This window comes from Achromobacter pulmonis, from assembly GCF_902859765.1.
In the GTDB taxonomy this organism is placed as follows: Bacteria; Pseudomonadota; Gammaproteobacteria; order Burkholderiales; family Burkholderiaceae_B; genus Achromobacter; species Achromobacter pulmonis.
This window is the reverse complement of the sequence record NZ_CADIJV010000003.1, coordinates 110,724-166,270: the sequence shown is the minus strand read 5'-3', so window position 1 is coordinate 166,270 and position 55,547 is coordinate 110,724. Positions and strand designations below refer to the sequence as shown.

The window sequence follows — 55,547 nt, the reverse complement described above, 5'->3', positions numbered from 1 at the left end:
TACACCTACGACACCTGGTCGCTGGCCAACACCACCGCCCGCGCCACGGTCGACCGGGGCGGCAAGCGCTGGTACTTCCTGACCGCCGACTATGCCTTCGGTCATACCTTGCAGGCCTCGGCCACCGAGGTCGTCAAGGCGCGCGGCGGCACGGTGCTGGGCGCCGCGCGCCACCCCATCGGGACCAGCGACTTCGCCTCGTACCTGCTGCAGGCGCAGGCCAGCGGCGCCCAGATCGTCGGCCTGGCCAATGCCGGCGGCGACACCGTCAACGCCATCAAGGCGGCGCGCGAATTCGGCCTGCCCCAGAGCGGCCAGAAGATGGCCGGCCTGCTGCTGTACATCAACGACATCCACGCCATCGGCCTGGAATCGGCCGCCGGCCTGATGCTGACAGAAGCCTTCTACTGGGACATGAACGACCAGACGCGGGCCTGGTCGCAGCGCTACTACGACAAGCTCAACAAGATGCCCAACATGAGCCAGGCGGGCACCTACTCGTCGGTGATGCACTATCTGAAGGCGGTACAGGCGGCCGGCACCGACGCGACCGAGGCGGTGATGAAGCAGATGAAGGCCATGCCGATCAACGACTTCTTCGCCACCAATGGCCGCATCCGCGAGGATGGCCGCATGGTGCACGACATGCACCTGTTCGAGGTCAAGACGCCGGCCGAGTCCAAGCGGCCGTGGGACTACTACAAGCTGGTGGCCACGCTGCCGGGCGACGAGGCCTTCATGCCGCTGTCCAAGTCGACCTGCCCGCTGGTGAAGACGGCGGCGAAGTAAGCAGGAGGCCGCCCGCCGCCGCCCCCCGCGGCGGCGGGCGCGGCGCATATCGGGCCCGGCCACCGCCGGCCCCACGCTTCCGTTATTCTCGGGGCTGGCCCAGCGCCCGCAATGCTGCCCGCCCGTCCAAGGAAGCCCGATGTCCAGCCCCGCCTCACGCCCCATTCCCGCCACCATCGCCGCCGTGGTGCGCAATGGCCACGTGCTGCTGGTGCGCCGCGCCAACCCGCCCGACCAGGGCCGCTGGGCCTTTCCGGGCGGCAAGATCGAGGCCGGCGAACCTCTCGAAGACGCGACCGCGCGCGAACTGTTCGAGGAATGCGGCGTGCGCGCGCAGCCGTTGCAGGTGTTCGATGCCGTCGACGTGTTCGACCGCGACGACAGCGGCGCGCTGCGCCGCCATTACATCCTGATCGCCGTGCTGTGCCGCTGGCAGGCGGGCGAGCCGGTGGCCGGCGACGATGCGCTGGACGCGCGCTGGGTGCCGCTGGCCGAGCTGGAGGGCCAGGCGCTGGCGACCAGCTTCGGGGTGGCGGCCATCGCGCGCAAGGCGGCGGCCCTGGCGGTTGCGGCTGGCATTCTCTGAAGGATCCGGCCGCCCATTCGCACCTGGCGGGAGTCGTCCAGTCCGACATCGGACCGGCCCCTGGCCGCGAGTCAAACAGCCGCCGGGATCGATCGGTTAAGGTGTAGCCCCACACCCCTTAACCCTTCATTCCTGGAGTAATGAATGACCGGATTGATTATCGTGGTGGCGGCGCTGGCGTTCCTGATGCTGGCGGCCTATCGAGGCTACAGCGTCATCCTGTGCGCGCCCCTCGCGGCCATGGGCGCGGTGCTGCTGACCGACCCGTCGGCGCTGGCGCCGGTGTTCTCGGGCATCTTCATGGAGCGCATGGCGGGCTTCGCCAAGCTCTATTTCCCCGTATTCCTGCTGGGCGCGGTGTTCGGCAAGCTGATCGAACTGTCGGGTTTCTCGCGCGCCATCGTGCAGGCGGTGCTGCGGCTGATCGGGGCGGAACGCGCCATCGTCGCCATCGTGCTGGTCTGCGCGGTGCTGACCTACGGCGGCGTGTCGCTGTTCGTGGTGGTGTTCGCGGTCTACCCCTTCGCGGCCGAGATGTTCCGCCAGGGCGGCATTCCCAAGCGGCTGATGCCGGGCGCCATCGCGCTGGGCGCGTTCACCTTCACCATGACGGCGCTGCCGGGCACGCCGCAGATCCAGAACATCATTCCCACCACCTTTTTCGAAACCACCACCTGGGCCGCGCCCTGGCTCGGACTGATCGGCGCGGCCTTCACGCTGGCGGTCGGCGTGGCCTACCTGGAATGGCGCCGCAAGCGCGCCGCGCGGGCCGGCGAAGGCTATGGCACCGAACTGCGCAACGAACCCGAGACCCCGCCCGGCGGTCGCGAGCATCATCCGCTGGTGGCGCTGCTGCCCCTGGTGGTGGTAGGCGTGGCCAACTACCTGCTCACGCGCTGGATTCCCGGCTGGTATCCGGCCGGCTCGCAGGTCGACCTGCCCGGCCTGCCGCGCCCCATGCCGGTCAATGCCCAGGACCAGGTGGCGCTGTGGGCGGTGATGGGCGCGCTGATCGCGGGCATCGCCACCATCCTGGTGTTCTCGTTCTCGCACATCAAGGCCCACTTCGCCGAAGGCAGCAAGAGCGCGGTGTCGGGCGCGCTGCTGGCGTCCATGAACACCGCGGCCGAATACGGCTTCGGCGGCGTGATCGCGGCCCTGCCCGGCTTCCTGATGGTGGCCAGCGCGCTCAAGGCGATTCCGGACCCGTTGGTGGGCGAGGCGGTGGCGGTAACCTCCCTGGCCGGCATCACCGGCTCGGCCTCCGGCGGCATGAGCATCGCGCTGGCGGCCATGGCGCAGACCTTCATCGACAGCGCCCAAGCGGCCGGCATTCCCATGGAAGTGCTGCACCGCATCGCCGCCATGGCATCGGGCGGCATGGACACCCTGCCGCACAACGGCGCCGTCATCACCCTGCTGGCCGTCACCGGACTGACCCATCGCCAATCGTACGGCGACATCTTCGCCATCACGCTGATCTCGACGCTGTCGGTGTTCCTGGTGATCGCGGTGTACTACCTGACCGGCATCGTCTGATCGTCCTGGCCGAAAGCGCGGCCGAAGATTTCGGCCAGCCACTGGCTGAACACGCGCACCCGCGCCGATACCTGGCGGTTCTGCGGGTACAGCACCGACACCGGCATCGGCGCCGGCGGCGCGTCGGGCAGCACCACCCGCAGCCGTCCGGCCGCCAGGTCGTCGGCCACGCGGTAGCGCGGCACCTGGACCAGGCCCAGGCCCGCCAGCGCCGCGCTGGTGTACAGCTCGGCGCCATTGACGCTGACGACCGAGGCAGGCCGCGCCAGCACATTGCGCCCGTTCATCATGAAATCCAGCGGCAGGCTGCGGCCGGAGGATGACGACACGTAGTCCACCGCCCGGTGTCCCTCCAGGTCGTCCAGGGTGGCGGGCTCGCCGTAACGCGCCAGGTAGGCCGGGCTGGCGACGGTGACCTGCGGCATCAACGCAATCTGGCGGCCCACCAGCGACGAATCCTGCAGGGTGCCGGCGCGCAGCACGCAGTCCACGCCCTCGCGCACCAGATCCACCAGCCGGTCGTCCTCGCCCAGATGCAGCACCAGGTCGGGGTAGCGCGCCAGGAAACCGGGCAGCGCCGGCATCACGAACACGCGCGCCAGCGTGCCTTGCAGGTTGACCCGCAGCAGCCCCTTGGGCGCAGTGTTCAGGAACGCGCCGTCGGCCTCTTCCAGGTCCGCCAGCAGGCGCACGCAACGCCGGTAATAGGCTTCGCCGTCGTGGGTCAGCCGCACCTGGCGCGTGGTGCGCTCCAGCAGGCGCGCGCCCAGGCGCTTTTCCAGGCGCTTGATCAGGTGGGTGACGGTGGCGCGCGGAATCCGCAAGTCCTCGGCCGCTTTGGAGAAACTGCGCCGTTCGGCGATGCGGACGAACACCTGCATTTCCTGGAAGCGATCCATGGGCGGACTCGATTATTTATGCAAATGAAATTATGTTAGCAAAATAAGGGTAATTATCTTTTCTTTGGAATAGTTCATGATTCGTCTCACCGCATGATCCGTCCCACTACCCTTCAGGAGTCACCATGAATTCTCCAGCCCCCCAACGCACCGCCCTGGTCACGGGCGCCTCGCGCGGCATCGGCGCCGCGATCGCCCGCCGCCTGGCCGCCGACGGCTGCGCCGTCGCCATCAACTATGCCGCCAGCGCCGCCGAGGCCGAGACCTTGGCCGAGGAGATCCGCCAGGCGGGCGGCCGCGCCCTGGCGGTGCGCGCCGACGTTTCCAAGGCCGCCGAGGTACGCGCCCTGTTCGACCAGGTCGAAGCCGGCCTCGGGCGCATCGACGTGCTGGTCAACAGCGCCGGCGTGCTCAAGCTGCAGGCGCTGGCCGAGGCCAGCGACGCGCTCTACGACCAGACCTTCGACATCAACACCCGCGGCACCTTCAACACCCTGCGCGAGGCCGGCACGCGGCTGGCCGACGGCGGCCGCATCGTCAACATCTCCAGCACCACGCTGGCGCTGAACCTGCCCACCTATGGGCTCTACATCGCCAGCAAGGCGGCGGTCGAGGGTTTCACCCGCGTGTTCGCCAAGGAACTGCGCGGCCGCCACATCACGGTCAACGCCGTGGCGCCGGGCCCCGTCGCCACCGATCTGTTCAAGCAGGGCAAGAGCGTGGAACTGATCGAGCACTACGCCAAGATGCCGCCGCTGGAACGTCTGGGCGAGCCCGAGGACATCGCCGGCATCGTGTCGTTCCTGGCCGGCGCCGACGGCGGCTGGATCAACGGCCAGGTGCTGCGCGCCAACGGCGGCATCGCCTGAAGCGCGATGGCGGCGCGGATGCTACTGTTGCGCGCATGCAAGCAGACAACGCCATGAACCTGGCCGCCACGCGCCGGACCCGCCCGATCCCCCCGCCGGATCGGTCCGCACGCCACGGGCCGCGCCGCGCCTGGGCGCCCGCCCTGGCGCTCGCCACGCTATGCCTGGCCACGCGGGCCGCCGGGGCCGAGCCGCAGGTGCAGACCGGCGACTTGGTGTTCCAGCAATCCCGATCGGCCCAGAGCCTGGCCATCCAGCAGGCCACGCATTCGCCCTACAGCCACATGGGCATGATCGTGCTGCGCCAGGGCGCTCCCTATGTGCTGGAGGCCGCCGCCACGGTCAGCTATACGCCATTGGCCAGTTGGGCGGCGCGGGGCGAAGACGGCAAATACGTCGTCAAGCGCCTGCGCGACTCGGCGCGGCTGACGCCCGAGGCGCGCGACCGGCTGGCGCGCACCGGGGCGCAGTACGTCGGCAGGCCCTATGACCTGGTGTTCGGCTGGTCGGATGACCGGATCTACTGTTCCGAACTGGTGTGGAAGACCTACCAGCGCGCGCTGGGCGTGCAGATCGGCGCGCTGCAACCGTTGAAGGGCTTCGACCTGAGCGCGCCCGCCGTGCGCGCCAAGATGCAGGAGCGCTATGGCAAGGACATTCCCTGGGAAGAGCCCATCATCTCGCCCGCCGCGATGTTCGATTCTCCCCTGCTGACGACAGTCGTGGAACGCTAGCGGGCCGGGCCTGGCCAGCCCGCGGCGCTACAGGCCCGGCACCGTCTTGAAACCCGTGAAGAACGCGCATTGGCCGGGAAATCCCGGGCGCGCGTCGCAGGCTTTCAGGCAACCCGGTTGGTCGCCCGCAAAGCGCGCCGACACCGACATCGCGAACCCGTAGGTGGGCGTGGTGACATCGAAATGGCTCTCGCAGACCGCCTTGACGCTGTAGGCGAAGGTCATGGCCTCGGCGCGGCCATTGATGGCAAAGGCGACCTGGAAGCTGTCCAGGCTGCGCCATCCGGCGCGGGGCAGCACCAGGAACCGATAGCGCCTGTCATCCAGGCGCTCGCCGAAGACTTTCAGTCTGGCCATGGACGAATCCATCTTCGGCGACGGATAAGGCAGCGCCAGCAAGGCGCGCGGGTCGCCCAGCACGCCCAGATCGAAACCCAGGCCCTTCTGATAGAACGGAATGTCGATGTTCGGGTAGCCCGAAAGCGCCAGGTGCCTGTTGGGCGCCAGGCCCTGCCTGGACCGTGGCGCGTAGTCCGGCGCTCGCGCAAACGTCACGTCCAGCGTCAGCACCGCGTCGGCGGGGTTGGCCGCTTCGCTGCGAATGTCGTCCAGGCGGTTGGGCGCATGGCTGGCGCACCCCGCCAGCAGCAGCGCCGACAGCGCCAGCGGCGGCAGGCCTGCCCGACGCGCGCGAAGACGCGGAAAGGATATCGACGTCATGTCACCGCGCCGGCCGCACCGGGATGGCGGTCAGCCCCTGGCCGCGGAACTGCCATCCGTCTTTGGAGGGCTGCCAGCGGAAGTTCCGATTGATCCATTCGGCTCTCATGTTGTCATACAGGCGGCGCTGGTCGATCGGCTTGCCGGCGTCCCGTTGGCGCCTGGCGATCGCATAGGTTTCGTCCCAGATCGGCCGGAATGCCTTGCTTTGCATCGCGCTGGTGAACGGCAGGCGGGCATATACGCCGTCATCGGCCGCGCTGAGCCGGATTTCGTCGTCCAGCAGCAAGGCGGCGCTGCGGTTGTCCGGGGCCACCGACACCAGACGCGAGACCGGCGCCCCGCCCTGTCCGGGGATGCGGTCTTCGAACCACAACACCTGTGCGGTGGATGTGACCAGGGCGCGCGCCCCCGCGATGAACAGCAACAGATCCTGGCGGCCCGGCTGCGCCAGGCCCAGGTCCGGGTCGCGCACATCGACGACCGGGCTGAGCACGCGCGCCAGCGGCGTGTCGTTCTGCACCGCGATCAGAATCGTGCCCACGCCCATGAAGTCGTTCGACACCGCCAGCAAGACGGGCTGGCCGCCGGCCATCGGGCCCAGCGCCCTGACATGGATGAATTCAAAGGCATTCAGGGGCCGATAGGGCTGGCCGCGATAGTTGATCGTGCGCAGGCGCGACCCTTCGCGCCCGTCCAGCCGGAACGCGCCGATCTGCTCGCTGACACGGCTGTCGGCCGGCGGCGCTGCCGAGGGAGCGGCTTGCGCGCCGGCGGCCATGGGCGTCTGCGCCGCCGCCCACGCCAGGCCCAGCCCCGCCAGGATGGCGCGCAAAGAAAGGAAATCGGTTCGAGACAACTGCGCCACGGCTTGCCCGGCAATCCCTGCCAATTTGAGATCCGCGCATTCTACCGTCTGGCGCGGCGCGAGCCGGCGCCGCCCTATCGCGGCGATTCATTCCAACTTGGACTCATTCCATGAAAATTACTTGTTTGTCGTGATCAACGGCCGGGCCTAGCATGACCGGCATCGCCCACGAATCCAATGGAGACAGCAAGCCCATGAGCGCCCCGATTCCCGCCTTCCCCCACAGCCATATCGAGCGCGACGCGCGCGGCGTCTACACGCTGCGGATCGACGACGCCAAGAGCATGAACATCCTGGCATCGCCGGTCACGCTGGGCCTGACCGACGCCGTGCGCTGGATCGCCGCGCAGGCCGACGCCCGCGCGCTGGTGCTGCGCGGCAGCGGCGACAAGGCCTTCGTCGGCGGCGCCAACATCTACGAAATGGCCGAACTCGATCCGAACGGCGGCCGCGCCTTCATCAGCCGCCTGCGCGATCTGTGCGAAGCGGTGCGCGCGGTGCCGGTGCCCACCATCGCCCGCCTGCCCGGCTTCTGCCTGGGCGCTGGCATGGAACTGGCGGCGGCCTGCGACATCCGCCTGGGCTCGCGCGACGGCGTCTTCGGCATGCCCGAAGTGCAGGTCGGCATCCCGTCGGTGATCCACGCCGTGCTGCTGCCGGCGCTGATCGGCCCGGGCGCCACCAATTGGCTGCTGCTGACCGGCGCCACGGTCGACGCCGAGCAGGCGCTGCGCTGGGGCTTCCTGCAATTCCTGTGCGAAGCCGGCGAGCTGGACGCGCTGGTCGAGCGCACCGTCGCCCCCATCGCCCACAGCGGGCCACGGGCCGTGCGCGCGCAGAAGGCGCTGCTGCGCTACTGGGAGACGTCGACGGTCGAAGCCGGCCTGGACCGCAGCGTCGACGCTTTCGGCGCGGCCTTCACCACGGACGAACCGCGCCAATACATGGCGCCGTTCCTGGCCCGCAAACGCGCGCGGGGGGCGCAATGACGGCCGCGGCCCCGGCCACCGGCCCGCTGGCCGGCGTGCGAGTGGTCGACATGACCTCGGTCGGCATGGGCCCTTACGCCACCCAGATCCTGGGCGACATGGGCGCCGAGATCATCAAGGTCGAAGCGCCCGAAGGCGACGTGTTCCGCGCCTCGGCGCCGGCGGCCTCGCCTGGCATGGGCGCGGTCTACCTGAATCTGAACCGCAACAAGCGCAGCATCACCCTGAACGCCAAAGACCCGGGCGAGCGGCAACACCTGCTGCGGCTGGTCGACGGCGCCGACGTCTTCATCTCCAACGTGCGGCCGCGCGCGCTGGCGCGGATCGGCCTGGACGCCGCCAGCCTGCGGGCGCGCAACCCACGCCTGATCTATTGCTCGGCGGTGGGCTTCGGCCAGGACGGTCCCTACGCCGCGCAGCCGGCCTTCGACGACATCATCCAGGCCATGAGCGGCCTGGCCGACCTGCAGGGCCGCAACAGCGGCGCGCCGGCCTACATCAACACCATCATGGCCGACAAGGTGGCCGGACTGACGCTGGCCTACGCCATCCCGATGGCGCTGTACGAACGCGAGAAATCCGGCCAAGGCCAGGCGATCGAGGTGCCCATGTTCGAGACGCTGGTGTCCTTCACCCTGGTCGAGCACCTGGGCGGGCGCACCTTCGAGCCGCCGCGCGGCGCCATGGGCTACCGCCGCGTGCTGTCGCCCGAGCGCCGGCCCTACCGCACCCGCGACGGCTTCCTGGCGCTGCTGCCGTATACCGACGCCCAATGGCAACGCTTCTTCACCTTGGCCGCGCGCGCCGACCTGGCCGCCGACCCGCGCTACGCCAGCGCCGAGACCCGCGCCCGCAATTTCGACGCACTCTACAGCGACCTGGCGGCCATTGTCGCGCTGCGCGCCACCGCAGACTGGCTGACTCTGCTGGCCGACGCCGACATCCCGCACTCGCGCGTCAACGCGCCCGAGGCGCTGTTCGACGATCCGCACCTGGCCGCCACCGGCTTTTTCCAGCGGGTCGAACACCCCACTGAAGGCACCCTGACGGCCACCGCCATCCCGGTGCGCTTCTCGCGCACGCCGGGTTCGATCCGCCGCCTCGCGCCGCGCCAGGACGCGGATCGCGATATGCTCGAAGCCGATTGACGCGCCGGGACGCGGTGGACGCATGCGCCGCGCCCCGGCGCATCCCGTGCCCCCACTTCGCCCCGACCATGAACATCACCCTGAAGCAGTTGCGCGTGTTCTGCGCGCTCTACGAGCTGCGCAGCTTCACCGCCGCCGCCCGCGCCGCCTTCGTCACGCAGTCGGCCGTCAGCAAGCTGTGCGCCGAACTCGAGGCCGAGGTCGGCCAGCCGCTGTTCGAACGCTCGACCCGCAGCGTCACGCCATGCGAGGGCGCGGCCGACTTCTATGCCTATGCGCAGGAAATCCTGGGCACGGTGCGCGCGGCCGAGCGCAGCATGTCCGGCCTGCGCTCGCTGGAGCGCGGCGTGGTCGGCGTGGCCTGCTCGCCGATGATGATGGTCGGCCTGCTGGGCGGCGTCATCGCGCGCTACCACCGCCGCCATCCGGGCGTGAAGCTGGACCTGTTCGAACTGAACACCGACGAAACCATCGAGCACGTGCGCCATGGCCGCGCCGATTTCGGCGTCGTCTCCACCGAGACAGAAGGCGGCGAACTGGCCGCGCGGGTGATCTACCGCGACACCATGCATGCCGTCTATGCCCCCGGCCACCCACTGGCGCGCCGCAAGCAGGTGCGCTGGGCCGACCTGGCCGCGCACGCGCACATCACGCTGCGCAACGTCTACAGCGTGCGCCGCGCGGTCGACCGCATCGGCGGCGAACTCGACCTGCAATTCCGGTCCGGCATCGAGGCCGGGATGCTGACCTCGGTGCTGAACCTGGTGCGCGCCGGCCTGGGCATCACCGTGGTGCCCGGCTACGTCTGCGCCTTCGCGCGCCAGCTGGGCCTGGTCACCGCGCCCATCGGCGGCGCCGGCCAGCGCGGCCATGCGCTATGGCTGATCCAGCGCCACAGCACCCGCCTGTCATTGGCGGCGGACGCGTTCCTGACCGGCCTGGAGCAGACCTTGCGGGCGCGCGAAGCGGCGCCTGACCCGACCCGCTACGATGAAGACGGCGCCGGCGCCTGACGGCGGGCCCGGCTGCGCCCCGCCAGACTTATCCGGATACGGAATAGGTCTATGAAAATTAGTCCCTTGTTGGGATAAGCCGTGCGGCCGCATCATGGCAGCGGCCCTGACGCCCGCATGTCGCCGCGGGGCCGCAGAACAACACAGGAGACTTTCATGACCCAATCCCCGGAACGCAGCCGCGCGCGCCAGTTCGCCGCCGCCTGCGCCCTGGCCCTGGCCGCCGCCACTGGCGCCGCGCAGGCCGCCGACGTCTATCCCAGCAAGCCTATCACCATCGTGGTGCCGTTCTCGCCCGGCAGCGCCACCGACACCAGCGCCCGCATCCTGATGGAAAAGCTCGGCCCGCGCCTGGGCGTGCCGATCGTGATCGAGAACAAGCCCGGCGCGTCCGGCACCATCGGTTCGTCCACCGCCGCGCGCGCCGCGCCCGACGGCTACACCCTGATCCTGACCAGCAGCTCGACGCACTCGGCCACGCCCGCCCTGTTCCGCAAGTTGCCCTACGACCCGACCGGCGATTTCATCCACGTCATCCGTATCGCCACCATTCCGATGATGCTGGTGGTGCGCGCCGACTCGCCCTACGACTCGGTGCCGGCGCTGGTACAGGCCACCCGCGCCAAGCCGCTGAACTATGCCTACGGCTCGCCCACCAGCCAGATCGCCGGCGCCACCTTCAACAGCGTCGCTGGCGCCGCCGCCAACGCCGTGCCCTACAAGAGCCAGCCGCCCGCCGTCACCGACCTGCTCGGCGGTCACGTCGATTACCTGTTCGCCGACCTGTCGGTGGTGACCTCGTTCATGCGCGGCGGCAAACTCAAGGGCATCGCCTTCACCGGGCAGGCGCGCTCGAAGGACTTCCTCGACGTGCCGACGCTGGCCGAGCTGGGCTACAAGCATTTCGACCTGGTGGTCTGGGTGGGCGTGGCCGCGCCCAAAGACACGCCGGCGCCGGTGGTCGAGCGCCTGAACCGCGAGATCACCCGCATCCTGCAAGAACCCGACAGCGTCGCCAAATTCGAAACGCTGGGCATGCAGGTCGCCCCCAACACGCTGGCCGAGCACCGGGCCTTCACCCAGTCGCAGCGCCAGATCTGGACCCAGCGCGCGATCGACGCGAAGATCGAACCGCAATAAACGCGCCGGGCGTGGCCTCAACCCATCCGGACCGGGGCCGCCGCATCGGCCAGCGGCATCACGGCCAGCCGCAAGCCCATCGCCCTGAGAATGGCCAGCAGGCTGGCCAGTGATGGGTTGCCCTTGGGCGACAGCGTGCGGTAGAGCTGCGTCGGATTCAGCCGCGCCTGCTCCGCCACGGCCTGCATGCCGCCGAACGCCTGGGTCATCTGGCGCAGCACCACCAGCAATTCCCCCTGGTCGCCATCGGCGAGAATGCTGTTGACCGTCTCCAGCGCGAGGGCGGGGTCGCTGCGATAGACCTCGACCATTGCTTCATCATGGGGCTTGCTTCTCATCATCTGTTCTCCGTTGCCAGTCATGCCAATACTCCACCGCGCGATGGATGTCGGCATCCTGCGTGCGTTTGCTGGCTCCGGCCAGCAACAACACCAGCCGTTCACCGGACAGCGCGTAGTAGACGCGCAGGCCCGGCCCTGAATCGATACGCAATTCCCACACGCCCTCGCGGCAGAAGCGGTGAGCGCCGAAATTGCCGGACGCAAGACGCGCCACGCGGCGAATGACCGCCACCTTGTCACGCATGCCGCGCAGGCCGCGTAGCCAGGTGGCATAGGAATCCTTGAGTTTTCCGGGGGTGAGGTAGTGTTCGATTCGGTACACACCACCTTCGTCAATAGACGAATTTCAGTCAAGTCAAAACAGTCCGTCCGCCAACAAGATAGGACACTCCCTTGGTTCCTGTCTGGCGGTGCGCGATCTTTTCCTCCCCACTCGCCCGTCTTCCTGCAAAGAGAAAACGGGCGCCGAAGCGCCCGTCCGTCCTGTCTGGATCGTGTCTACCCGTCAGAACCGGTACTGCGCGGTCGCCACCACCGTGCGCGGCTCGCCCACGCGGATCTGGCCGGCGCTGGTGGCCGAGGCGTAGTAGGTCTTGTCGGTGATGTTGCGCACCGCCAGGCGCCAGTCCCACTGGCCGCTGCGGTAGCCGACCAGCGCGTCCCAGGTGGCGTAGCCGGGCAGCACCGCCGTGTTGGCATTGTCGGCATAGCGCTGGCCGACGAAGGTCAGGCCGGTTTCGCCATACAGGCCCTCGGCCGGCTTGTAGGTCAGGAACACGCTGCCGTTGCGCCGCGCCACGTTGCTGACGCGCTTGCCGGCCAGGCCGTTGTTGTCTTCGACGATGGAGGCGTTCTGCAGGCCGATGCCGCCGCGCAGGTACCAGTTGCCGGCCAGGCGCCCGGCCGCGGTCAGCTCGATGCCGCGCGAACGCTGCTTGCCGGTCAGCAACACAAGGGTCGGATCGACCGGATCGCGGGTGCGGCGGTTGTAGAGCTCCAGCTGGTACAGCGCCAGGGTAGTGCTCAGTCGCCCGTCGAGCCAGTCGCTCTTGACGCCGACTTCGTATTGGCGGGTCTTTTCCGGATCGAGGTCGTTGGTGTTGTCGCGCGGGTTCGGGGTAATGCCGATCAAGCTGCCGCCGACCGGCGAGAAGGTCTTGCTGTATGACGCATAGAAGGAGTGGTCGCGCAGCGGCGTCCAGACCACGCCGGCACGCGGGCTCAGCCCACGGTTGTCGCGGCGGGCCGAGAGATCCAGCATGCGGTTGGTGGAATCGACGCGGAAGCGGTCCATGCGCAGCCCCAGCAGCACCTGCCAGGCGTCATCCAGCTTGATCTGGTCCTGCACGTAGTAGCCCTGGCTGCGCGTCTTGTGGCGGGCCGAACTGCTGAGCGTCATGGCGCCGTCGTGCTGCTGGGACAGGTCCGGATCGTACAGGTCCAGCGCCGGCATGGGCTGCGCGCCCGGGCCACGCGCCAGCATGTTGTAGAGATCGGGCGAACGCTCCTGGTTGGCCAGCTCGACGCCGAACAACATACGGTGCTCGATGCCGCCGGTATGGAACAGGCCCTCGGCCTCCAGGTTGTGGTTGATGCTGCGGGTGCTCAGGTCCTGCTGCCAGCGGGTGCGGCTGACCTTGCCGCTGGCGGCGCTGTAGCCGGTCAGGTAGGTGTTGTCGAATTTGCTGTCCAGCGCGAACACGCCGAGCGTGTAGCGCAGTTGCCAGCCCGGCGCCACGGCATAGGCCAGGCGCGAGCGGAACGATTGCGCGCGGTCGTCGATATAGTCACGGTCGGGGTCGCCATAGACGGTCGAGCGGCCGACGTCGGCCGGACGGCCGTTGACGCTGGGGATGCCACGGTCCGGGGTGCGGTCGTAGCGGCTGTATTCGTACTGCACCAGCCAGTCCAGGTCGGGCGTGATGCGCCAGTTCAGCGACGGCGCCACCAACTGGCGGGTGCCGCCGATCTTGTGGCGGAAGCTGTTGCTGTCTTCCTGGCCGATGTTCAGGCGCACGCTGACGTGTTCGCCGGGGTCGGCGCTCAGATCCCCGTAGAAACTGCGCAGGTCCCAACTGCCGGCCTGCGCTTCCAGGGTGGATTCGCGGCCCGGCTGTGGCGCCTTGCTGACGCGATTGACGATGCCGCCCTGGCTGCCGCGGCCATACAGCACGGCGGCCGGGCCCTTGAGCACCTCGATGCGTTCGATGTTGTGCAGGTCGCGCACGTACTGGCTGTCGTCGCGGATGCCGTCCAGGTAGAAATCGTTGCTGGCGTCAAAGCCTCGGATGCGCAGCGAATCGAAGCGGGTGTCCGAGGCGTTGCTGACGTTGGGGATGCCGGACAGGGCTTCGCCCAGCGTGTTGATGCCGTAGTTCTGCAGGCTTTCGACCTTGACGCTGTCGATGGCCTGCGGCACGTAGCGCGCGGGGGTCTGGGTACGGGTGGCGGTGGTGACCTCGGGCACGCGCGGATCGTCGGCATTGGCGCCTTCGACACTGATGGCGGGAAGTTGCGCCGGCTCGGCGCCCACGGAAACGGCGGGGGCCAAGGCGGCCAGCGTGGCGCCCAGGACGACGGTGCGCGGGACAGAAAAAACGGGCATCGCAAGCATTCTGTAAGTTTTATCGAGCCGCGATAATATCGAAAATGAATCTCATTTGTATATGAGATTCATCTCATTTGGACCGCAAGCCGCGCTCGTGTTGCAGGCTCACAACGGCCACGCGCGTCACCCGCGCGCCTGCCCGCCATTCGCCTGCCCGCCATTCGCATGAGGCCGCCATGCCGCCCATGCCGGCCCGGACCTTCGCGAATCTGCGACGGTCATCGTCCACATCGACGAGACGCGCGTCATCCATGCGCACGACGCCATCGCCCCGAACGCCGGGTTCTTCCAACAATCACTCCGATGTTTGCACTACGGACAACTCTGGCCGGACGGACGAGCTTTGCATGAGCCGGACGCGGCGGCCGCTGTATTAGGCTGGCCCGGCAGTACTCCGACTCACCTTGATCGATTGGACGAAAGCAAATGAATCAACTCATTCATCCGGACTGCCATCCCTTTACCGCCGCAGGCAACCTGAAGCAAGTCTCCGCGTTCTATGAAGAAGGACGACGTGTCATGTGGATGATGCTGCGCGCCCAGCCGCGCCCCTGCTTTAACCACGAACTGATCGACGAAATCATGACCCTGGCGCGGGCCGCCAAGGACTCTGGCCTGCCCATCGACTTCTGGGTCACGGGCTCGCTGGTGCCGCAGATCTACAACGTCGGCGGCGACCTGAACTTCTTCGCCGAAGCCATCCGCACCGGGCGGCGCGAGGCGCTGCGCGCCTACGCCCGCGCCTGCGTCGACTGCGTCCATGCCGCCACCCGGGGCTTTGACACCGGCGCGGTGTCGCTGGCCATGATCGAAGGCACTGCGCTGGGCGGCGGCTTCGAGGCGGCGCTGGCGCACCACTTCGTGCTGGCGCAGAACAACGCCCGCATGGGCTTCCCCGAAATGGCCTTCAACCTGTTTCCGGGCATGGGCGGCTATTCGCTGGTGGCGCGGCGCGCGGGCATGAAGCTGGCCGAGGAATTGATCGGCACGGGCGAATCGCACACCGCCGAATGGTTCCAGGCGCGCGGCCTGGTAGACGTGCTGTTCGAGCCCGGCGACGCCTACAAGGCCACCCGCACTTTCATCGACGTGATGCGGCCCAAGCTCAATGGCATGCGCGCCATGCTGCGGGCGCGCCAGCGCGTGCTGCAACTGACCCGCTCCGAGCTGATGGACATCACCGAGGACTGGGTCGAGGCCGCCTTCATGATCGATCCGAAGGACCGTGCCTATATGGAGCGGCTGGTGCTGGCGCAGAATCGGCGCGCGCCCGCCGGTTCCGAGGGGCTGGCGGACGCCACCATGCACTGAGCGCCGGCGCGCGCCGGCCGCATCAGGCGATCAGATGCAGCCGGCGCCGCTGCGCCAGCCAGGCGGTCAGTTCCGCGGCGGGCATGGGCTTGGCATACAAATAGCCTTGCTTGGCGTCCACCCCCAGCGTGTCGAGGAAGGCGGCTTCCTCCTGGGTTTCGACGCCCTCGGCGATCACCTTGAGTTCGAGCGTGCTGGCCACCGCCACGATGGCCCGCGCCAGCGCCTGCGACACCGGGTTCTCGTTGACGCCGCGCACGAAGCTGGCGTCCAGCTTGATCGCGTCCAGCGGAATGCGCGCCAGTTGCGACAGCGACGAATAGCCGGTGCCAAAGTCATCCAGGTGGACCCGCGCGCCCAGTTGGCGGAACTGCTTCATCAGCTCGATCGCGGCGACCTCGTCCTCGATCAGGCAGCTTTCGGTCAGTTCGATATCGAGCAGGCAGGGGGCCAGGCCGGCGTCATTGACGGCGCGCATGAACTCGCTGACCACGCCCTTGTCATCCAGCTGGCGCGCCGACACGTTCACCGCCACCCGCAGGTTCAGCCCGTCGCGCTTCCAGGCCGCGGCCTGGCGCGCGGCCTCGCGCATCACCCACACGCCCAACTGCGAGATCAGGCCCGACTCTTCCGCGTAGGGAATGAACACGCTCGGGCAGATCATGCCGCGCTCGGGCGAGCGCCAGCGCAGCAGCGCCTCGACCCCGTCGACCTCGCCGCCGCGGCCGGCCAGCTTGGGCTGGTAGTACAGCATCAGATGGCCCTCGGCCAGCGCCTTGCGCAGATTGGTGTCGAGCCAGACATAGTCGGCGTTGCGGCGGTCCATCTCGGGCTGGAACACACGGTAGGTATGGCGGCCGGCTTCCTTGGCCACGTACATCGCGATGTCGGCGCTGCGCACCACGCTGTCCAGGTCCGCGCCATGCTCGGGGTACATGGCAATGCCGATGGAACAACTGGTGTAGACCTCGATCAGCTCCTGGCGGAACGGATCGCGCAGGCGCTCGATGATGCGGCCGGCCGTGGCCTCCAATTGCCAGGCCTCGGCGTTTTCCTGCAGCACCAGGAATTCATCGCCGCCCAGCCGCGCCAGCGTCTGGCCGGGCGCCAGGCAACTGGAAATGGCCACTGCCACCGACTTGAGCAGGCGGTCGCCGAAACCATGGCCGTAGTGGTCGTTGATGCGCTTGAAGTTATCCAGGTCCAGGAACAGCACGCCGCCGCTGGCGCCCTCGCCTTCGGCCAGCGCCGCCTTCAGGCGCGTGGTGATGGCGTGGCGGTTGGGCAGATTGGTCAGCATGTCGGTGTTGGCCAGCACCCGCAGGCGCTCCTGCGCCTGGCGTTCCTCGGTGATGTCGGTCCCCGAGCAGATCAGGTAGACGCGCTTCTCGCCGCTGCCGCTGGTGACGAACTTATTGCGGAACAGGAACAGCCGCGGCCCCTTGACCGTGTTGATCAGGCGCTCGACCTCATAGGATTGGCCGCGCTTGTAGAACTCGGCGATGTTGCGGCGTGAAGCGACCGCCTCTTCGCGGGTCATGAACATGTCGAACACGCTGCGCCCGACGATGTCCTGCTCGCGTTTGCCGGTGTATTCCTCGCTGACCTTGTTGAAGCGCTGCACTCGGCCATGCTGGTCGACGATGACGATGACCGAATTGGCTTCAGACACCACGGTCTCGGCGAACGACAGGCCCTCGACCAGATCGCGCGCCACCGAATCGGTGTCGGTATGCGCCGAGGCCGTGCCGGCCCATTCATTGGGATTGATCTTGCGGCCCACCAGCCGCAACTGTATCGGGTCGCCATACAGCACGATGTCGATGCGCAGGCTGGCGGTGATGCCGGTCAGGGCGCGGATCGCCTGCGCCTGCTCGGGCTTGAGCGCCATGGCGATGTTGGTGGCGCCCTTGACGGCGGATAGTTCGATCGCGTCGCTGTCGGCCGCCAGCCTCCAATAGGGGCTAGGCGTACCGAAATGCAGGTACAGGATCGATTTTTCGTCCTGATTCTCAGTCATTGGTGTCCCCCGCCGTCCCAGGAAGGCCTGCGAGCAACATTACGGCCTAGTCAGTTCGGGGTCAACCACCCGAGCGAGGCGCATTTTGCCATTATTGCGGATTATTTCACCCCGCGCGGCAATCGCCGGCCACCCCCTCACCCGCGCGCTACGGACAATTCGCTCGGCGCACACCGGCTTCACGCCTGTTGCGCGGCGCACCGCCAGGCACACAAACAATAATCGTCGAAATTTTGTGACCATTTCTGGTGTGTGGCGCAAATGAAGCAACGGGCGAGGCGCGCCTCGCCCGATTGGCTTATTCGGGCTTGACCCCGGCCTCGTTGATGACCTTGGTCCAACGCGCCACCTCGGCCGACACGCGGGCGCCGGCATCGGCCGGCGTGGTCCATTCGGCAATGGCGCCCTGATTCAACAGCGAGGCCTTCACCCCCGGCTTGGCCAGAATCTTCTTGAGCTCGCCGTTCAGGCGATCGATCACCGGCGCCGGCGTACCGGCCGGCGCGACGATGCCGAACATGGAGCTGACTTCGAACCCCGGCAGACCGGCCTCTGCCGCCGTCGGCACGTCCGGCAGCGCCGCGACGCGCTGCGCCGAGGTCACCGCCAGCGCGCGCAGCTTGCCAGCCTTGATGCTGGACTGCGACGCCGGCACCGTCTCGATCATGCTGAGCACCTGGCCTCCCATCAGATCGGTCATGGCCGGACCGCTGCCCTTGTACGGCACGTGCAGGATCTCCACGCCCGCGGCGCGCTTGAACATTTCGCCCGCCAGGTGCTGCGGCGAGCCGTTGCCGGCCGAGGCCATGGTGATGTAGCCCGGGCGCGACTTGGCCAGCGCGATCAACTGCTTCAGGTCATTGGCCTGCACCGAGGGATTGACCACGAACACCAGGGGCACGGTGCCGACGATCGACACCGGCGCGAAGCTCTTTTCCACGTCGTAGGTGACGCGGCCGCGGTACAGGGTGGCATTGATCGAATGGCTGGTGAGCGCGCCCATCAACAGCGTATAGCCGTCGGGCTGGGCCTTGGCGACCTGGTCGGCGCCGATGTTGCCGGCGGCGCCGGCGCGGTTCTCGACAATCACTGACTGGCCCAGCGCGCCGGTCAGCTCCTGCGCCAGCACGCGGCCGATCACGTCGGTGGCGCCCCCGGGCGGGTACGGCACGATCAGGCGGATCGGTTTGTCGGGATAGGCGTCGGCGGCCAGGGCTGGCGCGGACACGCCGGTACACAAGGCCAACAGGGAAAGCAGCAAGGCGCGGCGGGGCCGCAGACGCAGGTCTGACATGTAGGTCTCCTGCCGGGATGAGTATAGGAATGGAACGGACGCCCGGCTCGTCAACGGAGCCAGTGTAGGAGCCGATTCTTGATTGATGAATCAGAATTTTTCTATCGACTGATCTTTTTTTTAGATCAATAAAATTTCCCGTGAAAAGGTCTTGCAGGCCTCTCCAAAGGCTGGATATGATCCCCGGATTGAATTATCAATAATATTATCGGGAAGAAAAATGACGGACGAGACCAAGGGCGGCCAGACCGCCAAGGGCCCCTTCGACAGCGATGGCGCGCGCAGCACCGGCGTGGCGCGCGGGCTCACCAACTACGGCGACACCGGCTTTTCGCTGTTCCTGCGCAAGGCCTTCATCAAGGGCGCCGGCCTGTCCGACGACGCGCTGGCGCGCCCCATCATCGGCATCGTCAACACCGGCAGCAGCTACAACCCATGCCACGGCAACGCCCCGCAATTGATCGAGGCGGTCAAGCGCGGCGTCATGCTGGCCGGCGGCCTGCCGATGGACTTCCCCACCATCTCGGTGCACGAGAGCTTCTCGCAGCCCACCAGCATGTACCTGCGCAACCTCATGTCAATGGACACCGAGGAAATGATCCGCGCCCAGCCGATGGACGCGGTAGTGCTGATCGGCGGCTGCGACAAGACCGTGCCGGCGCAACTGATGGGCGCCTCGTCGGCCGGCGTGCCGGCGATCCAACTGGTGACTGGCTCGATGCTGACCGGCTCGCATCGCGGCGAACGGGTCGGCGCCTGCACCGACTGCCGCCGCTACTGGGGCCGTTACCGCGCCGAGGAAATCGACGCGGCCGAAATCGCCGACGTCAACAACCAGCTGGTGGCCAGCGTCGGCACCTGTTCGGTGATGGGCACCGCCAGCACCATGGCCTGCCTGACCGAAGCGATGGGCATGATGGTGGCCGGCGGCGCCTCCGCCCCAGCCGTCACCGCCGACCGCGTGCGCGTGGCCGAGCGCACCGGCGCCACCGCCGTCGCCATGGCCGCCTCGCGCCTGACGCCCGACCGCATCATCACCGGCAAGTCCATCGAGAACGCCCTGCGCGTGCTGCTGGCGATCGGCGGCTCGACCAACGGCATCGTGCACCTGACCGCCATCGCCGGCCGCCTGGGCATCAACATCGACCTGGCCGGCCTGGACCGCATGAGCCGCGAGACCCCGGTGCTGGTCGACCTGAAGCCCTCGGGCCAGCACTACATGGAAGACTTCCACCACGCCGGCGGCATGCTGGCCCTGCTGCGCGAGCTGCGTCCGCTGCTGCACCTGGACGCGCTGACGGTGTCCGGCCGCACCCTGGGCGAGGAACTGGACGACGCCCCCGCGCCCTTCAAACAGGACGTGATTCGCGGCGTCGCCGCGCCCATCTACCCGGTGGGCGGCCTGGCCGTGCTGCGCGGCAACCTGGCGCCCGGCGGCGCCATCATCAAGCAGTCGGCCGCCAACCCCAAGCTGATGGAACACGAAGGCCGCGCGGTCGTGTTCGAGGACGCCGAGGACATGGCCCGCCGCATCGACGACGAGGCCCTGGACGTGACCGCCGACGACGTGCTGGTACTCAAGCGCATCGGTCCCACTGGCGCGCCCGGCATGCCCGAGGCCGGCTACATGCCGATCCCCAAGAAACTGGCGCGCGCCGGCGTCAAGGACATGGTGCGCATTTCCGATGGCCGCATGAGCGGCACGGCGGCCGGCACCATCGTGCTGCACGTCACGCCCGAGGCCGCGATTGGCGGGCCGCTCGCCTACGTGCAAAATGGCGACCGCATCCGCCTGTCGGTGGCGCGGCGCGAAATCGCGCTGCTGGTCGACGCTGCCGAGCTGGCGCGCCGCATGGCGGCTGCCCCGGTCGAGCGCCCGGCCGCCGAGCGCGGTTACCGCAAGCTGTTCCTGCAGACCGTGACCCAGGCCGACCAGGGCGTGGACTTCGACTTCCTGCGCGCCAGCGCCACGCGCGACACCGTGCCCAAGCAATGACCTTTACCGCCCGCCGCCCATGAACGCCATCACCCCCGCCGATCTCGAACCACAAGCGCCCGACGCCCTGGCGGCGGCGGTGGCCACGCTGGAGGAAGACATCGTCTTCGGCCGGCTGCATCCGCGCGAGCGGCTGACCGAGGACGAGCTGATGGCGCGCTTCGGCCTCAAGCGCCACGCGGTGCGCCAGGTCCTGGCAGAGCTGGAACTGCTGGGGGTGGTCGAGCGCAAGCGCAACATCGGCGCGGTGGTGCGGGCCTACTCGGCGCGCGAGGTCATGGAGTTATACGCGCTGCGCGACGTGCTGGAGGTGCATGCCGCCAGCCTGATGCCGCTGCCGGTGGCCCCGGCGCGGCTGGCGGCGCTGGTCGCGGTGCAACGCGAGCATGACGCCGCGGTGGCCGACGGCGACGCGCGCCGCGTGTTCCGCAGCAACCAGCGCTTTCACCGCGAACTGTTCGGCCTGCTTGACAACGCGGTGCTGGGCCAGGCCATCGAGGAATACGCGCGCCGCACCCATCCGATCCGCTTCGGCTCGCTGGCGGCCGCGCATTATCGCGAACGCGCCCGCCAGGAGCACTGGGCCATGATCCACGCGCTGCGCGACGGCAACCGCGCGGCGCTGATGACACTCTGCCGCGAGCACCTGCTGCCCTCGCGCGACGCCTACCTGGCGTCGGAGCAGGCACGCCGCGGCGCCTGAGCGCCGCCCGCGCGCAACCACCCAGGCCGGGCGGCGCGCCGCCCTTGCCTGGCCCCCTCGCCCGCCGGGACACTCACTGCGCCTGTCCGGCCAGGTATTGCCGCAGCGTTACCACCAGCGCGGCGGCGGCCGGCGGCAGGCTGCGGTTGCGCGCCGTCACCAGCCCGATCGAGCGTTCGGCCACCGGGCCGGTCAGTGGCCGCTGCACGATGCCATGCTGCGCCACCGCCCCCGCCGCGATCTCGGGCAGCGCCGCCACCCCGAAGCCGCACTCCACCATCGCCACGATGGTGGTCAGGTGCTCGGCCTCGAAAGCCGGGGTGAAGCGGATGCGGTTCTGCAGGAAGGCCCACTCGGTGTACTGGCGCACGCTGCTCGGATGCACCATTGACACATGCGCGGCGCCGGCCGTGTCGGCCCAGCGCAACGGCCCCTTGGCACGCGCCAGCGCGTGGCCTTCGGGGATCAACAGCAGGAAGCTATCCGACATCAGCGGCTGGTAATGCAGATCGGCATGCTGCGGGTCGGCGGCGGTCAGGGCGAAATCCACGTCGCCCGCGCGCACCAGATCAAAGGCCGGCCCCGACAGCGTGTCGCGCACCTTCAGCGCCACCTGCGGATGCGCCTGGCGATAGGCCATCAGCACCCGCGGCAGCAGCCGCGCGGCCAGCGACGGCAGCGCCGCCACCGACACCTGCCCATGCTCGGCGCTGGCGATGCCGCTGACGGCGGCGATGGCGTCGCGGAACGCCACCTGCAGGGCCGCCGCCTGCTGCATGAAGACCTCGCCCGCCGCCGTCAGCCGCACCGTGCGGGTGGTGCGGTCGAACAGGCGCACGCCGAGCGCGTCCTCGATGCGCTGGATCTGTGTCGACAGGGCCGACTGCGACAGGTGCAGTTGCGCCGCCGCCTGGCGGAAATTGAGGGTGCGGCCCAGCACCAGGGTCGTGTCGATATCGCGCATCGAGAGATTGATCTGCATCGCGGCGAACGCCTCCTTGATTGATCTTGTTTGTCGATCATTCTATCCAAAAAATCTGATTCATCAATCAAACAAGCTTCTCTACACTCGGCGCCCAATACAGACACGGACGCAGATGCAACTGCGGTTTCAGGACAAGGAGCAAACCATGCAGACGGACGCGAAGGCCCTGCCCAATCCGGGCGCGGCGCATGCGGTGGTGGTGGGCGGCGGCACCATGGGCGCCGACGTGGCGGTGGTGCTGACGCGCACCGCCTGCCGCACGACGGTGATTGAACCCGACGCGGCGCGCGCGGCCGCGCTGCCGGCGCGCGTGGCCGACAACCTCAAGACCATCGGCCGCGAGGCGCTGGTATCGCAACTGGCGACGGCGGCCAGCCTGGACCAGGTGGACTGGGCCAGCGTCGATCTGGTGATCGAGTGCGTGCCGGAGCGGCTGGACATCAAGCAGGCGCTGTTCGCCGAGCTGGTGCGGCGCGCGCGCCCCGACGCCATCCTGGCGAGCAACAGCTCCAGCTTCCCGATCAGCGCCATCGGCCAGGGGCTGGCCACGCGCGAACGCATGCTGGGCCTGCACTTCTTCATGCCGGCGCACCTGGTGCCGCTGGTCGAGGTGGTGATGGCCGAGACCAGCGACGAGGCCCGCGCCGACGCGCTGATCGCCTTCATGCGCCGCTGCGGCAGCGTGCCGGTGAAGGTGCGCCAGGACCTGCCGGGCTTTCTCGCCAACCGCCTGCAGCACGCGCTGTCGCGCGAGGCGTTCAACCTGATCGACCGCGGCATCGCCTCGCCCGAGGACGTGGACGCGGCGGTGCGCTTCGGTTTCGGCTTCCGCTTCCTGGCGGCCGGCCCGGTGATGCAGCGTGACCACGCCGGCATCGACGTGCACGCGGCGGCGGGCGCGACCATGTACCCGACGTTCTGCAATGACGACCACCCGGCGCGCTGCCTGACCGAGCGCGCCGCCGACGGCCGCCACGGCATGAAGGCCGGCGAAGGTTTCTACGCCTGGACGCCGGAAACCATCGCCGCCGAGCGCGCCCGCTATGACCGCCTGCTGCGCGCGGGCCTGGACCTGATCGCGCCGGAACTGCCGGAGATCCAGCCATGAGCGACGTCGACCAGCCCCGCCCCACCCTGGCCGAGTCGCCCGTCATCGTGACGGTGGCGCCCAACGGCGCCTACAAGAAGGCCGCCGATCACCCTGCCGTGCCGCTGACGCCCGAGGCCTTGGCGCGGGAAGCCCGCGCCTGCCTGGACGCGGGCGCGGCGATGATGCACATGCACGTGCGCAAGCCGGACGGCAGCCACCTGCTGGACGCGCAGGCCTACCGCGACGCGCTGGCGGCGGTGCACCGCGCGGTGGGCGACGAGCTGCTGGTGCAGGTGACCAGCGAGGCGGCGGGCGTCTACAAGGCGGCCGAACAGATGGCGCTGGTGCGCGAATTGCAGCCCGAGGCGGTGTCGATCGGGCTGCGCGAGATCGCGGTGCCGGAGATCCCGGAAAGCGAGCTGGCGGCGTTCCTGGCGTGGGTGGCGGAACGCCGCATCATGACGCAGATCATCCTGTATGACGAGGGCGATGTGCAGCGCTGGTTGTCGCTGCGCGCGCGCGGGCTGGTGCCGCCGGGCGCGTGGTCGGTGCTGTTCGTGCTGGGACGCTACAGCGCCGGCCAGACCTCATCGGCCTACGATCTACTGCCGTTCCTGGCGGCCTACGATCACGCGCTGCCCTGGGCGGTGTGCGCGTTCGGCGCACAGGAGAATGCCTGCGTGACGACCGCCGCGGCGTTCGGCGGGCATATGCGGGTGGGGTTCGAGAACAACCTGAAGCTGCGCGACGGCGCGCTGGCCAGCGGCAACGCCGAACTGGTGCGGCAGGCGGTCGAAGGCGCGCGCGCGCTGGGACGGCCGCTGGCGGATGCCGCGCAGGCCCGCCGGATCTACGGGGCCATCGCCTGAAGCGCGGCGAGGCCGGCGCCGCCACGCGCCCGCCTCGCGCCATGTGCCGGCGCGGCCTCAGGCCCGCTCGATGCGCGCCGGCAAGCCCTGCCGCACCGCCGCGCCCGAAACCCAGTCGATCCAGACGTTGGCGTGCGCGCCGCGCGTCGCGTCGCCGAACCCCAGGTCGTTCAGGTTCACGCCCGCCGCCAGCGCCGGATCGTGCGGCATCGGCTTGCCATCCACCAAATGGGCGCGCGCGCCCAGCTCGGTGTGGCCATAGCCGTGCTCGATGCCGACCGCGCCCGGCTGGATGCCGTCGCGCAGCAGCGCCAGGCCGGTCACCGCCCCGCCCGGCGTGACGATGCGCACCGGGTCGCCATTGCGCAGCCCCAGCCGCTCGCCGTCCTGCCGGTTGATCGACACCGGATTGTGCGGATGCACCTGGCGCAGCCGGTCCACGCCGATCGACATCGAACTCATCAGATTGGACTTGAACGAACTCAGCAGGAACGGCCAGTCCGCGCGCGGATACTGTTCGCGCACGTCGCGGCCGTCGGCCAGCCGCGCCGGATACCAGGTGGGACAGCCGCTGTAGCGCTCGCCCGTCATGGCATGGCGGAATCCGGCCAGCTCCTCGCTCCACACCTGCAGCGGCTTGGCCCAGGCCTTGCGGGTCTGGCCGGCCTCGCTCCAGGCCTCGCGCACGCGGTCGAAGCGCCCGCCGCGGCTCATCACCATCGCCACGCGGCGCCATTCCTCGGGTTTGAGTTTGGCCTGCAGCAGATCGCGATAGCGCGCCACGCCGGTCAGCTCCAGGTCGTCATCGCTGGCCTCGGGCACCGGCCGCCCGGCGCCGAAAGCGATGTTGGCGATGCCGCGCAGGAAGAAATCCTCGGCCGTGTCCAGCGGATAGCGGTTGCCATCCTGGTCGGCGATGGCATCGGCGCCGAAGCCGGGCATGCCCAGCCGCTTGGCGCAGGCAATCAGGAACGACTCCAGGTTCACCGGCGCGCCGTCGGCGCTGCGCGCCACCCGCGGCGCGACCGCCGGCCAGCGCACTGTCGAAGCCTTGGCCACCACGTCGGCCCACGGCGCCGACACGCCCCAGCTTTCGTAGGTGACGGTGTCCGGCACGATGTAGTCGGCCAGCGCGTTGGTTTCGTTGATGAACGGGTTGATCGACACCGCCAGCGGCAGCAGCGTCGGATCCTTCAGCTTGTCCAGCAGCACGTTCTTCAGGCCGGCGATGCCATAGACCGGGTTGCTCATATGGTTGAACCAGACCTTGGCGCGGTACGGATAACCCGCCAGCGCCGAGGCCAGCATTTCGGAGCTCAGGCCGCCAGTGGCCGGATACCAGGGCGCGGCGGCCGGATAGACCGGCTGACCGGCGGCCTGCTTGCGCTTGAACTCGCTCGACTTCTCGTACGGGAAACGGTTGCGCGACAGGCCCACGCCCTTGGGCGTGGCGCGGTTGGCAAAGCCCGCGATGTTGTAGCGCGGCCCCGCGCCGTAGGGCGGGAACGGCCCGGCGTCCAGCACCAGACCGCCCTCGACGTTCAGGTTGCCCACCAGGGTGTTGAGCATGGCGATGGCGTAGGCGGTGTAGAAGCCCGCCCCGCTCATGGTGCCGCCGTGCGCATCGGCCACGGCGCGCTTGCCGTGGCTGGTGAAGCGCTCGGCCAGGCCGGCGATCTTGGCGGCCGGCACGCCGCACAGCGCGGCGTATTCGTCCAGCGACTTGCGGTGCGCCTCGTCGCGCAGCAGCGTCAGCGCGCTGCGCACCCGCAGCGCGGCCGGCGCGTCCGCCAGGCCCGGCGCGGCCACCGTCTCGTCCACGAACAACGCGGCCGGCGCCGCGACCGTATGCGGCGCCAGCGAGCCGTCCGCCAACTGCACCACGTACACGTCTTCCCATTTCTCGCCAGCATCGGCGGGCCTGGCCCAGCCCAGATCGGCGCCGCGCAGGAAACTGCCCTGGCGCGGGTGACCGGGCTCGGCGATCACCAGGTGCGTGGCGTTGGTCCATACCGCCTCGCCCGCCGCCTTCATGGCGGCCGGGCCGGGCTGCGCCAGCGCGCGCGCATCGAAGCGTTCGTTGTCGAGAATCCAGCGGATCAGGCCCATCGCCAGCGCCAGGTCGCTGGCCGGGTTGACCGGCACCCATTCGTTGCCCGAGCCGGCCGACAGGCTGGATGAGGCCGGCAGCACCGGCGACACCACCACATAGGTGAAGCCCTCCTCCCCCTCGGGCCGGGCGCGGGCCTCCGCCAGTTGGCGCGCCTGGCGCTGGAATGGATTGCCGGCCTGCGCTGGCGCCGCGCCGATGAACAGGCCGAAACGGGCATTGTCCCAATCCGGCTTGCCGTGCGGCATGCTCTTCAGATCGCCCAGCGCGGCGCCGGTCCCGACGCGGAAACTCTGCCCGCAATACGAGCCGTGGTTGCTGAAGTTGACGGTGCCGAACGACTGGCCGGCAAAGCGCTGGATCAGCGGCGTGCGGCCTTCGTTGGAGGCATCGGTGAACAGGAACTGGTTGACTTTGGCGCCGTACTCCGGGTTGGCCGGATCCAGCGGCGTGTCACGGTCGAAAATCGCCCGCAGTCCATCCACGTGGCCCTCGCCGAACAGGTCGCCGCCCTCGCACACCTCCTGCACCAGCTGTTCGAAGGAAATCGTCTGCCACTTGCCTTCCCCGCGGCCGCCGACGCGCTTGAGCGGCTGCAGCACGCGGTACGGGCTGTGCATCTGCTCCAGCATGGCCGAGCCGCGCGCACAGGAGGTGGCGCGCCCTTCCAGGCCGTTGTCGCCGCCCAGTTGCGCGTAGGTCTCGCGCACCGGCGCGTCCATCGCGGCCGGCCGGGTGGTGGCCAGCGGATGGTACGGGTTGCCGGCCACCCGCAGGATGCGGTTGGCCTCGGTATCGACGCGCAGGCGCACGCCGCATTGCGTCCAGCACCCCAGGCAGCTGGAGGGGCTGACGGTCTGGCCCGGCTGGGTCGACAGCAGGCCGCTGACCGGATCGATGCGGAATTCCGGCGTCAGCGAATTGCCGCGCACGGCGTGCGCGGTGGGCACGCCGGCGGTGCCTTGCGCCAGGCCCTTGACGGCCTTGGCGACGGTCTCGCCGTAGCCGGCCGCGAACGCGGCCAGGCCGCCGGCGACCACCCCGCCCCGCGCGATCAGTTTGCGGCGGGCGGCATTGTCAGGTTGGTCGGGTCCGTCCGCGTGGAGGTCGGGCGTGTCGTCTTGGTGTTGCTTGTCCATGGTCATCTCGATGCGAATGCGTGTCGGGCCGGCGGCATCAGGCCGCCAGGCCGCGGGTGCGGGCCGGGAACAGTTCCAGCGCGTAGGTCACGGCGGCGACCAGCGCGACGCACAGGCCCAAGACGCCGATCATGCCGAGCAGGCCGTCGCTGCCCCAGGGCATGTCGTACAGGTACAGGCCGGCGCCGTACTTGGGCACGCCCTGCACGCTCATGAACACGACCCAGCGAAAGATCCAGGCAGCGGCCAGCATGGTCAGCGCCAACGCGGCCGACGGCAGCGGCGCCGCCAGAGTGCGCGGCGCGCGCTGCAGCAGCGCGATCATGCAGAACGCAGTGATCACGGCGCCGGCCAGGCTGGCGCGCCACACCGGGAACTCGCCGAACAGGCGCACCGCCGCGTCGAACGACGCATCCACGCCCAACAATCCCAACAGGATCCAGGCGCCCGCGCCGATGGCCAGCATCACCACCGCCGTCACGCTCAGGCGGCGTAACAGCGCGACCGGCAGCGCCTTCAGGCCGCCCGGCAGCCAGCGCGCCACCAGGAACATTGCCCCCAGCGCCCCCAGCCACGCGGTCAGCGCGAAATTCAGCGGCAGGAATGGCGTGTGCCACAGCGGCCGCGCCCGCAGCACCATCACTTCGGCGCCGGTATAGACCAGGATCGACACCGCCGACAGCGCCAACGCCAGCGCCAGCAGGCGCACCCACAACATGCGCCCCCACCACCAGGCGGCGCAGAACAGCACCGCCAGCCCGGTGAAGACCGGCAGCAGCAACGCCCCCAGCCACATCCACGACCAGGGCGTCAGGCGGGTGTAGAAGTGCCAGAAGCGGCCCGGCTGATGCAGGTCCGCCAACAGCGAGACCGGCGCGGCGATGGCGCACACCAGCAGCACGGTCACGGCCGCCGGCAACAGTTGGCGCGCCGGCGAACCGGCCTTGCCGAAGGCGGCGCCGGCCGCCGTCAACGCGGCGGTGGCGGCGATGCCGATAAGGAAGAAGTACTGCACCGCCCAGGGCAGCCAGGCGGCGTCGTAGACCGGGGTCAGCAATTCGGTGATCTGCATGAGGGTCCCCTGCTCAATGGCCACCGGCCAGGCGCACGCCGGCCTGGCCGTCGATCTGGTGCACGAAGGCGTCGGGCAGACCGATGTAATAGACGTGCGGGTCGGTCTTCATCTCGGGCTTGAGCACCTTGATGTCGGCGCGATGCTCGGCCATCAACCGCGAAATGGCGCTATCGGGGTCGTTCAGGTCGCCGATGACGCGGGCGCCGCCCACGCAGCTTTCGACACAGGCCGGCAGCAGGCCGGCTTCGAGCCGGTGTTCGCAGAAGGTGCACTTGTCGGCGGTCTGGGTGTCGTGGTTGATGAAGCGGGCGTCATAAGGGCAGGCCTGCACGCAATAGCCGCAGCCGACGCAGCGCTGGTTGTCGACCAGCACGATGCCGTCCTCGCGCTGGAAGGTGGCCTGCACCGGACAGACCGGCACGCAGGGCGGCTTGTCGCAGTGGTTGCACAGGCGCGGCAGCATCACCATGGCACAGGGGCCGCCGCTGTCGGGCTGGACCTCGTATTGCAGCACGGTGGTGCGGAACTGGCCGACCGGCGGCAGGTTTTCGAGCGAACAGCTGACCGTACAGGACTGGCAGCCGATGCATTTGCGCAGGTCGACCAGCATGCCGTAGCGCTTGCCGGGGATGCCGGGACGACGGGGGGGTTGCTGGTTGATGCCGGTGCCGGCTTCGGCACGGATGGGGATGATGGTGGCCGCGGCGCTCAGGCCGAGCAGGTTCTTCAGGAAACCGCGTTTGCCCGGGAGAGGGACTTCGGGTGGGGGATGAGGCACGGACTTCTCCACGAAATATGTCGCTACGCCATTAACTTATCGCTTTTGGTTATATAGAGAGTTGATACGTATCAATAGGGGACGGGTTTATTTCAGATTCTCTTAATCCCCCACCCCGAAAGAGCGCAGGTAGTCCCGATCCAGGTGAAGAAACGCGACCAGCAGCGCCGCGACCGCCGGATAGAAGCGGAACGTCAAGGTGTCCACGGCGTCCACCAGGCCGTGCCAATGCGCGACCCAGGGCATCAGCGTGGCGTCCAGATAGGCCGCCTGGTCCGCCGCGCAGGCGGCGACGTCATCGGTGCGGCCACACTCGCGGCTCCACCGCGCCAGCACCTCCAGGATGACGGCAAGGTGGTCTTCCGGCTCCTTGAACTGCGCGTCCAGCTGCAACTGGCTGGACACCAGGAACGCGCGCATCGCGCGCGCCGGCTCCCCGTACAGTTGCCCGCCCCCCTCCAGGTAGTGCGAGGCATACGGAATCGGCGCCGCCCGCCCTTCCAGCAGGAACAGCGTGGCGAAGTCGGCCGCGTTTTCCAGCGGCGCGTCGGCATGCTCGCCCCATGCCTTGAACACCGCGGCCATCGCGTCGGCCTGCCGCCCCAGCCCGAGCGCCGTGAACACGGCCAGCACATGATCGGCGCCGCCGTCCCGGCACAATGCCAGGGCGGCGGGCTCCATTTCCCTGGCAAAGACGGTGGCGAACCATCCATACAGCTGCGACCGCATCTGGCAGGCCGCGCCCCAGTCCGGGTCGAATGATGCGCGCTTCAATGCATGCTCCTTGAAATCAAAAGGCCGGCGCCGGCCGGCCATCGCGCGCCGGCCGCGGCCTCAAAGCCGGGCCAGCGTCTTGCCATCGATATTCACCTCGGTCGGGCCGCCGAACGCGGTCACGGGCGGCGCCACGCCCTTGTACGGTTCGATTTCCACCAGGCAGGTATTGGGGCTTGGTCCCTGCGCCAGCTCGGAGGTGCCGATATCCAGCGTCAGCGTGTTGGGATCGCCATAGGTGTCCAGCGCGCCGATCTCCGGCCCGGTGGGCCCGTACCAGGCCCCTTCCTGGATGCGCGCCACCCCGGGCGGGAAATTGGCCGAGAGGAACGCGCCGGCCAGCAACTGGCCGCGGTCGTTGAACACCCGCACCAGGTCGCCATGCCTGATACCGCGCCGGCGGGCGTCATCCGGGTTGAGGAAGACCGGCTCGCGCCCCTGGATGGTGTAGGTGGCGCGCCGCGTGGGCGATTCGCAGGTCTGCGAATGCAGCCGGGTATCCGGGTGTGCCGACTGCAGCCAGAGCGGGTATTTGTCCGAGTGCGGCCCGCTGTGCGAGCGCTCGGCCTTTTCCATCCAGACCGGATGCCCCTTGCAGTCGCGGTAGCCGAAGCCGGCGATCTTGCGGCTGTAGATCTCGATGAACCCGGACGGCGTGCCCAACGCATTGACCTCGGGGTCCGCGCGGAAATCGGCATGCCGCACCCAGGGCTTGCCCTCTGGGAACAGCACATAGCCCTGTTCCCAGAATTGCGCGAACGGCGGCATGTCGAAGCCCTTGCCGGCATTTTCCTTGCGGCACTCCTCATACAGCGATTCGACCCACTGCATCTCGCTCATGTTGCGCGTGTATTCCACGTCGCGGCCCATGCGCTTGCAGAAGTCCGTCCAGATATCGAAGTCCGAACGCGAGTGGTACAGCGGATCGACCAGCTTGTGCATGGCGATCACCCCGCGGTTCGAGTAGGAACCGTAGGCATCGATGTCGTTGCGCTCGTAGGGCGTGCAGGCCGGCAGCACGATATCGGCGAAGCGGCAGGTGGCGGTCCAGTTGTAGTCGATGGCCACCACCGTTTCCAGTTCCTGGTAGGCGCGCTTCATGCGGTTGCGGTCCTGCTGCCGGTGCCACTGGTTGCAGCCCGAGAAAATTGCCACTTTGTAGGGCGGCAGCTTGACCTTGTGGCCATTGAAGTTGATCTCCTTGCCCGGTTCCAGCAATGCGTCGATCACCCGCGACACCGGCACCACGGCGCTGTACCCCTGGTAATCGTCGTTCTCGTGTTGCGGCTTGCGGCCGGTATCCAGGTTCAGCGGAAACGCGCCCGGCATCGAAGCGCCCGAGGCCGACACGCCCACCGAGCTGTAGTGGTGCGAATAGCTGATGCCGCCGCCGGGCAGTCCGATCTGGCCCAGCATCGCGGCCAGGATCGCCCCCATCCAGTAGGGCTGCTCGCCATGCTGCTGGCGCTGGATGGCCCAGCCGAACATCAGCTGCGTGCGATTGGCCGCCATCAGGCGGGCCAGCTCGCGGATGCGCTGCGCCGGCACGCCGCAGATCGACTCGGCCCATTCCGGGGTGCGCTCGATCCGGTCCTCGGTCTTGCCTTCGACGTAGGCGATGAATTCATCGAAGCCGACCGCGTAGGTCTCGAGGAAGCGGGCGTCGTACAGGTTCTCTTTCCACAAGGTGTGGGCCAGTCCCAGCATGAAGGCCACGTCGGTCAGCGGATTGACGTACTGGTGCTCGCAGTCCAGATAATTGCGCGTCTTGCTTTTCACCGGATCGACGCAGATCACCGTGATTTCGCGGTTCGCGACCTTCTGCCTGAGCTGCTCGAAGTAGGCATAGGCCTCGTGCGTTTCGGTGTTCCAGCCGACCTGCAGGTTCTTGATCGGATCGCTGGCCCAGAACACCAGCACCCGCGTCTCCTTGAGGATGATGTCCCAGGACGTGCCCTGCGAATACACCTCGGTGGAGCCCAGCACGTAGGGCAGGATGGTTTGGCCGGCCCCGGTGGAATAGTCGCCCGCCGTGCCGACGCTGTTGCCGTGCATGCCCATGGCGCGCAGCATGTGGTTGCCGCAGCTGTGCATCAGCCCCACCGACCGCCAGCCAACGTTGCCCACGTGCAGCGCCCAGGGGCCGTGGTCCCGCTGCACCCGCTCGAGTTCGTGGTAGACCAGGTCAAGCGCCTCGTCCCAGCCGACCCGGATGAAGCGGTTGTCGCCGCGCAGCGCCTTGCCGGCCGCACCGCGCTTGCGGTACCAGTCGAGCCGCACCATCGGGTAGCGCACCCGCGAGGCGCTGTACAGCACATCCAGCGTGCCATCCAGGATCGGCGTCGGATGCCGGTCGAACTCGAAGGGCTTGATTTCCACCACGTGGCCGGCCACGACCCGGGCGCGGAATGCGCCCCAGTGCGCGCCGGAGAACCGCCAGCGGCCCGCGCCGGCGTCCTCCGGACCAAGCGTGGCGGCGCGCAGCACCCGGCCATTGCGCAGCAATGGCGGCACCACCATGGAACCCAGCGAGGCGGCGACACCGCCCAGGAAACGACGACGAGAGTGCTTCATGTCTATATCAGTGGGCCGCGGCCACACTGTCCTTTGCAGCAAAATCGGAGGAATGCAGTTGCAGGTATTTCAGGACCAGCTTGGCGGTCGGGTCATCCATGTTGGTGAAGCCGACCATGCCGCCGAACAGCCCGGGCCATTGGTTGGCGTCGTGCGAGGCCTCGTTCGGCTGGCGGTGGCAGACGCTGCAGCTTTGCGAATAGCTCTTCCTGGCCACCGCCCAGATCGGCTCGACGTCATCGACCAGGCCGCCGCCGCGCAGCCACACCGTCGCGGCGATCTTCTGCCATTGCAGGCCGGTCACGTCGTCGACCCGGCTTTCGATCACATGGACCACGCCCTCGTCGCGCGACACCTCCTGGCTCAGCACCGCGCTGGTGATGTTCAGGCCGAACCGGCCGTACAGCACCCGGGCGTAACCCTTGTTCTTGCGCCAGAGCTGCAGTTCAACCTGCACCGCGTCCTTTTTCTTCTGCAGCACCTTCACGCCGGTGGCGATCTCGATGGCGCCGATCTCCTGGGCCAGGCCCTCGTCCGCGTAGATCGGCTGCGGCATGACGCTGTAGTAATCGCGGCCGGCATCGATGGCCGCGCCGCGGGCGTTGGCCGTGAGCGCCGCCAGCGCCGGGTTGCCCTGCGACTTGACCTCGGGCAGGCGGTGCGCGATGCCCTTGTGGCAATCGACGCAACTGGCGTTGCGCTCGGCCGCCCCGTGCATGGTGGTCTGCGAGGTCACCCGCATCTTGTCGAAATCCATGCTGGCGTAATCATGGCAGTTGCGGCATTCCTTGGAGTTGTTGGCCTTGAAGCGGGCCCACTCGCGCGTGGCCAGCACGATGCGGTGTTCCTGGAACTTCTCGGGCGTGCCGATGGTGCCCATCAGGTGCCCCAGCACTTCGCGCGAGGCCTGCATCTTGCGCGCGACCTTGGAGGTGAAGTCATGCGGTACGTGACAGTCCGGACAATGGGCGCGCACGCCCGAGCGGTTTTTCCAGTGCACGCTCTGCTGCAATTCCGGCAGCACGGTGTCGCGCATCGAGTGGCACGAAATACAGAACGCCTCGGTATTGGTGGCGTTCATGCCGGTGTTGAACAGCGCCAGGAAGGTCACGCCGCCCAGGAACCCGCCGATGACCAGCACGCCCAGGCCGATGCGGGTGGCCGGACGCAGCAACAGCGCGCCCGTCCATTGGATGACGGACTTGACGATCTTGAAGGGATTTTTCATGTCGGTGGCTCAGGCTGCGCGTTTCTCGGAAGGAGACTTCATGCCGGCGGCCCCCAGAACAGGATCTGGCCGAACCAGACGATGAATCCATAAACGCAGATCATCACGAACGCCACGACGGGACACGCCACAAAGGCCAGCGACAGGAACTTCGCCCACTCGGCCCCACCACTACTACTGCTGTGCTTGGGTTTGCTTTTCACGGACATACAACGAATTGGAGATGAATGACGCTTCGAACCGCGCCGCGGCGAGCCGCGAAGCCGCAGTCCCCGCGAGGGCCGCCGGCGGTTCGATGCCTGTTCATGATCGGCGCGCGGACCCGGTTCGCAGATTGATATCTATCAAACGCCGCCCCCCGCGCGCGCCTTGGCGTCGATTACTCAGACCGATCTGAAAACGTGGGCGCGCCGCGTTGTCCAAACCGCAGCAGGGATGCGACCGGCGGCGCAGCAAGGACGCGGCGACGCGCGCGGAAAGGTTAATCAGTCCGACATAAATCAAAATGCGCCGCCGCCGCGCAACAGCCCGGTCCGGATTCATTACTATCGCCTCCGCTAGCGGCTTCGCGCCGCCCTTTATGCCGCGGGGATTGTTCTCATGAATATCTGGATGGGCACCGGCCATGCTTGAGGCGGAAGGGCTCACCTGTTCGAAAGGAACCCGTCTGCTGTTCGAAGACGTGTCGTTCCAACTGCGCGCCGGACAACTGCTGCGCGTGACCGCGCCCAACGGCCAGGGCAAGACCAGCCTGCTGCGTATCCTGTGCGGCCTGATGCGCCCCGACGCCGGCACGGTACGCTGGCGCGGGACCGACATCCACCGCCTGGGGCCGGCCTTTCGCCAGCACCTGCTCTACCTGGGCCATGCCGATGCCCTCGCCGATTCCCTGACTCCGCTCGAAAACCTGCGCTTCCTGTGCCAGGCCCAGGCCGATGCCGTCAGCACGGCGGCCTGTCGCGACGCGCTCTGCCAGATGAACCTGGCGGCGATGCTCGACCTGCCCGCGCGCGTGCTGTCACGCGGCCAGCGGCGCCGCGTGATGCTGGCGCGGCTGTCGCTGCGGCCGGCGCGGCCGTTGTGGATCCTGGACGAACCCTTCAACCTGCTCGACGCGGCCACCGTGTCAACGCTGACGCGGACGTTGGCAAGCCAGTGCGACAGCGGCGGCCGGGTCCTGCTGACCACGCACCAGGAAATTGCCTTCGACCGTCCGGTGCACACCCTCGATCTCGGTCCGGACACGCCATGACGTGGCGGACCAGCCCCTTCTTCGCCGTCCTGCGGCGCGATCTGCTGCTGCTCGGCCGCGGCCTGGCCGACGTCATCGTCTCGCTGCTTTTCTTCGTGCTGGTCGCCTGCCTGTTCCCGCTGGGCGTGGGCGCCGATGCGTCCTTGCTGCGCGCGCTCGGGCCGGGGGTGCTGTGGGTCGCCGCGCTGCTCGCCACCCTGCTGTCGCAGCACCGGCTGTTCGCGCAGGACCATGCCGACGGCACGCTCGAACAACTGCTGCTTTCGCCGGACGCCCCCACGCTCTGGGTGCTGGCCAAGATCACGGCGCACTGGATCGGAACGGGTCTGCCTTTGGTGGCCGTGGCGCCCATCATGGGCCTGCTGTTTGACCTGGGTCAGTGTTCGCGCCTGACCCTGTCGCTATCTTTCGCGCTGGGAACGCCGGTGCTGGCCCTGGTCGGCGCGATCGGCGCCGCGCTGGCTCTCGGGTTGCGCGGCGGCGGCGTGCTGCAAGCCTTGTTGCTGCTGCCCTGGTTCGTGCCGGTGCTGATCTTCGGCGCGGGCTCGGTGGCCTCCTGCGCCACGGGGCAGGCGCCCACGACGCCGTTCCTGTTGCTGGGCGGCGCGCTGCTGGCGGCGCTGGCGCTGGCCCCGGCCGCCTGCGTCCTGGCGCTGCGCTTCGCCGTCGAAGAATGAAGATGACTCCCATGCCGCCCTCTGCCCCCGCCCGCCTGCTGCGGTTCGCCGCGCCGCAGGTCTTCTATCCGCTGGCGGGCCGGCTGGTGCCCTGGTGCGCCGGGCTCGCCATCGTGCTCGGCGCCTGCGCCTTGGCGATCGGCTTTTTCGTCGCGCCCACCGACGCCACCCAGGGCGAGGTCTACCGCATCATCTTCATCCACGTCGCCGCCGCCTGGATGTCGTTGTTCATCTATCTGCTGATGGCGTTCTGGTCCGTGCTCGGCCTGATCCTGCGCACCCGCCTGTCGTTCATCATGGCGCGCGCGCTGGCGCCCACCGGCGCGCTGTTCTGCTTTGTCGCGCTCTGGAGCGGCGCGCTGTGGGGCCGGCCGACCTGGGGCGCCTATTGGGTCTGGGACGCGCGGCTCACCTCGCAACTGATCCTGGGCTTCCTGTACCTGGGCTACCTGGCGCTGACCGCCCTGACCGTCGATCCCCATCGCGGCGACCGGGCCGGGGCGCTGGTGGCGTTGGTGGGCGCCATCAACGTGCCCGTCATCTACTTCTCGGTGACCTGGTGGAGCACGCTGCACCAGGGCGCCTCGGTCAGCCTGACCCGCGCCCCGTCCATGGCCACAACCATGCTGGCCGCCATGCTGCTGATGGCGCTGGCCGCCTGGGCCTATACCGCCGCGGTCGCGCTGGCACGCGCGCGCGTGCTGGTGCTGGAGCGGGAATGGCCGGCCGGGTGGGTGCGCGAGCTGGCGCACCGCGAGGCGGCGGCGCGCAAGGAGCCGGCATGATGCACTGGGAATCCTGGGCCGCGTTCTGGCAGATGGGCGGGCGCGCCGGCTTCGTCTGGGGCAGCTATGGCGCGCTGGCCCTGCTGGTGCTGGCCGAATGCGCGGCGCTGGCGCGGCGGCGGCGGCGCGCGCTGCGGCGGCTGGCCGCGCTCGATCGCGCCGGCCGCCCGGCGGACAAGCCGCGGCGGCAACGCGAAGGGCCGGCATCATGACACCCCGCCGCCGGCGCCTACTGCTGCTGTTCAGCGCCTTCGCCCTGCTGTGCGCGGCGGCCGCCCTGATCCTGACGGCCATGCGCCAGAACCTGGTGTTCTTCCATACCCCCAGCGAAATCGCCCGCGGCGAGGCGCCGCGACAACGGTTGTTCCGCGTCGGCGGCATGGTGCTGGCCGGATCGCTGCAGCGCCAGGCCGACGGCCTGGGCGCGCGTTTCATCGTTACCGACACCGCCCACGAGGTGCCGGTGAGGTATCGCGGCGCCCTGCCCGACCTGTTCCGCGAAGGCGCGGGCGTGGTGGCCCAGGGCACGCTGGGCGCCGACGGCGTATTCACTGCCACCAGCGTGCTCGCCCGCCACGACGAGAACTACACGCCGATCGAGGTCCGCGACGCCATCGAGCGCGCCCACGACGCCAGCAGGACGGTGCGGCCATGATCGCCGAAGTGGGCCACTTTTCCCTGATGCTCGGTTTCGCGCTGGCGCTGGTGCAGGCCATCGTGCCGCTGTATGGCGCTTGGCGCGGCCGCGCGGCGCTGATGGCGGTCGGGCGCGGCGCCGCGCGCGGCCAACTGCTGTTCGTGCTGCTGTCATACGCCTGCCTGCACCTGCTGTTCATCGTCAATGATTTCTCCGTGCGGCTGGTGGCGGACAACAGCCACAGCCGCACGCCGCTGATCTACCGGCTCACGGCGGTGTGGGGCAACCACGAGGGCTCCATGCTGCTGTGGATCGTCTCGCTGGCGCTGTGGACGGCGGCGGTGACGCGCTGGAGCCGCGGGTTGCCCGAGGCCTTCACGGCGCGGGTGCTGGGCGTGCTGGGCGCGGTCAGCGCGGGGTTCACCGCCTTCACGCTGCTGACCTCCAACCCCTTCGCGCGCCTGTTGCCCGCGGCGCGGGAAGGCCGCGACCTCAACCCGCTGTTGCAGGACCCCGGCATGATCATCCACCCGCCCCTGCTGTACCTGGGCTATGTGGGTTTCAGCATCGCCTTCGCCTTTGCCATCGCGGCCCTGATGACCGGACGCCTGGACGCCGCCTGGGCGCGCTGGTCCCGGCCCTGGACCGTGGCCGCCTGGATCCTGCTCACCGCCGGCATCGCGGTGGGGTCGAGCTGGGCCTATTACGAGCTGGGCTGGGGCGGCTGGTGGTTCTGGGACCCGGTCGAAAATGCCTCGTTCATGCCTTGGCTGCTGGGCACCGCGCTGATCCATTCGCTGGCCGTGACGGAAAAGCGCGGCGCCTTCCGTGGCTGGACCGTGCTGCTGGCGATCGGCACCTTCTCGCTGTCGCTGCTGGGCACGTTCCTGGTGCGGTCCGGGGTCGTCACCTCGGTGCACGCCTTTGCCACCGACCCGGCGCGCGGCCTGTTCATCCTGAGCCTGCTGGTGGCGGTGGCCGGCGCGTCGCTGCTGCTGTATGCCTGGCGCGCCCCGCGACTGCAAGGCGGCGGCCGCTTCGAGCTGGTGTCGCGCGACGCCGCCCTGCTGGCCAACAACGCGCTGCTGTCGGTGGCCTGCGCGGCGGTGCTGCTCGGCACCCTGTACCCGTTGTTGATCGACGCGCTGGGCCTCGGCAAGCTATCGGTGGGTCCGCCCTACTTCGACACCACCTTCGTGCCGTTGATGACGCCGGTTCTCCTGCTTCTGGTGCCCGGCGCCCTGGCGCGCTGGAAGGCCGACACCTGGCAACGGCTGGCGCGCCGCTTGCGGCCGGCCGCGCTCGGCAGCGTGCTGCTGGGCCCGGGGCTGGGCTACGGGCTCGGGCACTTCACCTGGCGCACCTGCCTGGGCCTGACGCTGGCGGCCTGGATCGTGATGGGCGGCGCGCAACTGCTGGCCGAGCGCGTGCGCGGCGGCGGCCGTGCTGGCGTCGCCGCCCGGCTGCGCGGCATCCCCGCCGGCTGGTGGGGCATGTGGCTGGCCCACCTCGGACTGGGCGTGTTCATTGTCGGCGTCACCATGGTCAACAGCTTCCAGTCCAATCTGGACGCGCGCATGCTGCCCGGCCAGACGGCCCATCTGGCCGGCTACACCTTCACCTTTGACGGGGTCCGGCAGGTCGCCGGCCCCAACTGGATCGCCGCGCGCGCCACGCTCGATGTCGCCCGCGGCGGCGCGCATGTCGCCACGCTGCATCCCGAGACCCGCCGCTACGTGGCGCAAGCGATGCCCATGACGCAGTCGGCCATCGATGTGGGCCCCTTTCGCGACCTCTACACCGCGCTGGGCGAGGCCCTGCCCGACGGCAGCTGGATCGTGAACCTGTTCTACAAGCCGTTCATCAGCTGGATCTGGGCCGGCTGCGCGCTGATGATCCTGGGCGGCCTGGCCGCCGCCGGCGACCGCCGCTACCGCAAGCAGGCGTCAAGGCGCGGCGCCACGCCCCGGGACCCGGCGCGGCGGCCGGGAGGCGGACCGCCATGAAGCTCCGCTTCCTCATCCCCTTGCTGCTGTTCCTCGGGCTGACGGCGATGCTCGCCGTCGGCCTGGGGCTGGACCCGCGCGAGCTGCCGTCGCCCCTGCTGCGCCAGCCCGCGCCGCCCTTCACGCTGGCGCGGCTGGACGCGCCCACGCGCCAGTTCGGGCTGGACGACATGCGCGGCCAGGTCTGGCTGCTCAATGTCTGGGCCAGCTGGTGCGTCGCCTGCCGCGCCGAACATCCCGTGCTGCTGCGCGCCGCCCGCGAGGGCCGGATCGCCATCGTCGGGCTGGACTACAAGGACGAAGACAACGCCGCCCGGGCGTGGCTGGCGGCCCTGGGCGATCCCTACACGGCCACGGTCGTCGACCCCGGCGGCAGGCTCGGCATCGACTATGGCGTCTACGGCGTACCCGAGACCTTTCTCATCGACGCCCGGGGCGTCATCCGCTACAAGCACGTCGGGCCGGTCACGCAGGACGTGCTCGACAACATCCTGATGCCCCGGGCGCGGGAGGCGCTGAATGAACCTTGATGTCCGCCCCGGGCTCCGCCCCATGACGCGACGCGCCGCCTTTGCCGCTGGCGGTCACGCGGCCTGCCGCGGCATTGCGCTGGCGCTGGCCGTGACGGTCGGAGCGGTGGCCGGCGAGGCCCCCCCCGCCGCGCCCGACCCCGCCCTGGAAGCGCACGTCCAGGCCTTCACCCGCGAACTGCGCTGCCTCGTGTGCCAGAACGAATCCCTGGCGGACTCGCGCGCGCCATTGGCGCGCGACCTGCGCGACGAAGTACGCCGCCTGTTCCGGTCGGGCCGGAACGACGCCCAGGTGCGCGAGTTCCTGGTGTCGCGCTATGGCGACTATGTGCTCTACCGGCCCCCGCTGAAGGCCCGCACCGCGCTGCTCTGGATCGGGCCCGGCGTGCTGCTCGCTGGCGCCATGGGCGGCCTGCTGTGGCGCCTGCGACGCCATGCCCGCACGCCGGAGCCGCCCCTGCCGGCCCGGGAAGCGGCCAAGGCCCGGGGCCTGCTGGCCGAACCCGCGCAAGATGCCGAGCCGGTCCTGCCCCCAACGGAGCGCGCGCCGTGACCCTGTTCTGGCTCCTCGCGGCCGGCATGGTTGCCGTCGCCCTGCTGTTCGTGCTGCCGCCGCTGCTGGCGCCGCAAGCGGCCGACCACCACGACCGCCCGCCTCAAGCGCAGGCGGCGCTGGCGGTATTGCGCGAACAACTGGCGCAATTGCAGGCCGACCATGCCAGCGGGCGCATCGCCCCCGGCCACTTTGCCCAGGCGCGCGACGAGATCGAGCGGCGCGCGCTGCGCGAAGGACACGCCACGCCGGACAGTCCCGATACCCGGCCCGCGCCGCGCTGGGCCCTGGCCGTGGCGTTGGGGCTGGGCGCGATCAGTATCGGCCTGTACGCCGCGCTCGGCACGCCGGCGGCCCTGGTTCCGGCGCATGCCGGCCCGGACGCGGCGATGCCCGCCCGCGCCGGCGGCGATCCCATGGCCGAACGGCTGGCCGGTTTGATCCAACACCTGCAGGCCCACCCCGACGACGCCGCGGGCTGGGTGACGTTGGCCCATACCTACGCAACGCTGGGCGAGTTCGCCGGCGGCGCGGCAACCTGGGCTCGCATCGGCGACCGCGCGCCGCAAGACCCCGATGTGCTGGCCGAATGGGCCGACCTCCTGGCCACGGCGGCGGACGGGGATTTCTCCGGCGAGCCCGACCGCCTGATCGGCCAGCTGCTGGCGCTCGCCCCCGACGACGTCAAAGGCCTGGCCCTGGCCGGCACCAGCGCGTTTTTCCGGGGCGACTTCCGCCGGGCCATTGACTGCTGGGAGCGCTTGCTGCCCCTGGTCGACCCGCAGGGCCCCGTCCACGACCAGGTCCAGGCCAGCCTGGCGCAGGCGCGCCAGGCGGCCGATCGTCCCGCGCCCGACGGCGAAGGCGCCGTGTTCCCGCCAAATCCTCCAACCGATGGCGCAGCGAGTCGCGGCCGGCAGGACTGACCGGCCGCCCCGCGTGGCGCCGGATCAGGCAGGCACCGTCAACGCCGCGCGCCAGGCGGCCAGCTTCTGCTCGAATGACACTGCCGCGTGGGCCGGGCTGGTGGACGGCAGATCGACATATTGCAACGGCCGCTCCGGCAGGCGCGGCAACACGTGGCGGCGGTAGAGGCTGGCCGCCTTGGCGCCGTTGAAGCAGACCCGCAGCAGGCGCGGATGCGCCGCCAGGAACGCCGCGAAGTCATTGGGCACCAGGGTATCGACGCGGATGTCCGCATCCAGGCTGCCCGGCCGTTCGCAAGCCTGCAACACGTCCCAGAGCGCGATGCCGGCGGATCGCAGCGCTTGCAGGCGCCGCGCGTATTCGGCGGCGGGGTCGAACCCGAGCACCCGGGCCGCGATGGGCCAGAAGGCGTTGCGCGGGTGCGCGTAATAGCGCGCCTGCCGCAACGAGGCGACGCCGGGCATGGAGCCCAGCACCAGGATACGGGCGTTGGCGGCGGCGATCGGGGCGAAACCCTGGACGTGGGGAGATCGGTCGGCCACGGCGGTGTCGGCTGGTCGTTGCATGGCGCAAGAATACCCGGGTTCGCCGGCCCGGCGCCGTCAGTGTTCTATCCCTGGAACGGTACTTATCACTGGCAGGGGCTACCGCAACCGCCGTTCCGCCCTTATCTTGACAGGTATGACGAACGGCCCCGCAGGGGCCGCGCAACAGGAATGACGATCATGAAGAAGATCCTGGGTGTGCACGCCAGTCCTCGTCCCCACTGGGTGGGCGACGGCTTTCCGGTGCGCTCGATGTTCTCGTACAACGACAAGGGCAGGAGCGTCAGCCCGTTCCTGCTGCTGGACTACGCCGGCCCGGCGCAATTCGCGCCGGCCACGCAGCCGCGCGGCGTCGGCCAGCATCCGCACCGCGGCTTCGAGACCGTGACCATCGTCTACAGCGGCGAGGTCGAGCACCGCGACTCCACCGGCAACGGCGGCGTCATCGGGCCCGGCGACGTCCAGTGGATGACGGCCGCTTCGGGCATCCTGCATGAGGAATTCCACTCCCCCGCGTTCACCCGCCAGGGCGGCGAGCTGGAGATGGTGCAGCTGTGGGTCAACCTGCCGGCCAAGGACAAGAAGGCGCCGGCCGGCTACCAGAGCCTGCTGAATGCGGACATCCCGGTGGTGTCGCTGCCGGACGGCGCCGGCTCGCTGCGCGTCATCGCCGGCCGCTACGGCGGCCAGGCCGGCCCGGCGCGCACCTTCACGCCGATCGACGTATGGGACGTGCGGCTGTCAGCCGGCAAGCGCGCGACCTTCGCGATTCCCGCGGGCCGCAATAGCATGCTGGTGATGCTGCGCGGCACGGTGCTGGTCAACGGCGATGCGGTGGCGCGCGACGCGCAGTTGGCGCTGTTCTCGCAGGACGGCGAGGAAATCACGGTCGAAGCGAACAACGACGCCGTGTTCCTGGTGCTGAGCGGCGAGCCGATCGACGAGCCGGTGGTGGGGTATGGGCCATTTGTGATGAACTCGCAGGCGGAGATCGTCGAGGCGATCCAGGACTTCAATGCCGGCAAGTATGGGCAGATGCACTGAAAGGCAGGACCGGCGTTAACGCGCCGGTCCTGCGCCGGTCCTGGAACGAAGCCGCGTTTCCTGTTGGGGCAACGCGGCTTTTTTGCATTGATCGGCGACGAGGCGCGCGGGTGGCCTTACGACCCAAAGCGATGCAGTCTCCCCGATAGCAACGCGGTCTCCGCTACGTTGCGTTCAGCTCCTTTTCCTTCTTCTCTTTCTTCTCCTTTTTCTCTCCATCGTAATGGGACTTGATGGCGAGAAACATGCCCGTGCCCGCGAAGGAACGGCTGGCGACCGCGCGTGGCGCCGTCCGTCGTGCGCCCGGCAACGCGGCCGCCGTCGTGCGGGTCCAGCCCCCGCCCCGCTCGTCTCAGCGCGCCCCCTTGTGGTCTTTCTGGCCGGCGTTCTTGTGCCGCCCCATCACCTCGGCCTGCTCGGCCTTGCCTTTCTTTTGCGTTTCCTCGACCTTCTGATCGGGGACGGCCTTGTCCCGCCGGGGCGCCGGGCCCTTGGATGAATGTTCCATCTGAATCTCCGGAAAGAATGTGCGCGGACGCGGCGGCACGATATCCGCGCCGGCAACCGACGCCGCGCCCTTTCATCGTGCATCGCCACGGCCATTGCGGCTTGACCAAGGTCAAGTTGCGCGCCCGATCGCCTGCCCGGGCCAGCGCCGTTCGCCTGCTCCGCCCCCATGCGAACTGGCGGTCGCCCGCCGGCGCGCAAGGCATTTCTTGACATGGATCAAACGGCTATCCGCCAGCCGCGTTAAACAGGACATTGGACTAGCCAGAGAGACCACTATGACCACCACGATGAAGGCGACCGTGTTTGTCGCGCCGGGCAAGCTCGAAATACGTGAAAAGCCCATTCCCGAAGTCGGCCCGAACGACGCCTTGATGCGGATCACCACCACCACCATCTGCGGCACCGACATCCACATCCTCAAGGGCGAGTATCCGGTGGAATCCGGCCTGACCATCGGCCACGAACCGGTAGGCGTGATCGAAAAACTCGGCAGCGCCGTACGCGGCTATGCCGAAGGGCAACGCGTCATCGCCGGAGCCATTTGCCCCAATTTCAATTCCTATGCCGCCCAGGATGGCGCGCCATCGCAGGACGGCAGCTATCTGGGCAGCACCGGTCTTTGCGGCTGCGACGACCACAAGGCAACCGCGGGCTGGCGGTTTGGCAACAAGATCGATGGCGCGCAGGCGGAATATCTGCTGGTGCCCGATGCGCAAGCCAACCTCGCGCCGATTCCGGACGGGCTGTCCGACGAGCAGGTGCTGATGTGTCCGGACATCATGTCCACGGGCTTCAAGGGCGCCGAAAACGCCAACATCCGCATCGGCGATACGGTGGTCGTTTTCGCCCAGGGTCCGATCGGCCTGTGCGCCACGGCCGGCGCGCGCCTGCTGGGCGCCACCACCATCATCGGCGTGGATGCCAATGCCCACCGCCTGGAAATGGCCAGCCATTGGGGCGCGGATATCCTGCTCAACCCCAACGACTGCGACGTGGTGGCGGAGATCATGCGCCTGACGCGCGGCCGCGGCGTCGATGCCGCCATTGAAGCGCTGGGCCGGCAGAGCACCTTCGAATCGGCGTTGCGCGTGCTCAAGCCGGGCGGCACGCTGTCGAGCCTGGGGGTGTATTCGACCGACCTGACGATCCCGCTGGCGGCGTTCGCGGCCGGGCTGGGGGATCACCGCATCAACACGGCGCTTTGCCCCGGCGGCAAGGAACGCATGCGCCGGCTGATGAATGTGCTCGAATCGGGGCGCCTGGACCTGACGCCGATGGTTACCCATCGCTTCAGCCTGGACCAGATCGTCCAGGCCTACGAGCTGTTCGCCAACCAGCGTGACAACGTGCTCAAAGTGGCGATCCGGCCATCCTGAGCATCGCCCCTGAAAAATGGAAACAGGCAAGATCAAGTGGTACAGCCCCACCAAAGGGGTGGGCGCCATCGCGCCCGATGTCGGCGGACAAGACGTCTTTCTTCACAGCAGTCACACCGCCGACATCCCGCCCTGGGCGCTCAAGCGCCTTGAGCGCGTCGCCTACGAACGCCGCGACGCGCGGACGGGGCCGTTCGCCGTCAAGGTCCGCGTCCTCGACCCGCTTTCCCGCCCTCCCCGACAGCGCGCGACACACGCCCCCCCGGAGCCAGATTCATGCAACCACACCAGCCGCGCCCCATCGCCGTGATCGCCGTCGCCCCGGATGGGCGGACCTACCGGATCGAACAGCGCAAGCAGGTCCGTCCCGACGACGACGCTCCCGGCACTTTCTTCTATTGCTGCCTGCCGGACGGGCAAGTGGTGGACCATATCGCGTATGGCACGTATCAACTGCCGGACGGCACCATTCTCAGGACTCGCCGCTCCCGCATGCCATGACGGGGTTCGCTGCGGAGACATGACGGGCGCCAGCCCCTGGCGGTTTCCCGCAATGCGCGGATAGCCTGCGCAAAAAATGGCTAGTCCGAGACCCGCTGGGACGGGTTTTCCAGCAGTCCCGCCGCGGGCCGGCCGTTTTACTATGAAGGCCATCATAAAGGCGAGTCACAGACGTGGCCGCCAGGGGAACCGGTGGCCGCTGCCCGCCGGACATCAGGACCTGAGCAAGGAATCCCGGCCATGCTGAACACGATGCAGTCCGATGCCGAGACGTCATGGCCATCCGCCGGCCCCCGCCCGGCCGCAGCGGCAATGGCCGGCGCCGCGCAATGGCGCGCCGACGCGATCCTGGCGATGCCCGCGCAGCAACTGTTCGCCTCGGGCGACCTGGACGAAGCGCGCGCGATGGTGGGCCGGGTGATGCGGCCGCACCACCTGGGCGTGGTCGGATCGGCGCAGCGCCTGGACGCGCGCATGCACCACCAGCCGCTGGGCGAGGTCTCGCTGAACCGGCTGCGCTACGGGGCGCATGTCGAGATCCGCCCGGGGCCGCTGGAAGATTTCTTTCTGGTGCAGATGCCGCTATCGGGCACCGCCCTGATCGAGAGCGGGCCGCAGCGGATCGATTCGACGCCGGACGTGGCGTCGGTGGTCAGTCCGGAAGACGACCTGGCGATGCATTGGGCCGACGACAACGACCAGTTCATGCTGCGCGTGGGCCGTTCGCTGCTGGAGCGCACGCTGATGGGTCACCTGGGCTGTACGCTGGATCGCCCGTTGCGCTTCCAACTGGGCTTCCGCTGGCGCGAGTGCCCGGCCTGGCGCTGCCTGATGGCGTATCTGCTGGACTGTTCGTCACAACACACCGACCTGGCCGAGCACAGGCTGATCGTGCACCAGATGGAACAACTGGTGGCGGCGACGCTGCTGTCCGCCCTGCCCCACAACTACAGCGCCACCCCGGCGGGCCGCCGCGGCGCGGTGCTGCCGCGCCACGTGCGCTGTGTGCAGGATTACCTGCAGACGCATGCGCACGAGCCGGTCAGCGCCGAGCAGCTGGCGCGCATCGCCGGCGTCAGCGTGCGCAGCCTGTATGCCGGCTTCAAGGAATTCCTGGGGATCAGTCCCATGCACTATCTGCGCGACCTGCGCATGGAGCGGGCGCGCGCCGAGCTGATGTCGGGTGAATGCCAGAACGTCGCCGGCGTGGCGTTGCGCTGGGGTTTCGCGCACCTGGGGCGTTTCAGCGCCAGCTACAAGGCGCGCTACGGCGAAAGCCCCAGCCAGAGCGTGCGGCGGCTGGGCTGACGGCCCGGCGGAATGCGCCGCGCTTTGCCTATACTGGGGCGACGGCTGGCGATTCATGCCATGGCGCGGCACTTTCCAGAACGGAGCACGGCACATGTTCGATCACATAGGCGTGGGCGTCGGCGATCTCGCCGCCAGCCGGGAATTCTATCTGCGGGCACTGCGTCCGCTGGGCGTGCAACTGGCCATGACCGGGCCCGACAGCGTCGGGCTGGGCAAGGCCGGCAAGCCCTCCCTCTGGCTATATCCCACCGCCGCGGTGTCGCCGCCGCTGCACCTGGCCTTCACCGCGGACGACCGGGCAACCGTGGACGCCTTCCACCATGCCGCGATCGCCGCCGGCGCCCGGGACAACGGGCCGCCCGGCCTGCGCCCGCACTATCATCCGAACTATTACGCGGCCTTTGTGATCGGGCCGGACGGCCACAACCTGGAAGCGGTCTGCCACCGGCCCGCAGACTGACCGGCCGGCGGGCCGCCGTCGCCCGCCCCGCTGAGCCAGGACGGCCCGGGTCGCGCGGCAACCCCGGCCGCGCGCCCTAGAACGGAATCGACGCCTTCACGTACAACTGCGCGCCTTGCGGCCGGTTCTTGACCTTGAATTCCTGCTGCCACTTGGCGGTGAACAGCCAGCCTCGGTCGTTCATGTAGCGCACCGATGGCCCCACGCCGAACGCGCGGGCGCGGCCGGCGGCGCTGTTGGGACCGCTATCGTCGGTGACCTGCTGGAAGGCGTGGCCGCCCACCCCCAGCACCCAGCCCTTGCCCACGCCCCAGCCGAGGGCATAGTCGGCATGGATCGCCTGCCCCGAACGGGTGTCGGTGGCGCTGTTGCGGAAGTTGAAGTCGTACATCAGCTTCAAGTCGGCGTTGAAGCCGTCCGGGCTGACGCGGCTGAGCGCGAACACGGGCTGCGCAGTCCAGTAGTTCTTGCCCAGGCTGGACGGGTCCTTGCGGTCGTATTCGCCGGTGGGCGCGTACATGTCCAGGCCGACCACGTAGTGCAGCGATTCGGACAGGTGGTAGCCCAGCGCCACGCCCAGCGTCATGTCGCCCAGGCCGGTGCTGCGATAGCGCTGGCCGCCGGCCTTGAAGGTGACGTCCAACAGCGGCGCGATGGCGTGGAAGGCCAGTTGGCCGCCGAACACCTGCTGCGGCGTGACCCAGATCAGGCGCGGGGCCAGCACGTTGACGTCGACCTTGAAGTCCGGCACCGGCAGGCGTTCGCCGTCGTTGCCGCGCAGCTTGTCGTAGCGGGCGCCGCCGCCATAGACCAGCATGTGCAGCCCGGGCGGCGGCAACGCGCCCGACATGAAGTTCTCCAGGCCATCCGGGTAAATGCCCAGGCCGCCGCCTTCGGTGGCTTGCGCCACGCCGCCGGCCAGCGCCAATGCCGCGGCGCAAGCCAGCCGGCGTGTCAGGTGTCTGCTCATGTTCCGCTCCTGCCCCCGCGGGGCGCGAGATGTTGTGCGACGAGATAGCCGGAACCGCCGCCCAGTCCGGGACCCGGGTGGGTGGCGGCGCCGATGTGGAAAAGGTTGCGCAGCGGCGTGCGGTGGCCGCGCGCGCCGTGGCTGCCGGCGAAGGGCCGCAGCCAGAAGAATTGGTCGGGCGAACAGACTCCCGAATAGGGATCGCCGCCCACCAGGTTGCAGTTCAGCGCTTCCAGGTCCGCCGGCGAGTAGCTGCGGCGGCCGATGACGCGTTGCGCGAGACCCGGCATGACCCGCTCCAGGCGCGCCTGCACGCGGTCGGCCACGGCTTCGCGCACGGCCTCGGTCCAGCGGCCGTCGGCGGGCGGTTCGATCAGGCCGGCGGCATCGCCCTTGATGCGCACCGGCAGTTCCTGCATCTGCACCCACAGGATCCAGCCGCCGGCCGGCGCGCGCGATGGGTCGACCGCGACCGGCTGGCCGATGGCCAGTGTCGGCCGTGCCGGCAACAGGCCATTGTTGGCTTCGGTGACCGAGGCGCAAACCTGCTCCATGCTCTCGGTCAGGTGCACCAGCGGCACGTGGCGCAGTTCCGGCGTGCGCCAATCCGGCGGCGCGTTGAGCGCGAAATGGATCTGCATGCCGCCGCGGCCATGGCGGTAGCCGGCGGCGCGGCGCCGCACCGGCGCGGGCGCGTCCGGCAGCAGCGCGCCGTACAACTGGCCTGGCGTGACGTTGCAGACCACGGCTTCGCTGGCGCGGTGCTCGCGGCCAGCGGCCAGCACGCCGACGGCGCGGCGGCGGCGGCCCTCGCCGCGCGTCAGGATGCGTTCGACGGCGGCGCCGGTCTGCAGCCGGCCGCCGTGCTGTTCGATGACCCTGGCCAGAGCGTCCACCACGCCCTGGCTGCCGCCCTTGACCACCGGCATGCCGCCGGCCACCACGGCGGCAAAGGTCAGCTTGCCGATCAGCGCCGAACAGGCGTCGTCCGGCCCCAGCCCGGTGTGCAGCACCCAGGGCGCGATCAGCGCGCGCGCCGCGTCCGATTGCAGTTCGCGGTCGGACCAGCGGCGAAAGCTCTCCAGGGAATCGGCGGCGAACGCCATCAGGCCATCCAGGCCGCGCCGGCGCCACTGGCCGAACAGCAGCTTGAGCATGCCGGCGCCGTAGGGGTTCTGCCCCAGCAGGCCGAAGGTCAGTGCAGCGTCTTCGCCGAACAGGCGTTGCGCCATGGCGCCGAAGGCGGCGCCGTCGCCGGGCGCCCAGGCATCCAGGCGCCGCGCGCTGTCGGCGATGTCCTGCTTGAGGGCGATGCCGCTGCCGTCGGGCAGCGCCAGGCCGGTGCTGTAGTCGCCCTGGGCGAATTCCAGGCCGGCCGCCTGCAGCGCCGGCTTGAGGGCTGCGTAGGCGGGACTGCCGACGAACAGCGGATACCAGCTGGACAACACGTCGTGGCGGTAGCCGGGAAACAACTCCTCGGTGCGGATGCAGCCGCCCAGGCGGTCGTTGCGTTCCAGCACCAGCACCGATTTGCCGCGCTGCGCCAGCAGCGCCGCGCACACCAGCGAATTCATGCCGCTGCCCACCACGATGATCTGGGCATCGGGCGCCGACGATAAGGACATCACAGGCTCCGGCCGGCCACGCGGGCCGGGAAAGGTAATGAAGCACACGCACGCAAGGTGCCGGGCCGCGCGCGCACGATCACGCCCCGGCGCTCGGCGTCAAGGCCGTGAAGCGCCCCGCGTGGAACACCAGCGGCGTGGCCGCCGCGCTGGCCACGCGCAGCACCCGGCCAAACAGCAGCAGGTGGTCGCCGGCCGGGCTTTGCTGGTCGTTGGCGCAGACCAGCGTGGCGACGGCGCCGGCGATGGCGGGCACACCCTCGGGCACCTCGTGCAGTTCCGCACCCTCGAACTTGTCCGGCACCGCCGGATCGGCAAAGCGCCGCGCCAGCGCCTCCTGGCCGCAGGCCAGCACGCTGATGGTGAAGTGGTCGCAGTCGCGGAACGCCGCCAGGTTGGGCGAGCGGTTCACCAGGCTCCACAGCACCAGCGGCGGATCGAGCGACAGCGAGGCGAAGGAGTTGATGGTCAACCCGACCTTGCGGCCGTCCGGACCGCGCGTGGCGACGATAGCCACGCCGGTCGGGTAGCTGCCCAGCACGCCGCGCAGGACCTTGGGGTGCAGGTCCGTGCTGCCCCAGTCCAGGGCCGCCATCACGCCGCCGCCCGGGTGGATTTTTCGGCGATGAAGGCCTGGCACGCCGCCGCGTCGGTCCACCACGGGAAGAAGGCGGGCGGATGGTTGAAGCCGTTGGCGATGGCGCTGGCCAGCGCGGGCGCGTCGCCGGCGGCCTGCAGCAACTGCAGCAGGTGCGGCGGCGGCGGCAACAGCATCGAGTTGGTCCAGTCGACCACGGCGCTGGCGTAGTCCCAGAAGCGCTCGAAGGTCTGCTGCATCCAGTCGGCCGTGAAGGGCTGGTCGCCGCGCGCCAGGATCGCTTCCAGGTAGACGGCGCAGGCCTTGGTGGCGTTGTTGGAACCCTGGCCGGTGATGGGATCGTTGGTGACCACCGCATCGCCCAGGCCCAGCACCAGGCGACCCGACGGCAGCGTCATGACCGGCTTGCGCACCGTGGGCGCGAAGCTGCCGGCCAGGATGCCGTTGGCGTCGGTCAGTTCCACGGCGGCGCAGCGCTCGGCCTCCCAGGGCAGGAAAGTGCGCAGGATGTCCAGGCTCTGCGCCAGGTGGGCCTGCGGCGTCCTGATGTCGCGCCAGCAGTCCATCGGCCCGCCCGGCACGCCTTCGAACACCATGATTTCGCAGGGGCCGCTGTGGGTCAGCGCGGGGAATACGAAGTACTCGCCGACGCCAGGAATCAGGTTGAAGGCGACCCGCGAGAACTGCGGCGCCGGGCGCATGCCGTGGACATAGGTCAGCGCCAGCGCGCGTTGCGGTTTGTCGAAGCGCGAACGCGCGGCATCGCGCTCGAACAGCTTGACCACCTCGCCCTTGCCGGCGGCCAGCAGCACCAGGTCGTGCGAGGCGGCCAGCAGCTCCAGTTCGGCCACGCCGCCGTCCTGGATCAGCAGCCGGCCGCCACGGGCCGCGAACAATTCCATCCAGGCCGGCATCTTGATGCGCTGGTCCACCGCCTGCGCCGGGCGGTCCAGGCGCGCGGCCCAGTCGATCAGCTTGTGGCCGGCGAGCTCGGGATGCGGCACGGCCAGGCCGATGCCTTCGACCGGCGGACAGCCAGCCTCCCACTGATTCAGGCCCAGGTCGCGCTCGATCTGCAGCGAGGCGTCGAACATGCACTGACTCGACATGACCTTGCCGCGCCGGATGTCGTCCGGCTCGCGGTTGGTGACCACGGTTACCTCGTAGCCCTTGTCCAGCAGGCCCAGGGCCAACGGCAGGCCGGCCTGCCCGCCTCCGACGATTGCGATTCGACGCATGATGGATCTCCTGATTGGTGTGCGGGCCCGCCGGGTTCGCGGCGGGCCGGGGTGCGGGAAGGCCGGCCTTATTCGGCCAGGCGCGGGATGGCGGGGCGGGCCTGTTCGGGGCCCATGGCGGAGTAGCCGCCGTCCACGGCGTAGTCGGCGCCGGTGACAAAGCTGGCGTGGTCCGACAGCAGGAAAGCGACCACTTCGGCCACTTCGGCCGGATCGCCGGCGCGGCCCAGCAGGTGGAAGTCGGCGGCGACGCGGTCGGTCTTGGCGCGGTCGCCGTGGGTCAGCTCGTCCATGACGCGCGACCAGGTCCAGCCCGGCGAGACGGAATTGACGCGGATGCGGTCGCCGGCGTAGTCCATCGCCAGGCTGCGGGTGACCTGCAGCAAGGCGGCCTTGGACACCGGGTAGAGCCAGCGGCCGGTCTGCGCCACGCGCGACGAGATGCTGGTGAAGTTGACGATGGCGCCGCCGCCGGCGGCCACCAGGTGCGGGTGCACGGCGCGGGTAGCCATGACGGCGCTGACGACGTTGATGTCCAGCGCGCGCAGCCAGTCGGCGCGGCCGGAGGCGGCGCCGTCGTCGAGATATGTAGCGGCCAGATTGACCAGGTAGTCGATGCGGCCGAAATGGCGGGCGGCCTCGGCGACGCCGCGCGCCAGTTGGGCGTCGTCGGTGATGTCGAGCGGCCAGGCGCGGATGCCGTCGGGGTCGCTGGCGGCGACGCGTTCAGCGCCGTCGGCGTCGATGTCGAAGATGGCGACGCGCACGCCCTTGGCCCGCAGCGCGGCGACGACGCCGGCGCCGATCAGCGTGGCGCCGCCGGTAACGATGGCGGTTTTATCGGCCAGTCCCTTCATTTGTATGCCTCTTGGGTTGCTGAGATCGTGAGGCGGATGTTGGGACCGGGCGGGCGGGAGGCGGTAGCCGGATTTGGCGGTGGCTATCCGGGAAGTGCGGGTATTGCGGGGAGGGTTGATGCAGGTCCAGGGGAAATGGCCAGGGAGTGCTTTGGGTATCCGTTCCTGGCGCTTTGGCGGCGGCGGGCGTTCCGCTAGTCCTTCCGTCTCCATACGCTGGCCAGCCACGGTTGTTGTTCGCGCGGCAGGCCGTCGGGGCGGTAGTAGTGTTCCAGCGCTTCGAAGCCGGCGGCCTGCAGCAGGGTGCGCCAGCCATCCAGGTCGTGATAGGCGCCGTAGCGGCCGCGGTTCCAGCCCTCCTGGTTGCCGCCGCGGGGGTTGGAGCTGAACAGGACGCCGCGCGGCTTGAGGGTGGCGCGCAGCTCGCGCAGCACGCGGGGCAGTTCCTGGGTCGGGACGTGGAACAGGACCGCATTGGCGAAGATGCCGTCGAAGCGGGCGGCGGGCAGTTGCAAACGCAGGAAGTCCTGGTGCCAGACTTCGCAGCCGCTGGCGGAGCGGGCCATGGCGACGAAGCTGGGGGTGCCGTCCAGGCCGACGGGGCGATGGCCGAGGGCGGCGAAGGTCTTGAGGTCGCGGCCGGGGCCGCAGCCCAGGTCGAGGATGTCACAGGGCGGTTCGCCCTCGATGTGGCGCAGCAGCGCGGCGATGTTCTGGCTGACGTCGTGGTCGCGCGTGCCGGCCTCGAAGGCCTGGGCGCTTTCTTCGTAGTGGGCCAGCGTCAGTTCGGTGATCTTGGCGAGGTCTTCGGCGTCGAGTTTCATGGCCCGATTGTGCCGCAAAAAAACCCGCGCACGTCACCATGCGCGGGTTTGTGGCCGGGCGCGGCCGGCGTAGGCGCGGCCGGCGCAGGCGCGCCAGCCTCAGGCGGCCAGGCGGCCTTCGATCCGGGTCTTGGTGGCGGGCAGGTCTTCCGGCAGGCCCTGGGCCAACTGGCCGAACAGCGCGTCGTGCAGCGCCAGTTCGTCGCGCCAGGCGCCCTCGTCCACCGACATGACCTGTTCGAACTTGTCAGGGCTGAATTCCAGGCCGGTCCAGTCAATGTCCTGGTAGCTGGGCGAGATGCCGAACACCTGGTCGACGCCGCCGGCCTGGCCGTCGATGCGGCCCAGCATCCAGCGCAGCACGCGCATGTTCTCGCCGAAGCCGGGCCAGACGAACTTGCCGTCCGGGCCCTTGCGGAACCAGTTGACGCAGTAGATGCGCGGCAGCGCGGCGCCGGCGGCCTCGAGCTGCTTGCCCAGCTTGAGCCAGTGCGTGAAGTAGTCGCTCATGTTGTAGCCGCAGAACGGCAGCATGGCGAACGGGTCGCGCCGCACCACGCCCTGCTGGCCAACGGCCGCGGCGGTGGTTTCCGAGCCCATGGTGGCGGCCATGTAGACGCCTTCGACCCAGTTGCGCGCCTCGGTCACCAGCGGCACGGTGGTGGAGCGGCGGCCGCCGAAGATGAAGGCGTCGATCACCACGCCTTGCGGGTTTTCCCATTCGGGGTCGATCGACGGGCACTGCGCCGCCGGGGCGGTGAAGCGCGCATTGGGATGGGCGGCCTTGCGGCCGGTTTCGCGGGCGATGGCGGGGGTCCAGTCCTGGCCCTGCCAGTCGATCAGGTGGGCCGGCGGCGTGTCGGTCATGCCTTCCCACCAGACGTCGCCGTCGTCGGTCAGGGCGACGTTGGTGAAGATGACGTTGGCCTTGAGCGTGGCCATGGCGTTGAAGTTGGTCTGCTCGCTGGTGCCCGGGGCCACGCCGAAATAGCCGGCCTCGGGGTTGATGGCGTGCAGGCGGCCGTCGGCGCCCGGCTTGATCCAGGCGATGTCGTCGCCGATGGTGGTGACCTTCCAGCCGTCCATGCCCTGCGGCGGGATCAGCATGGCGAAGTTGGTCTTGCCGCAGGCCGACGGGAAGGCGGCGGCAACGTGGTACTTGCGGCCCTTGGGCGAGGTCACGCCCAGGATCAGCATGTGTTCGGCCAGCCAGCCCTGGTCGCGGCCCATGGTGGAGGCGATACGCAGCGCGAAGCACTTCTTGCCCAGCAGCGCGTTGCCGCCGTAGCCCGAGCCGAAGCTCCAGATCTCGCGGCTCTTGGGAAAGTGGACGATGTACTTGGTGGCGTTGCAAGGCCAGGCCACGTCGGCCTCGCCGGCGGCCAGCGGCTTGCCGACCGAATGCACGCAGGGCACGAAGTCGCCTTCGGCGCCGAGCACGTCGTACACCTGCTTGCCCATGCGCGTCATGATGCGCATGTTGACCACGACATAGGGGCTGTCGGACAGTTCGACGCCGATGTGGGCGATGTCCGAGCCCAGCGGGCCCATCGAGAACGGCACCACGTACAGCGTGCGGCCACGCATGGCGCCGTCGAACAGGCCGTTGAGCGTGGCGCGCATCTCGGCCGGTTCGGCCCAGTTGTTGGTGGGGCCGGCGTCCTCGGGACGGTCGGCGCAGATGAAGGTGCGGTCTTCGACCCGCGCCACGTCCGACGGATCGGAACAGGCCAGGAACGAATTGGGCCGCTTGGCCGGATTGAGCCGGCGCATGGTGCCGGCCTGGACCATCTGCTCGCACAGGCGGTCGTACTCTTCCTGCGAGCCATCGCACCACTCGACGCGGTCCGGCTTGGCCAGCGCCACCACACTGGCGACCCAGTCGATCAGGCCGCGGTGCTTGACGTACGCGGGTACGTTCAAGGCCGCCAGGGCCCCGTCCAAGGGCTTATTCATCAGGGTTATCTCCATACTTAGGCTGATGGCGATACGGCCCCGTTTGACTGGGGCCGTATACATGTTTGCGCCATCATACTTGCAGCGGCGGGCAGGCCGTCAACCCGACCAAACGGACGAGTTTGTCACCGGGTTTGTCACCCGGATTTTCCCGCCCCGCCACGGCTCAGGCGTAG

General features: G+C 69.1%; 56 protein-coding genes (2 of these 56 cut by a window edge). 29 read left to right on the top strand and 27 right to left on the bottom strand.

Annotation, left to right across the window (positions count from 1 at the left end):
* The 3 genes from HV701_RS04120 to HV701_RS04110 form a co-directional block, all read left to right on the top strand.
* On the top strand, positions 1–789 hold the 3' portion of the coding sequence (locus HV701_RS04120) for an ABC transporter substrate-binding protein (RefSeq protein WP_175131807.1). Its footprint begins 498 nt before the window's first position; 789 of the gene's 1,287 nt are visible here — the last part of the coding sequence; its start codon lies off the left edge, out of view; it ends in the stop codon at positions 787–789.
* A gap of 139 nt (positions 790–928) precedes the next feature.
* Positions 929–1,375, top strand: coding sequence for an NUDIX hydrolase (locus tag HV701_RS04115; protein ID WP_175131806.1), 447 nt, complete (start codon positions 929–931; stop codon positions 1,373–1,375).
* A gap of 144 nt (positions 1,376–1,519) precedes the next feature.
* Positions 1,520–2,914, top strand: a complete 1,395-nt coding sequence (locus tag HV701_RS04110; protein WP_175131805.1) for a GntP family permease — start codon at positions 1,520–1,522, stop codon at positions 2,912–2,914.
* On the opposite strand, the gene HV701_RS04105 is transcribed toward HV701_RS04110, so the two are convergent.
* Positions 2,893–3,813 (bottom strand): LysR family transcriptional regulator, encoded by a 921-nt coding sequence (locus HV701_RS04105; protein WP_175131804.1) that lies wholly within the window; start codon positions 3,811–3,813, stop codon positions 2,893–2,895. The genes HV701_RS04110 and HV701_RS04105 overlap by 22 nt on opposite strands.
* A 125-nt stretch (positions 3,814–3,938) precedes the next feature.
* On the opposite strand from HV701_RS04105, the gene HV701_RS04100 reads away from it, so the two are divergent.
* Positions 3,939–4,682 (top strand): SDR family oxidoreductase, encoded by a 744-nt coding sequence (locus HV701_RS04100; protein ID WP_175131803.1) that lies wholly within the window; start codon positions 3,939–3,941, stop codon positions 4,680–4,682.
* Between the two features lie 35 nt (positions 4,683–4,717).
* Complete coding sequence (locus tag HV701_RS04095; protein WP_254595103.1) at positions 4,718–5,416, top strand: YiiX family permuted papain-like enzyme; 699 nt, start codon at positions 4,718–4,720, stop codon at positions 5,414–5,416.
* Positions 5,417–5,443: 27 nt separating this feature from the next.
* Here HV701_RS04095 and HV701_RS04090 read toward each other — a convergent pair whose 3' ends face one another.
* Together HV701_RS04090 and HV701_RS04085 are read right to left on the bottom strand one after the other, a co-directional pair.
* Positions 5,444–6,136, bottom strand: coding sequence for a hypothetical protein (locus HV701_RS04090; protein ID WP_217467949.1), 693 nt, complete (start codon positions 6,134–6,136; stop codon positions 5,444–5,446).
* A 1-nt stretch (position 6,137) separates the two neighbouring features.
* Positions 6,138–7,028 (bottom strand): hypothetical protein, encoded by an 891-nt coding sequence (locus HV701_RS04085; protein ID WP_254595102.1) that lies wholly within the window; start codon positions 7,026–7,028, stop codon positions 6,138–6,140.
* A gap of 170 nt (positions 7,029–7,198) precedes the next feature.
* On the opposite strand from HV701_RS04085, the gene HV701_RS04080 reads away from it, so the two are divergent.
* From HV701_RS04080 to HV701_RS04065, 4 genes are all read left to right on the top strand, one after another.
* Positions 7,199–7,993 (top strand): enoyl-CoA hydratase, encoded by a 795-nt coding sequence (locus HV701_RS04080; protein ID WP_175131972.1) that lies wholly within the window; start codon positions 7,199–7,201, stop codon positions 7,991–7,993.
* The gene (locus HV701_RS04075; RefSeq protein WP_175131802.1) at positions 7,990–9,141 is read left to right on the top strand and encodes a CaiB/BaiF CoA transferase family protein; all 1,152 of its coding nucleotides are present in this window, start codon (positions 7,990–7,992) and stop codon (positions 9,139–9,141) included. The genes HV701_RS04080 and HV701_RS04075 overlap by 4 nt, the downstream gene beginning before the upstream one ends.
* Before the next feature lie 68 nt (positions 9,142–9,209).
* Entirely contained in the window at positions 9,210–10,154 is a 945-nt protein-coding gene (locus HV701_RS04070) for a LysR family transcriptional regulator (protein ID WP_175131801.1), read from the top strand.
* Positions 10,155–10,310: 156 nt separating this feature from the next.
* Positions 10,311–11,294 carry a Bug family tripartite tricarboxylate transporter substrate binding protein gene (locus tag HV701_RS04065; protein WP_175131800.1) on the top strand — a complete coding sequence of 328 codons (984 nt, stop codon included), beginning with the start codon at positions 10,311–10,313 and terminating at the stop codon, positions 11,292–11,294.
* Positions 11,295–11,311: 17 nt separating this feature from the next.
* Here the strand turns inward: HV701_RS04065 and HV701_RS04060 are convergent, their stop codons facing one another.
* The 4 genes from HV701_RS04060 to HV701_RS04045 form a co-directional block, all read right to left on the bottom strand.
* A complete protein-coding gene (locus HV701_RS04060) occupies positions 11,312–11,632 on the bottom strand; it encodes a helix-turn-helix domain-containing transcriptional regulator (RefSeq protein ID WP_061071653.1) in 321 nt (106 codons plus the stop codon).
* Entirely contained in the window at positions 11,613–11,957 is a 345-nt protein-coding gene (locus HV701_RS04055; protein ID WP_175131799.1) for a type II toxin-antitoxin system RelE/ParE family toxin, read from the bottom strand. The genes HV701_RS04060 and HV701_RS04055 overlap by 20 nt, the downstream gene beginning before the upstream one ends.
* A gap of 183 nt (positions 11,958–12,140) precedes the next feature.
* On the bottom strand, positions 12,141–14,240 hold the full coding sequence (locus HV701_RS04050) for a TonB-dependent receptor (protein WP_175131798.1): 2,100 nt from the start codon (positions 14,238–14,240) through the stop codon (positions 12,141–12,143).
* A gap of 73 nt (positions 14,241–14,313) precedes the next feature.
* Complete coding sequence (locus HV701_RS04045) at positions 14,314–14,535, bottom strand: hypothetical protein (protein WP_175131797.1); 222 nt, start codon at positions 14,533–14,535, stop codon at positions 14,314–14,316.
* Between the two features lie 134 nt (positions 14,536–14,669).
* Here HV701_RS04045 and HV701_RS04040 point away from each other — a divergent pair, with 134 nt between their 5' ends.
* The gene (locus HV701_RS04040; RefSeq protein ID WP_175131796.1) at positions 14,670–15,554 is read left to right on the top strand and encodes a crotonase/enoyl-CoA hydratase family protein; all 885 of its coding nucleotides are present in this window, start codon (positions 14,670–14,672) and stop codon (positions 15,552–15,554) included.
* Positions 15,555–15,576: 22 nt separating this feature from the next.
* Here the strand turns inward: HV701_RS04040 and pdeR are convergent, their stop codons facing one another.
* Both pdeR and HV701_RS04030 read right to left on the bottom strand, forming a co-directional pair.
* Positions 15,577–17,574 carry a cyclic di-GMP phosphodiesterase gene (pdeR, locus tag HV701_RS04035; RefSeq protein ID WP_175131795.1) on the bottom strand — a complete coding sequence of 666 codons (1,998 nt, stop codon included), beginning with the start codon at positions 17,572–17,574 and terminating at the stop codon, positions 15,577–15,579.
* Between the two features lie 298 nt (positions 17,575–17,872).
* Complete coding sequence (locus HV701_RS04030; RefSeq protein WP_175131794.1) at positions 17,873–18,868, bottom strand: Bug family tripartite tricarboxylate transporter substrate binding protein; 996 nt, start codon at positions 18,866–18,868, stop codon at positions 17,873–17,875.
* Between the two features lie 220 nt (positions 18,869–19,088).
* Between HV701_RS04030 and HV701_RS04025 the strand changes: the two genes are divergently transcribed.
* Both HV701_RS04025 and HV701_RS04020 read left to right on the top strand, forming a co-directional pair.
* Positions 19,089–20,864, top strand: a complete 1,776-nt coding sequence (locus tag HV701_RS04025; RefSeq protein WP_175131793.1) for an IlvD/Edd family dehydratase — start codon at positions 19,089–19,091, stop codon at positions 20,862–20,864.
* 19 nt (positions 20,865–20,883) lie between these two features.
* Positions 20,884–21,567: a GntR family transcriptional regulator gene (locus tag HV701_RS04020; RefSeq protein ID WP_175131792.1), complete on the top strand. Its 684-nt coding sequence runs from the start codon at positions 20,884–20,886 to the stop codon at positions 21,565–21,567.
* A 73-nt stretch (positions 21,568–21,640) separates the two neighbouring features.
* On the opposite strand, the gene HV701_RS04015 is transcribed toward HV701_RS04020, so the two are convergent.
* Positions 21,641–22,549 (bottom strand): LysR family transcriptional regulator, encoded by a 909-nt coding sequence (locus tag HV701_RS04015; RefSeq protein ID WP_175131791.1) that lies wholly within the window; start codon positions 22,547–22,549, stop codon positions 21,641–21,643.
* A 148-nt stretch (positions 22,550–22,697) separates the two neighbouring features.
* On the opposite strand from HV701_RS04015, the gene HV701_RS04010 reads away from it, so the two are divergent.
* Positions 22,698–23,660 (top strand): 3-hydroxyacyl-CoA dehydrogenase family protein, encoded by a 963-nt coding sequence (locus HV701_RS04010; protein ID WP_175131790.1) that lies wholly within the window; start codon positions 22,698–22,700, stop codon positions 23,658–23,660.
* Positions 23,657–24,511, top strand: a complete 855-nt coding sequence (locus HV701_RS04005) for a beta-keto acid cleavage family enzyme (protein ID WP_175131789.1) — start codon at positions 23,657–23,659, stop codon at positions 24,509–24,511. The genes HV701_RS04010 and HV701_RS04005 overlap by 4 nt, the downstream gene beginning before the upstream one ends.
* Before the next feature lie 57 nt (positions 24,512–24,568).
* Here the strand turns inward: HV701_RS04005 and HV701_RS04000 are convergent, their stop codons facing one another.
* From HV701_RS04000 to HV701_RS03970, 7 genes are all read right to left on the bottom strand, one after another.
* Complete coding sequence (locus HV701_RS04000; RefSeq protein WP_175131788.1) at positions 24,569–27,760, bottom strand: tetrathionate reductase subunit A; 3,192 nt, start codon at positions 27,758–27,760, stop codon at positions 24,569–24,571.
* 37 nt (positions 27,761–27,797) lie between these two features.
* Positions 27,798–28,832, bottom strand: a complete 1,035-nt coding sequence (gene nrfD / locus HV701_RS03995) for an NrfD/PsrC family molybdoenzyme membrane anchor subunit (RefSeq protein WP_175131787.1) — start codon at positions 28,830–28,832, stop codon at positions 27,798–27,800.
* Between the two features lie 13 nt (positions 28,833–28,845).
* A complete protein-coding gene (gene dsrO, locus HV701_RS03990) occupies positions 28,846–29,613 on the bottom strand; it encodes a sulfate reduction electron transfer complex DsrMKJOP subunit DsrO (RefSeq protein ID WP_175131786.1) in 768 nt (255 codons plus the stop codon).
* 102 nt (positions 29,614–29,715) lie between these two features.
* Positions 29,716–30,387, bottom strand: coding sequence for a molecular chaperone TorD (torD, locus tag HV701_RS03985; RefSeq protein ID WP_254595101.1), 672 nt, complete (start codon positions 30,385–30,387; stop codon positions 29,716–29,718).
* A 60-nt stretch (positions 30,388–30,447) separates the two neighbouring features.
* Entirely contained in the window at positions 30,448–32,961 is a 2,514-nt protein-coding gene (gene torA / locus HV701_RS03980) for a trimethylamine-N-oxide reductase TorA (RefSeq protein WP_175131784.1), read from the bottom strand.
* 7 nt (positions 32,962–32,968) lie between these two features.
* Positions 32,969–34,189: a pentaheme c-type cytochrome TorC gene (gene torC, locus HV701_RS03975; protein WP_175131783.1), complete on the bottom strand. Its 1,221-nt coding sequence runs from the start codon at positions 34,187–34,189 to the stop codon at positions 32,969–32,971.
* A 38-nt stretch (positions 34,190–34,227) separates the two neighbouring features.
* Positions 34,228–34,392 (bottom strand): hypothetical protein, encoded by a 165-nt coding sequence (locus HV701_RS03970; protein WP_175131782.1) that lies wholly within the window; start codon positions 34,390–34,392, stop codon positions 34,228–34,230.
* Positions 34,393–34,814: 422 nt separating this feature from the next.
* Between HV701_RS03970 and ccmA the strand changes: the two genes are divergently transcribed.
* The 9 genes from ccmA to ccmI are packed head-to-tail and all read left to right on the top strand — an operon-like array spanning position 34,815 to position 41,555.
* Entirely contained in the window at positions 34,815–35,441 is a 627-nt protein-coding gene (gene ccmA, locus HV701_RS03965; RefSeq protein ID WP_175131781.1) for a cytochrome c biogenesis heme-transporting ATPase CcmA, read from the top strand.
* Entirely contained in the window at positions 35,438–36,118 is a 681-nt protein-coding gene (gene ccmB / locus HV701_RS03960; protein WP_175131780.1) for a heme exporter protein CcmB, read from the top strand. The genes ccmA and ccmB overlap by 4 nt, the downstream gene beginning before the upstream one ends.
* A 2-nt stretch (positions 36,119–36,120) precedes the next feature.
* Positions 36,121–36,903, top strand: coding sequence for a heme ABC transporter permease CcmC (ccmC, locus tag HV701_RS03955; RefSeq protein WP_476927644.1), 783 nt, complete (start codon positions 36,121–36,123; stop codon positions 36,901–36,903).
* Complete coding sequence (gene ccmD / locus HV701_RS03950) at positions 36,900–37,115, top strand: heme exporter protein CcmD (RefSeq protein WP_236756800.1); 216 nt, start codon at positions 36,900–36,902, stop codon at positions 37,113–37,115. Before ccmC ends, ccmD begins: the two co-directional genes overlap by 4 nt.
* Positions 37,112–37,558, top strand: a complete 447-nt coding sequence (ccmE, locus tag HV701_RS03945) for a cytochrome c maturation protein CcmE (RefSeq protein ID WP_175131778.1) — start codon at positions 37,112–37,114, stop codon at positions 37,556–37,558. The genes ccmD and ccmE overlap by 4 nt, the downstream gene beginning before the upstream one ends.
* Positions 37,555–39,546, top strand: a complete 1,992-nt coding sequence (locus HV701_RS03940) for a heme lyase CcmF/NrfE family subunit (protein WP_175131777.1) — start codon at positions 37,555–37,557, stop codon at positions 39,544–39,546. The genes ccmE and HV701_RS03940 overlap by 4 nt, the downstream gene beginning before the upstream one ends.
* Positions 39,543–40,076 (top strand): DsbE family thiol:disulfide interchange protein, encoded by a 534-nt coding sequence (locus HV701_RS03935; RefSeq protein ID WP_175131776.1) that lies wholly within the window; start codon positions 39,543–39,545, stop codon positions 40,074–40,076. Before HV701_RS03940 ends, HV701_RS03935 begins: the two co-directional genes overlap by 4 nt.
* Positions 40,077–40,098: 22 nt before the next feature.
* Positions 40,099–40,629: a cytochrome c-type biogenesis protein gene (locus HV701_RS03930; protein WP_175131775.1), complete on the top strand. Its 531-nt coding sequence runs from the start codon at positions 40,099–40,101 to the stop codon at positions 40,627–40,629.
* Positions 40,626–41,555, top strand: coding sequence for a c-type cytochrome biogenesis protein CcmI (ccmI, locus tag HV701_RS03925; RefSeq protein ID WP_175131774.1), 930 nt, complete (start codon positions 40,626–40,628; stop codon positions 41,553–41,555). The genes HV701_RS03930 and ccmI overlap by 4 nt, the downstream gene beginning before the upstream one ends.
* A 24-nt stretch (positions 41,556–41,579) precedes the next feature.
* Here ccmI and HV701_RS03920 read toward each other — a convergent pair whose 3' ends face one another.
* Entirely contained in the window at positions 41,580–42,122 is a 543-nt protein-coding gene (locus HV701_RS03920; RefSeq protein ID WP_272909350.1) for a DNA-deoxyinosine glycosylase, read from the bottom strand.
* 159 nt (positions 42,123–42,281) lie between these two features.
* Between HV701_RS03920 and HV701_RS03915 the strand changes: the two genes are divergently transcribed.
* Positions 42,282–43,145, top strand: coding sequence for a pirin family protein (locus HV701_RS03915; protein WP_175131773.1), 864 nt, complete (start codon positions 42,282–42,284; stop codon positions 43,143–43,145).
* 352 nt (positions 43,146–43,497) lie between these two features.
* Here the strand turns inward: HV701_RS03915 and HV701_RS03910 are convergent, their stop codons facing one another.
* On the bottom strand, positions 43,498–43,653 hold the full coding sequence (locus HV701_RS03910) for a hypothetical protein (protein ID WP_175131772.1): 156 nt from the start codon (positions 43,651–43,653) through the stop codon (positions 43,498–43,500).
* Positions 43,654–43,930: 277 nt separating this feature from the next.
* Here HV701_RS03910 and HV701_RS03905 point away from each other — a divergent pair, with 277 nt between their 5' ends.
* The 5 genes from HV701_RS03905 (at position 43,931) to HV701_RS03885 (ending at position 47,303) form a co-directional block, all read left to right on the top strand.
* Positions 43,931–45,031 (top strand): NAD(P)-dependent alcohol dehydrogenase, encoded by a 1,101-nt coding sequence (locus HV701_RS03905; RefSeq protein ID WP_175131771.1) that lies wholly within the window; start codon positions 43,931–43,933, stop codon positions 45,029–45,031.
* Between the two features lie 16 nt (positions 45,032–45,047).
* The gene (locus HV701_RS27015) at positions 45,048–45,341 is read left to right on the top strand and encodes a cold-shock protein (protein WP_175131770.1); all 294 of its coding nucleotides are present in this window, start codon (positions 45,048–45,050) and stop codon (positions 45,339–45,341) included.
* On the top strand, positions 45,308–45,532 hold the full coding sequence (locus tag HV701_RS03895; RefSeq protein WP_175131769.1) for a hypothetical protein: 225 nt from the start codon (positions 45,308–45,310) through the stop codon (positions 45,530–45,532). The genes HV701_RS27015 and HV701_RS03895 overlap by 34 nt, the downstream gene beginning before the upstream one ends.
* A gap of 240 nt (positions 45,533–45,772) precedes the next feature.
* Complete coding sequence (locus HV701_RS03890; RefSeq protein ID WP_175131768.1) at positions 45,773–46,840, top strand: AraC family transcriptional regulator; 1,068 nt, start codon at positions 45,773–45,775, stop codon at positions 46,838–46,840.
* A gap of 94 nt (positions 46,841–46,934) precedes the next feature.
* Positions 46,935–47,303, top strand: coding sequence for a VOC family protein (locus HV701_RS03885; protein WP_175131767.1), 369 nt, complete (start codon positions 46,935–46,937; stop codon positions 47,301–47,303).
* 76 nt (positions 47,304–47,379) lie between these two features.
* Here the strand turns inward: HV701_RS03885 and HV701_RS03880 are convergent, their stop codons facing one another.
* The 8 genes from HV701_RS03880 to HV701_RS03845 form a co-directional block, all read right to left on the bottom strand.
* Complete coding sequence (locus tag HV701_RS03880; RefSeq protein WP_175131766.1) at positions 47,380–48,273, bottom strand: SphA family protein; 894 nt, start codon at positions 48,271–48,273, stop codon at positions 47,380–47,382.
* A complete protein-coding gene (locus tag HV701_RS03875; protein WP_175131765.1) occupies positions 48,270–49,898 on the bottom strand; it encodes a phytoene desaturase family protein in 1,629 nt (542 codons plus the stop codon). The genes HV701_RS03880 and HV701_RS03875 overlap by 4 nt, the downstream gene beginning before the upstream one ends.
* 79 nt (positions 49,899–49,977) lie before the next feature.
* Positions 49,978–50,493, bottom strand: a complete 516-nt coding sequence (locus tag HV701_RS03870) for a flavin reductase family protein (protein ID WP_175131764.1) — start codon at positions 50,491–50,493, stop codon at positions 49,978–49,980.
* On the bottom strand, positions 50,493–51,734 hold the full coding sequence (locus HV701_RS03865) for a styrene monooxygenase/indole monooxygenase family protein (protein WP_175131763.1): 1,242 nt from the start codon (positions 51,732–51,734) through the stop codon (positions 50,493–50,495). Before HV701_RS03865 ends, HV701_RS03870 begins: the two co-directional genes overlap by 1 nt.
* A gap of 68 nt (positions 51,735–51,802) precedes the next feature.
* Positions 51,803–52,591 carry an SDR family oxidoreductase gene (locus HV701_RS03860; protein WP_175131762.1) on the bottom strand — a complete coding sequence of 263 codons (789 nt, stop codon included), beginning with the start codon at positions 52,589–52,591 and terminating at the stop codon, positions 51,803–51,805.
* Between the two features lie 194 nt (positions 52,592–52,785).
* Positions 52,786–53,415: a class I SAM-dependent DNA methyltransferase gene (locus HV701_RS03855; protein ID WP_175131761.1), complete on the bottom strand. Its 630-nt coding sequence runs from the start codon at positions 53,413–53,415 to the stop codon at positions 52,786–52,788.
* Between the two features lie 99 nt (positions 53,416–53,514).
* Complete coding sequence (locus HV701_RS03850) at positions 53,515–55,371, bottom strand: phosphoenolpyruvate carboxykinase (GTP) (RefSeq protein ID WP_175131760.1); 1,857 nt, start codon at positions 55,369–55,371, stop codon at positions 53,515–53,517.
* 166 nt (positions 55,372–55,537) lie between these two features.
* Positions 55,538–55,547, bottom strand: the 3' portion of a protein-coding gene (locus tag HV701_RS03845; protein ID WP_175131759.1) for an acyl-CoA synthetase. 1,613 nt of this gene lie beyond the right edge of the window; the window shows 10 of its 1,623 coding nt (coding positions 1,614–1,623); its start codon lies off the right edge, out of view; its stop codon occupies positions 55,538–55,540.

Excerpts from the sequence above, each read along its gene's own strand:
- HV701_RS04015 (WP_175131791.1), bottom strand. The coding sequence starts at position 22,549 with ATGCAGATCAATCTCTCGATGCGCGATATCGACACGACCCTGGTGCTG.
- HV701_RS04105 (WP_175131804.1), bottom strand. The coding sequence starts at position 3,813 with ATGGATCGCTTCCAGGAAATGCAGGTGTTCGTCCGCATCGCCGAACGG.
- ccmA (WP_175131781.1), top strand. The coding sequence starts at position 34,815 with ATGCTTGAGGCGGAAGGGCTCACCTGTTCGAAAGGAACCCGTCTGCTG.
- HV701_RS04025 (WP_175131793.1), top strand. The coding sequence starts at position 19,089 with ATGACGGACGAGACCAAGGGCGGCCAGACCGCCAAGGGCCCCTTCGAC.
- HV701_RS03915 (WP_175131773.1), top strand. The coding sequence starts at position 42,282 with ATGAAGAAGATCCTGGGTGTGCACGCCAGTCCTCGTCCCCACTGGGTG.
- HV701_RS04005 (WP_175131789.1), top strand. The coding sequence starts at position 23,657 with ATGAGCGACGTCGACCAGCCCCGCCCCACCCTGGCCGAGTCGCCCGTC.
- HV701_RS04050 (WP_175131798.1), bottom strand. The coding sequence starts at position 14,240 with ATGCCCGTTTTTTCTGTCCCGCGCACCGTCGTCCTGGGCGCCACGCTG.
- HV701_RS03865 (WP_175131763.1), bottom strand. The coding sequence starts at position 51,734 with ATGCGTCGAATCGCAATCGTCGGAGGCGGGCAGGCCGGCCTGCCGTTG.
- HV701_RS04020 (WP_175131792.1), top strand. The coding sequence starts at position 20,884 with ATGAACGCCATCACCCCCGCCGATCTCGAACCACAAGCGCCCGACGCC.
- HV701_RS04065 (WP_175131800.1), top strand. The coding sequence starts at position 10,311 with ATGACCCAATCCCCGGAACGCAGCCGCGCGCGCCAGTTCGCCGCCGCC.
- HV701_RS03935 (WP_175131776.1), top strand. The coding sequence starts at position 39,543 with ATGAAGCTCCGCTTCCTCATCCCCTTGCTGCTGTTCCTCGGGCTGACG.
- HV701_RS27015 (WP_175131770.1), top strand. The coding sequence starts at position 45,048 with ATGGAAACAGGCAAGATCAAGTGGTACAGCCCCACCAAAGGGGTGGGC.
- HV701_RS04030 (WP_175131794.1), bottom strand. The coding sequence starts at position 18,868 with ATGTCAGACCTGCGTCTGCGGCCCCGCCGCGCCTTGCTGCTTTCCCTG.
- pdeR (WP_175131795.1), bottom strand. The coding sequence starts at position 17,574 with ATGACTGAGAATCAGGACGAAAAATCGATCCTGTACCTGCATTTCGGT.
- HV701_RS03870 (WP_175131764.1), bottom strand. The coding sequence starts at position 50,493 with ATGGCGGCCCTGGACTGGGGCAGCACGGACCTGCACCCCAAGGTCCTG.
- torC (WP_175131783.1), bottom strand. The coding sequence starts at position 34,189 with ATGAAAAATCCCTTCAAGATCGTCAAGTCCGTCATCCAATGGACGGGC.
- HV701_RS04070 (WP_175131801.1), top strand. The coding sequence starts at position 9,210 with ATGAACATCACCCTGAAGCAGTTGCGCGTGTTCTGCGCGCTCTACGAG.
- HV701_RS04040 (WP_175131796.1), top strand. The coding sequence starts at position 14,670 with ATGAATCAACTCATTCATCCGGACTGCCATCCCTTTACCGCCGCAGGC.
- ccmE (WP_175131778.1), top strand. The coding sequence starts at position 37,112 with ATGACACCCCGCCGCCGGCGCCTACTGCTGCTGTTCAGCGCCTTCGCC.
- ccmD (WP_236756800.1), top strand. The coding sequence starts at position 36,900 with ATGATGCACTGGGAATCCTGGGCCGCGTTCTGGCAGATGGGCGGGCGC.
- HV701_RS03920 (WP_272909350.1), bottom strand. The coding sequence starts at position 42,122 with ATGCAACGACCAGCCGACACCGCCGTGGCCGACCGATCTCCCCACGTC.
- HV701_RS03890 (WP_175131768.1), top strand. The coding sequence starts at position 45,773 with ATGCTGAACACGATGCAGTCCGATGCCGAGACGTCATGGCCATCCGCC.
- HV701_RS03940 (WP_175131777.1), top strand. The coding sequence starts at position 37,555 with ATGATCGCCGAAGTGGGCCACTTTTCCCTGATGCTCGGTTTCGCGCTG.
- HV701_RS03910 (WP_175131772.1), bottom strand. The coding sequence starts at position 43,653 with ATGGAACATTCATCCAAGGGCCCGGCGCCCCGGCGGGACAAGGCCGTC.
- HV701_RS04115 (WP_175131806.1), top strand. The coding sequence starts at position 929 with ATGTCCAGCCCCGCCTCACGCCCCATTCCCGCCACCATCGCCGCCGTG.
- HV701_RS03895 (WP_175131769.1), top strand. The coding sequence starts at position 45,308 with ATGCAACCACACCAGCCGCGCCCCATCGCCGTGATCGCCGTCGCCCCG.
- HV701_RS03905 (WP_175131771.1), top strand. The coding sequence starts at position 43,931 with ATGACCACCACGATGAAGGCGACCGTGTTTGTCGCGCCGGGCAAGCTC.
- HV701_RS04060 (WP_061071653.1), bottom strand. The coding sequence starts at position 11,632 with ATGAGAAGCAAGCCCCATGATGAAGCAATGGTCGAGGTCTATCGCAGC.
- HV701_RS03885 (WP_175131767.1), top strand. The coding sequence starts at position 46,935 with ATGTTCGATCACATAGGCGTGGGCGTCGGCGATCTCGCCGCCAGCCGG.
- HV701_RS04110 (WP_175131805.1), top strand. The coding sequence starts at position 1,520 with ATGACCGGATTGATTATCGTGGTGGCGGCGCTGGCGTTCCTGATGCTG.
- HV701_RS04095 (WP_254595103.1), top strand. The coding sequence starts at position 4,718 with ATGCAAGCAGACAACGCCATGAACCTGGCCGCCACGCGCCGGACCCGC.
- torA (WP_175131784.1), bottom strand. The coding sequence starts at position 32,961 with ATGAAGCACTCTCGTCGTCGTTTCCTGGGCGGTGTCGCCGCCTCGCTG.
- HV701_RS03875 (WP_175131765.1), bottom strand. The coding sequence starts at position 49,898 with ATGTCCTTATCGTCGGCGCCCGATGCCCAGATCATCGTGGTGGGCAGC.
- HV701_RS04090 (WP_217467949.1), bottom strand. The coding sequence starts at position 6,136 with ATGACGTCGATATCCTTTCCGCGTCTTCGCGCGCGTCGGGCAGGCCTG.
- HV701_RS04010 (WP_175131790.1), top strand. The coding sequence starts at position 22,698 with ATGCAGACGGACGCGAAGGCCCTGCCCAATCCGGGCGCGGCGCATGCG.
- HV701_RS03930 (WP_175131775.1), top strand. The coding sequence starts at position 40,099 with ATGACGCGACGCGCCGCCTTTGCCGCTGGCGGTCACGCGGCCTGCCGC.
- HV701_RS04100 (WP_175131803.1), top strand. The coding sequence starts at position 3,939 with ATGAATTCTCCAGCCCCCCAACGCACCGCCCTGGTCACGGGCGCCTCG.
- ccmB (WP_175131780.1), top strand. The coding sequence starts at position 35,438 with ATGACGTGGCGGACCAGCCCCTTCTTCGCCGTCCTGCGGCGCGATCTG.
- nrfD (WP_175131787.1), bottom strand. The coding sequence starts at position 28,832 with ATGCAGATCACCGAATTGCTGACCCCGGTCTACGACGCCGCCTGGCTG.
- HV701_RS04080 (WP_175131972.1), top strand. The coding sequence starts at position 7,199 with ATGAGCGCCCCGATTCCCGCCTTCCCCCACAGCCATATCGAGCGCGAC.
- HV701_RS03855 (WP_175131761.1), bottom strand. The coding sequence starts at position 53,415 with ATGAAACTCGACGCCGAAGACCTCGCCAAGATCACCGAACTGACGCTG.
- HV701_RS03850 (WP_175131760.1), bottom strand. The coding sequence starts at position 55,371 with ATGAATAAGCCCTTGGACGGGGCCCTGGCGGCCTTGAACGTACCCGCG.
- HV701_RS04000 (WP_175131788.1), bottom strand. The coding sequence starts at position 27,760 with ATGGACAAGCAACACCAAGACGACACGCCCGACCTCCACGCGGACGGA.
- ccmC (WP_476927644.1), top strand. The coding sequence starts at position 36,121 with ATGACTCCCATGCCGCCCTCTGCCCCCGCCCGCCTGCTGCGGTTCGCC.
- HV701_RS03880 (WP_175131766.1), bottom strand. The coding sequence starts at position 48,273 with ATGAGCAGACACCTGACACGCCGGCTGGCTTGCGCCGCGGCATTGGCG.
- HV701_RS03860 (WP_175131762.1), bottom strand. The coding sequence starts at position 52,591 with ATGAAGGGACTGGCCGATAAAACCGCCATCGTTACCGGCGGCGCCACG.
- HV701_RS04075 (WP_175131802.1), top strand. The coding sequence starts at position 7,990 with ATGACGGCCGCGGCCCCGGCCACCGGCCCGCTGGCCGGCGTGCGAGTG.